Raw genomic sequence first — 56,554 nt, forward strand, 5'->3', positions numbered from 1 at the left:
AGGCCGGCCCCTTTCCAAGACAAGGAAACCGGCCTCGGGCCGTTACGGCTCAAACCTGAGGAACCCTCAAACAATTACCGACCCACGCACCTAGCTGAAGAGAGCGCTCTTGGGCTCGTTGTGCTTGACCTTCTGCCAGCCCAGCCACAGCACCAGCGCGAAGAACGGAATGGTGGCAAGCGTCCAAAGGCCCAGCATGAACACTTCGCCGGTTTCACTGGTCATGGTGTCGAAACCGATCAGCACGGTGATGGCCAGCAGCGCCACCAGTCCGGCCCAGCTGGTCCACGGCGCGCCGGGCATGGGCAGCGGCGAGACCTTGCCCTTCTTCTTCCGCAGCGCAATCTGGCTCGCAAAGATGGAACCCCACGTGAAGATCACGCCGATCGAGGCCGAGTTCAGGGCGAGGTCGAACGCGTGCGAGCCGCCCAGCCAGATGTTCAGCAGGATGCCCACCAGGTACACGGCGGCGATCGCCAGGATGGCGGCGTACGGAATGTGGCGGCTGGACATTTTGGTCAGCCACTGCGGGGCGTGGCCGTTGTTGGCCATGGTGCGGAAGATGCGGCCGATGGAATACAGGCCGGTGTTGCAGGAGGACAGGGCAGCGGTGATGACGATCATGTTCATCACGTCGCCCATCCAGCCTAGGCCCATCTGGCCGAAGACGGTGACGAACGGCGAGGTGCCGGCATGGTACTGGTCCGAGGGCAGCAGCATGGCCAGCAGCGTCACGGAGCCTACGTAGAACACCACGATGCGGAAGACCACGGCGCGGATTGCCTTGGGGACTTCGCGCTCCGGGTTCTCCATTTCGCCGGCGGTGATGCCCACCAGTTCGATCGCGTTGTAGGCGAAGATGACGGCGTTGAGCACCAGGATCATCACCAGGGCGCCCTTGGGGAACATGCCGCCGTCGTCGTGGAAGAGGTTGTTGACGGACGCGTGTCCGTCGCCCACCTTGGCGTTGGTGACCACCATGAAGGTGCCCACGGCCAGGAAGATGAGGATGGCGGCCACCTTGAGGCAGGAGGCCCAGAATTCGAATTCGCCGAATGCCTTGACGCTGAGCAGGTTCACGGCCACCAGCAGCACCAGCGCGGCGATGGCGGACAGCTCAACGGGGACGTTGGGGAAGAAGAACTGGAAGTACAGGCCGATGGCGATCAGCTCGGCGATGCCCGTCATGGCCCAGTTGATGAAGTACATCCAGCCGGACAGGTAAGCGCCCTTTTTGCCGAACATTTCACCGGCGTAGCTGACGAACGAACCGGACGTCTGGCGGTACATGATCAGCTCGCCGAGTGCCCGCATCAGCAGGTAGGCGATGACGCCGGCGATGGCGTAGGAGAAGACCAGGGCGGGTCCGGTGGAGGCCAGGCGTCCGCCGGCTCCCATAAAGAGCCCGACGCCGATCGCGCCGCCCATCGCGATCATGGTCACGTGGCGGCGGCTCAGGGTCTTTTTGTAGCCCTCAGCGCTGAGGGAAGAGTCGACGGCGGCGGATGGGGCCGTCTGGCTCTGAAGTTCTGTGGGGGTACTTTGAGGCACAACAGTTCCTTGTGGGTTGGGGATGTGCCGGCACCGGACGCCGGGAGTTTTTGTCCAGATAATTCGGCTTTTAGAGCCGTTCAGGGGAATTATCTGGACAAAAACTCTCAGGACGTCGAAGTTCGCGCGGCTCACCCATTCTACAAGGCGAGGGGGAGTGTTCGTGACGCGGGCTACATTCAGCGGCAGTTAAGCTGAATAATTGACAAGCTATTGGCTGCTTCGCAGAACAATGTTCCGCTCGGCGTCCATCCGCACCTCTTAAGTGATTAATGGTTCGGCGCCGGTGGTTGAGCACCCCGTTTCCAGCTGGAACGCGTGCTGGTGGAGCGGACACATCACCACCTTCCGGGTCGACGGTGCCGTCCGCGATGGGGCCGCCTTTGTGCGGACAGACAGCGGACAGTGCGCGCAGGGTGCCGTCCCCGAGCCGGAAGACAGCCACCTGCTCCCCGCCCACGCCAAAGACCCTGCCCTCGCCCAAGGGGATTTGATCCACGGGACCCAGAAGATGCTGAGCGTTCAAAGTCCGTCCATCGGCGGCATGTGGGAGCGGCTGCCGGCGGCGATGATGAGCGTGTCGTACGGCGTCACCCTGCCGTCGCTGAAGAACACGTGTTGGGTGGTGATCATGGACAGATCCTGTCGGCCGGCGGAAAGACTGGCATGAGCCCATCATCCGCCGCCGATGTTTCCGCCCGCCGGTCGGTCCGTAAATTTTCCTTTACGCAAAACTCACCGGCGAAAAGTGACGCCTTGCGGTGCGGGGCGCTGGATCAGAGCCGCGCCAGAACACCCTTGTCCATGGAGTACCGGATCCAGCGTCCGGCCTCGTCGGTCCGCGATTGTTCGCTTTTCTTCGCGCACCGGGCAAACCAGCCCCGGAGGGCCCTGTCATGGCTCACCATCACGAGAGTCCCGGCGAAATCCGCGAGCGCCTCCTCGAGCTGCTCCACGAGAACGGGCGCCAGGTGGTTGGTTGGTTCATCCACGATGAGGGTGCCGTAGCCGCCCAGCAGGAGACGGGCCAAGGCGAGCCTGCGCTGCTGGCCTGCGGAGAGGCTGCCCACAGGGACGTGGAACTCGCTGGTGCGGAACAGGCCCAGGCGCAGGAGTGCTTCGGCGTGTTCATCGATGTTGCCGCCCAGGCCGGCCACAAAGGCGGGCAGCAGGCGGAGGGAGGGACGTTGCGGCAGTTCGAGCTCCTGCTGGAGGTAGCCGATCCGAGCCGGCCGCTTCACTCTCCCCCCGGCCGGCTCCAAAGTGCCCGCGAGCACGGAGAGCAACGTGGACTTGCCGGCGCCGTTGGGACCAGTGATGAGGATCTTCTCGCCGGCGCCCGCTTCGAAATCAGTGGGTGCGAGGCGGCCGGGAACCTGCACGCCTCGGGCTGCCAGGACTGCTGACGGCCCACCCAGCGCGGCCGACGGCGGCCCGACCCCGGCGTCGACGGCCAGCTCCGCATTGAGCCGCAACGGCACCGGCGGGCGGTCCACCGGGCTGGCTTCAAGCCGGCGCAGGCGTTCCTGGGCATTGCGGACCTTGCTGCTCGCCGCTTTCTGCCAGGTGCCGGCCTTGAAATCGAAGCCCATTTTGTCGCCGTCGCGCTTGCGTGCGTAGCCCATCTTCCCGGTCACGGTATCTGCCTGACGCTGTTCGGCCTCCATCGCGTCAATCCAGGTATGGTACTGCTGGACCCAGCGCTGGCGTTCGGCGGCCTTCTCGCGGAGATACCCGTCATAGCCGTTGCCGTAACGGGTCACAGCGCAGCGCTCGGCATCCACCTCGATGACCGTGGTGGCTACCTTGCGGAGCAGCACACGGTCGTGGGACACCACCACCACAGTGCCGCGATGCGCCGCCAGCCGGTCCTCCAGCCAGGCCGTACCCCGCGCATCCAGGTGGTTGGTGGGTTCGTCCAGGAGCAGGATATCCGCAGGATCGGCCAGGACACAGGCCAGCGCCACGCGTTCCTGTTCGCCGCCGGAGAGCGAGCCCAGGATCCGGTTCCGGTCCAGGCCGCCGAGGCCCAGCCGGTCCAGCGCGGCCTCCACCCGGGATTCCGCGGCATAGCCTTCGCGCAGCTGATACTCGGTCTGCAGCCGGCCATACGTTTCCAGTGCGTCGTCCCCGGCCTCGGACAGGCCCGCCTCCAGCCGGTCCAGCTCGGCCTCCAGCGCCCGCAGCGACGCGAGGGATGTGTCGATGGAAGCACCCACGGTGAAGGATCCGGGCAGTCCGTGGGTCTGGGCGAGGTAGCCCACGCGGCCTTGGCTGGCTACGGTGCCTTCGTTGGGAGCTTCCAGGCCGGCCATGATCCGGAGCAGCGTGGATTTCCCGGCGCCATTTTCCCCCACGATCGCCACATGCTCACCGGCGGTGATCACCAGGGTGATGGCGTCCAGCAACTGGCGGTCGCCATAGCTGTGGGAGACGCCTGAAAGGTTTAGGTGTTCGGTCACGAGAAGTCCTTGTAATTTTCCGCAGTGTGGCCAGGGCTGTACCGAAAGTGATCAGGTAATGCTCGACGACGGCACTGGATTCGGGGGAACAGTCCGGGCGTGGCCGGGCTGCGGCTTAGGACTTCATCGGTCCAGCCGCACGCGCGCAGCCGCGTCCGTCAATAACAGCGGCAGCCGCGCACCTAAAGCGTACCGCCCGAGCGTACACCCGCCGTCGGAGGTTCTCCGCAGCCGCCCCTGCAGCCCGGGGGTGCAGCGGATTCTGGCGAGTTAGGCTGAACCTATGGCAACCATCCACCGGCGACCACCCGCTCCGCAGCCGGAGCTGTACCGGTTTTCCACCCTCGACTTCACCACCGTCGGCCTGTACGTGGCCGCTGCCGGACTCTTCGCCGTCGCCGGGGAACTGCTCGCCCCGTTCCTGCGCCAACTGGCACCCAGCCCCGCCGCGGCGTCGTACGGAGTGAACCTCCTCTTCTATGGGTCTATCGGCATCCTCGCTGTGATCGCCGCCCGGCGCGTGATGGCCCGGGACCTGCAGGTGCTGGCCACCCGCCCCTGGTTCACGCTCATGATGGTGCCCCTGGCAGTGATAGCCATGATGATCCTCACCGCGGTGGTGGTGTCGGCCGCCGGCGGGGTTCAGATGTCCGCGAACCAAGCTGGGCTGCAGGAACTCATGCAGCAGGTCCCCGCGTGGCTGATGGTGCCCGTGGTGGTGATTGTGGGCCCGTTTGTGGAGGAGTACATCTTCCGGCACCTGCTAATCGGCAAGCTCAGCCGCCGGCTCAACATCTGGCTGTGCTGTGCCTTGTCCGTAGTGCTGTTCGCCGCCCTCCACATCGTGGGCCAGGAAGCCATCACACTTCCGGCCCTGCTGCCGTACCTGGCCATGGGCGCCACCTTGGTGTTTGTGTATGTGTGGACCGGGAAGAACGTGATGTTCTCCTACTTTGTGCACGCGGCGAAGAACCTCCTGGCCGTGGTGTTTATCTACGCCATCCCGCCCGAGCTCTTCGAACAGCTCCAGCAGGCCCAGCCCTAAAGCAACGACTTCTGCATCAGCTGAGCCGATTACTAGACTTGTCCGGTGAGCAACCAAATTCCCGCCAAGGTGTCCGACGTCTTTGACCCCACCCGCTGGCGCACCGTGTCCGGCTTCGACGATTTTCAGGACATGACCTACCACCGGCAGGTGGAGCGCTCCGGCACCGTTACCAGGGACCTGCCCACCGTCCGGATCGCGTTCAACCGCCCGGAGGTCCGGAACGCGTTCCGCCCCGGCACCGTGGACGAGCTTTACCGCGCAATGGACCACGCCCGGATGACGCCGGATGTCGCCACCGTGCTGCTCACCGGCAACGGCCCCTCCCCGAAAGACGGCGGCCACTCATTCTGCTCCGGCGGGGACCAGCGGATCCGTGGACGTGACGGCTACCGCTATGCCGACGGCGAGACCCAGGAAACCATCGACCCCGCACGTGCCGGCCGCCTCCACATTCTGGAGGTCCAGCGGCTCATGCGCACCATGCCCAAGGTGGTCATCGCCGTCGTGAACGGCTGGGCCGCCGGTGGCGGGCACTCCCTGCACGTGGTCTCCGACCTCACCATCGCCTCCCGCCAGCACGGCAAGTTCAAGCAGACGGACGCCACGGTGGGAAGCTTCGACGCCGGTTACGGCTCGGCTCTGCTGGCCCGCCAGATCGGCCAAAAGTCCGCCCGGGAAATCTTCTTCCTGGCCCGCGAGTACTCCGCGGAGGACATGGTCCGGATGGGCGCCGTGAACGAGGCCGTGGACCACGAACGCCTCGAGGAAGTGGCCCTGGAATACGCCGCGGACATCGCCCGCCAGTCACCCCAGGCCATCCGCATGCTCAAATTCGCCTTCAACCTCGCCGACGACGGCCTGGCCGGCCAGCAGGTCTTCGCCGGCGAAGCCACCCGCCTGGCCTACATGACGGATGAGGCGGTGGAAGGAAAGGAAGCTTTCCTGGAAAAACGCGACCCGGACTGGTCCCGCTTCCCGCACTACTTCTAAGGCAGGAAGGCACATGAACATCGGACACCAGCACATCGGGCCTCTGGACATCGAACCTGCACTCACTGCCCTAACCGCTGCCCTCCGCGGCGAGGGGCCCGCCGTCGAACTTTCCGTGAGCCCCGACGGCGAGCTGGTGGTGGGTCACACGGAGACACCCGGCTGCGATGACGCCGTGGCGGTGGTCCGTACGTCCGGCTCGACCGGCGCGCCGAAGGCCACAGTCCTGACTGTCGAGGCGCTGGCGGCCTCTTCCATGGCCACCGCGCTGGCACTCCAGGGCGAAGGCCAGTGGCTGCTGGCGCTGCCGGTGCAGTTCGTGGCTGGCGTCCAGGTCCTGGTGCGGTCCCTGTTCGCCGGGACGCGGCCGTGGGTCATGGACATGTCCGGCGGCTTCACGCCCGCGGCGTTCACGGCCGGCGCCCTGGAGCTGACCGATAAGGTCCGCTTCACCTCGCTGGTGCCCACCCAGCTTCAGCGCCTCCTCGACTCGCCGTCCGCGGAAACGTTGGCCGTGCTCCGCCGCTTCGACGGCATCCTGCTGGGCGGCGCGCCGGCGTCGGCCGGGCTGTTGGCGGCCGCCCGCGAGGCCGGCCTGAAGGTCATCACCACCTACGGCTCCGCTGAAACGTGCGGCGGCTGCGTGTACGACGGCGTGCCGCTGACGGGCGTGGAAGTCCGGATAACGGAGCACGGCCGGATCCTGCTGGGCGGCGACACCGTGGCCGCCGGCTACCTCGACGCGCCCGAAAGCACGGACACGTTTTATGAGGAAGACGGCGTCCGCTGGTACCGCACAAATGATCTGGGCACGCTGGACGCGGACGGCCGGCTCACCGTGCTGGGCCGCGCCGACGACGTCATCATCACCGGCGGCGTCAAGGTCTCCGCGGCGCATGTGCAGGAAGAGCTGGTAAAGTCCGACGGCGTCGCAGCGGCTTTTGTAGCAGGCGTTCCGTCCGCTGAATGGGGCCAGGCCGTGGCCGCCTACGTTGCGCTGGCAGGCGCCGACGGCGCCTCCCCCACCGGGGATCACGCCGTCGTACTTGAACAGGACTGGCACCGGCGGCTGGGCCTGCTGGCGCCGAAAACGGTGCTGGCAGCCACCGAGTTGCTCATGCTTCCCAACGGCAAGCCGGACCGCCTGGCCATGATCGAGCGGCTCAACTCCCTGCACGAGGGAAAGTAGAGTAGAGCTGCACCGGCGGCGCGACTGCGGCCGGTGCGCAACCGTTTCACCGTTCTCCCAACCCAACACGAGGTACACACCGTGGCCACAGCCGCACAATGGATCCAAGGCGCCCGCCTCCGCACGTTACCGGCCGCCATCGCCCCGGTGCTGATCGGCACCGCAGCGGCCTACGAGCTGAATTCATTCCGCCCCGTCAACGCCGTCCTGGCTGCCTTGGTGGCGCTGCTTCTGCAGCTGGGGGTGAACTATGCCAACGACTATTCCGACGGCGTCCGCGGCACCGACGAGGATCGGGTGGGCCCGCTGCGGCTGGTGGGCTCGGGCGCGGCCAAACCCGAGCATGTGAAATATGCCGCATTCGGAATGTTTGCCCTAGCCATGCTGTTCGGCCTGGCGCTGGTGATCATCACCCAGAGCTGGTGGCTGATCCTCGTGGGAATTGGCTGCGTGGTGGCGGCCTGGGGTTACACCGGTGGCAAGAACCCCTACGGCTACATGGGCCTGGGCGACGTATTTGTGTTTGTCTTCTTTGGCCTGGTGGCAACCCTCGGAACCACCTACACCCAGGCCGGGCAGGTGAGCCTGCCAGCGGTCATCGGCGCGATTGGTACCGGCCTGATTGCGTGCGCCCTGCTGATGGCCAACAACGTCCGCGATATCCCCACGGACCTCCAGGCCGGGAAGAAGACCCTGGCCGTGCGCCTGGGTGACAAGCATGCCCGCGAAAGCTACGTGCTGATGCTCGCAGTGGCCATCCTGCTGGTGGTGATCCTCGCGCCGGGGCGGCCGTGGATACTGATCGTGCTGCTCCTCATCCCGGCCTGCCTGATGCCAGCCTGGCTGATGATCAACGGCCGCAAACGCAAGAGCCTGATCCCCGTGCTCAAACAGACCGGCCTGATCAACCTCGGCTACAGCCTGCTGTTCTCACTGGGGCTGGTGCTCAGCCACGGATTCTAGGCGTCGGGGGTCTTGGGGGTGCTGCTGCGGATGGTGACGTCCGGGTTGGCTGCCGTGAGCCTGTCCTCGGCGTCCGCGTCAGCGGCCTCACCGGCGCTACGCGCCGGTTTGGTCTTTCCGGTGAACCGGTCATGGAGGGCGGCGGCCGCGTCGTCGCGCTGCTTCTGGAAGAACAGGTAGCTGACCGCGAAAGCGATCAGCCCCGCGCAGATGACGGACAGCACCGCCCCCAGCTGCAGGAACATAAACAACGCAAAGAGCGGCGCAAACAGCGCCAGCCGGATCAGGGAGTATTTCAGGAAGGCCACTATCCAAGTTTAGCCGCCCTGCCTGAACGCCAGCCGCCTGCGGACGATAGACTTAATGGCATGCTCTTCCGTGTGGGTTTGGCCGTGGCAGTTCTCGTCATCTTTGTGTATGGCCTCGTGGACGTGATCCGCACTGACGCACGCCTGACCCGGGGCATTTCCAAACCGGCCTGGATCATTGTGATGATTGTCCTGCCGGTGATCGGCGCCATCCTGTGGCTCCTGATCGGCCGTCCCCGGGACTCCGCTCCGGGCCGCCGGAGCTACGGCGGGCCCACGGCTCCGGATGATGATCCCGATTTCCTCCGGAACCTGGAAATGCGCCGCCGGAACCAGGCCGAAGCCGCCCGCCTCAAGAAGCTTAATGATGAACTCGACGCCAAGGCGAAGGCCGACGACGATCCTGCGGGTGCCGGACCGGACAGCACAGGAGACGCAGACTCCCATGACACCGGCGACATGAAGTAGGACCTATGCCACAGCACCCCGACGGAAAAAACCAACTGCCAGTTGCACCCGACGGGGCCGCTTCGCCCCCGCCGCGGCCCGGCCTGTCCTACTGGGCCCCAGCGCCTATCGAGGTCATCCCGCCCACGCCCCGCGGCGTCAGCCTGGCGCGGGTACTTTGGCTGCTCAGCTTCGTCGCTGGTGTGGCCGTCATCGTAGGCTCTTTCCTCGCCCGGACCTCCCACTTGGAGCGGCTCCGCGCCGTGGTGGACAAGATGGCCCCGGGCGGAGATGCCAACGCCATCAGCACGTCCACTGCCATCGTTTTCTGGAGCAGCCTCAGCGTCCTGCTTCTGCTGATTGTGCTTCAGGTGGTGCTGCTCGCTGTTATCTTTGCCCGCCGCGGCTGGGCCCGCTGGCTGTTGTTCCTGCTGCTGACGTGCCAGATCCCGGCGATGGCGGTGGCCGCTGCGTTCCTGGTTCCCGAGGGCGACGCCGGCAGTACCGTTCTCCTCCTGTGGGCCGCCCAGTTGGTGCTCGCGTTCGTTGGTCTGCTGGTCCTGTTCCTGCCAGCCGCCGGGAGGTGGTTCCGGTCGCGGCTTCCCCGGCCTTAGCGGTCCCTATATCTCGCGGCGCTGCTGCGGCGGCGCGTCCTCAGGCGGGCTGCCGGTGCAACTGCAGCCCTGCGGACTCCGCCAGGATGCCCTCGCAGCTGCGCATCACTACACGGCACGCCTCCACCGCGGACCGGTCCGTCAATGGATTCTCGGACACGACCCGCCACCGGTGGAGGATCTGATGTGCTGTGGTGCTGATGTCCTCCGGCGACGCCTCCGGAGCGAGACCCAGCCGGACGTGCGCTGCCACACCGTCTCCACCTATGACCCGCTCCGCTTCGGTGGCCAGTTCGTGCCTTAGGGTAACTCCGGTGGTGCGCAACGTGGCCAGGAGGCGCAGCTCCCGGAACTCGTGTGCGTTGATCTGAAGGCGTTCCAGCGCTGCTATCAGGTGCGGTGTGCCGCTCCGCGGTGAGTTGCGCAGCAGTGCTTCCACGCCCACCAGGGCGGTGCGGGCCTTCAGCGCGTCGGCACGGGCGTGGAACTGCCCCGCCAGCATGGCCAGCAGCGGGTCCAGCCCGCTGCGCCGGGCCAGCTCATGCGCCAGCGGCGTGGGGTCGGTGAAGCCCGCGCGGATCAGGACAACGCCCAGCCGGATCCCGAACAGCCCAAACCGCGCAAGCAGTTGCGCCCTCGCATCCGCCGTGAGGCCTTCCGGAACGTCCGAGCGCAGGAACCTGTCTGCGGAAAGCAGCAACCGTTCCCGTTCCCCCCGGCCCATGGCGGCCAGGAGCGCCAGCGACTCGTAGTCGGACTGGCGCATGCTCCGGGCGCTCTGGGCCAGGAGACCTGCCACCGGGACCACCCCCAATGCCAGCTTGCGCAGGCTGGGGTCCCGGCGGTACCGCTCGGCGATGTCCCCCGCGGAAAGCAGGGAATCAATCCTGCCCGCGCCGATTTCATCGGCCCGGGACAGGACAGCCAAAGCATTGACTGTGCCGGAGCGTCCCGCTTCTGTGTCCTTGAAGGACTCCAGAAACCGGAGATCGGCTGCGTGCATGTGCCGCATCAGGTAGACCACGGCGTCGGCCTGGGAGGGCGAATCTTCAGGTGTGAGGAAACCGACGGACCGCGCAGACACGTCCTCGGACAGTGAGGCGATGCCCGGGGTGTCGATAAGGGTAACGTTCCGCAGGCTCTCCGACGGCCACTCCACTACCAGGCGTTCCACGTCCTGGGATCGTTCCTTACCCAGGTCGAACACGAGCCGCCCGTTGGTCCGCTTCAGGGGCAGGAGGCGCGGTTCGCCTGCCACGGGGTGGAGCGTGATGCGGGGCGAATGGGCAAACCTGTACCACGTGACGACGCGGGTGCATTCTCCGGTGTCGGTAGGGGCAATTTCTTCCCCGATGATTGCGTTAAGCAGAGTTGACTTTCCGGCTTTGACCATCCCTGCAACGGCAATCCGCAAGGGTTCGGCCAGCCTGTCGGCGTACCCGTCCAGCGCTGCCACCGCTGCCGGGTCATCACGGTAGACGGCTTGGGCTGCCTGGATCAGGTCTGCCACGCCGGCGAGGGTCGACGTCCTCATCGGGCAGCCACCACCACGGGTGCCCCCTCTGGTGTGGATGCTGGACCGGTTACTGGCTTGGCCGGTGACGGCTCCTTGTCCACCAGCCCCTGGGCAGCCTGGTTCAGGGCGTCCACCCGCTTGAGTTCGGCCTTGATCTCCCGGACTCGCATTTCCTTTTCCAGCGTATAAGTGGTTGCTGCCTTTTGCGCGGCCGCCACGGAATCCGACAATGAACGGTGGTGTTCCTCGGCAATTTCGGTGAAGTGGTCCCGGGTGGACCGCTGGACCAGCCGGAGCCTGTCCTTCAGCTGCTTTCCCACCTGGAACGTCACGTCGTCCAGCTGGCGGCGGACCAGTACCTTGGCTTCAGCCTGCCGGCGTTTAAGTCTGTTCTCCTTGTCCTCCCGGTACGCCTTGCGCCCCAGCAGCAGGCCGGCGCCAACGGAGAGCGGATTGATCAGGGCCATGCCGAAGATGCCCGTCAGCAGCCCGAACATGAGAACGCCGCCGTAGGAACCCCGCATGCCGATCAGGACTTTTTGCATTGGATTGACGCGCCCGTCATCCAAGGTGGGCATGTCATCCACTGGATCCAGCGCGTCCCCCGTGTCGGAAACGCGGAGCAAAGGGAGCGAGACTTCATCCTCAGAGAAGTGCTCGGCAACCTGCGTGGCCAGCCACTGTGTCCGCTCACTCGTCCAGACGAAGGTGTCCGAGATTGCGGAGGCTGCACACTCCTCGAGCCAATTGGTGAACGCCACCCAACTGGGTCCCGGATCGCCAAGGTCAATGGCGGTCTCGGCCTCGCGCTGGATCCGCCGCAACCGGTCCCGCAGGTCGTACTCCATGTCGGCGATCAGGTCACCGATGCCGTCGTTGAGTGTGATCTGCCAGCGGGCGGAGCGTTTGCGGAGGTCGTCGGCCTCGAGTTTGGCCGCTTCAAGGCCAGCGATCATGGCAGGGGTGGCTTCAGGATCCTCCAACGCGGTCAGCTCGGACTGCAAGGAAAGCCGCAGGTTGTCCGTGACGGAGAGCAGGTCCTGGCTCACCGAGCGTCGCTGGATCCGCTCAGCATTTCCCACAATCTCATTCCGCAGATGGCCGATTAGGGCGGGGAAGCCGGATTCGTTGTTCAGTTCCCCGTCCTGCTGCTGCGCCGCTTCAAGCCGGAGATCCGAGGACACCGGAAACAGCGGAATCTCAGGTGAGACGTCGGCGAGGTGTCCGCGGTCCAGCTCAGCCACCCGGCGCCATTCCGGGTACAGGTCGGTTTTGGACAGCACCCCCACCACGCTGGGCGTGATGCGCATGGCCTGCCGCAGGAACCGCACTTCCGGTTCGGTGTATTCCTGCGAGGCATCCGAGACGAGCAGCATGGCGTCCGCGGTCGGAAGGGCGGTGAGCGTGGTCAGCGTGTGGGTTGAGCCCAAACCGCCGACGCCGGGCGAGTCAACCACCGTCAGGCCGCCGGCAAGCAGTTTACGCGGCAGGAACACCTCGGCGGCCACCAGTTTCTTGGCGTTACCGGGATTCCCGCGCTCGGAGACATAGGCGGCCAGGTCACCGATGTTAATGGGCACGCGTTCGACTGCTTGGTCGTCGAGGAGCTCAGCGTCAGCCCGGGGAAGGAGGACAAATGCGGACGCCGGATCACCGTGCCGGACGACGGTTGGCACGGAGGTGGCGATGTCGTCGTCGACGGGGCACACCGGCGCGTTGACCATGGCGTTAATGAGCTTGCTTTTGCCCTGCTTGAATTCGCCGACAACGATCACGCGGATGCTGGGGTCCGCCAACCGACCCAGCGTCTGCTCTAGGCGTTTCCGAAGGTCAGCCCGCTCTCCCTCGCTGACGAGGTCAATGCCCTGCTGCACCAGCCCGGACAGCTGTGCCGCCGTCAAAGGGTTCGAGGACCTGGCTGGTCCTTGGGGGCCCGGCGTCGTTGCCGGATCCGCGGGTCGCTGCTCTTCAACCATTACCAGTCCTTTGGTCGAGTTCAGAAGTGGAAATCAGGTAGCCCGGGAGGAGCCCGGCAGGAGGTTGGACTCCTGCCGGGCGCCGCCTGGATGCTACTGGGGGTCGCTACTACAGATTGACATCGTCAACTGCAACCTCGTTGAACGACTCGGCGATGTCGACCTGGGCATTCAGTTCAGTGTTGATCGAGTTGTCCTCGGTGAAGTCGAGGGTGTTATCAGCCACAACGGTGTTGCCCGCAATGACCGCCGAGTTGTCTTGGAAGGAATCCGCGATATCCACCGCCAGGTTGGTGTTCGTGGAGTTGTCGGAGTTATCCGTGGCCGTAAGGGAGCGGTCGGAGTTATCCGTTGCCGTAAAGGAGCGGTCGGAGTTATCCGTTGCCGTAAAGGAGCGGTCGGAGTTATCCGAGCGGTCCGAGTTGTCCGACCGGTCGGAGTTATCCGTGACCGTAACGGAGCGGTCGGAGTTGTCCGAGTTGTCGGAGTTGTCCGAGTTGTCGTTGTACGAATCGGAAACGTCGAGGTCGATGTCTGTGTTGTAGGAATCGGAAATGTCCGTACGTGTGTTGCCGACGCTGGCGTCACGGCCGGCGTTGACGGAGTTGTCCGTGGAGCTGTCATTCGAGTTGTCAGCATTGTACGAGTCACTGACATTGTTGGAGTTCCGCATGTCAACGTCATCGCCGGCAGCCACTGCACGGTCACCTGAGGCAGTGACGGAGCTGTTCTCGAACCACTGGCTGACGTCGCCGTTGGCCCAGATGTTCTGGTTGACGGACTGATCGGTGATGGTGTCGCGGTCGTCCACCGTTGAAGTCCAGGAGTAGTTGTTGACCACGTTGTGCAGCTGCTGGACAGCGTGGTCGTGGTCGCTGTGACCACCCGTGCCACCGTGGCCACCGTCGCCACCGTGGCCACCGTCGCCACCCTGGCCACCGTGGCCACCGTGGCCACCGCCGGCCGGCGGGGGGGTTGCGGCGACGCCGCCACCGCCGGTTGCTGCGCCGTTGCCGCCGGTGTTGTACGAGCGGTCGAAGGAAGACGCGTTGAGGGTGATCGGTGCGAAGTCCAGGACGACGGGCATTGCCGCGTCGACATCAGAAGAGCAGACGTCGCCCAGACCGGCGTGTTGCAGTGACCGCTCCGGACTGTTTAAAAATTCCTGCGCTGCCTGCTGGTTTCCGAAAAGGTGCATCAGAAATTGGACGAGGTCGTTGGCGAGTGTGGTCATTTGGTGGTCCTCAAATCTTCTCTGAGTTGTAGTTGGCCCTGCTTCGTTGCCGGGCTTGAATCAAACGTATGGTCCCGCAGGTGGACGGGGCATCGGGCTCGTTCCCCCTCTCGAACGGACCCCCTCCCGGGACCCGGAGACCGAGCCTTTAGGGGCATTAGGTGATCAGTCGGGTGGGGGATTCTCGATTCCCAAGGCGAGCCTGAGCCTGACCAGCAGGTCTGAGCGGTTTTCAGCGCCCAACCGGCGGCGCATCCGGGCAATATGGTGCTCCGCGGTGCGCGGGGAGATATAGATCTCTTCCCCGATTTCCCGGTAGGTTTTTCCCTCCAGCACCAACCTTGCCACTTCTTTTTCGCGTTCGCTCAGCACCGAGGCATCCGATTGGCGGGCTCCATTGCCCTGGTCCACGGCAGGAGCGTTGTGAACCGCGGATTGCCCGGCAGGGTTCGCCCCGGCAGAGTACGCCTGCGGGTGGAGGTCCCGGGCACAGGACAACAGGCGCAGCATGTCCCTGCGCTCACTTGCCCGCGCAGCGGCGTGGCCTGCCAGCCGCGCTCCTTCCCAGGGCATCCCGACGGCGTTCAGCCCCCGGGCCGCTGCCTCTACGTCCGCTGTCTGGAACCTACTGGCCAGGACCGACACCCAGGCTTTGCCCGCAACAGCCAGCCGCGACGCAAGGTGGCTGTGGTCTGCGGCGCGGGCAAGCGCTGCCGCATGGGGTGCCAAAGCAGCGGGGCTTTCATTCAAGAGTGCTGCTTGGACGGCAGCCCAGTGCAGGGGGACAGCCCACAGTGGCGGCTCGCCGAGATCCCGCAAGAGCTTCCACGCCTCATCGAGGTAATGCGAGACCCGCCTTGTCTCCCTTAACCGGGCGGCGGTAATCATCAGTTCCCCCCACGGCAGCAGGCTGTACAGGTCCACCGCCGTATGCAGCATGGCTTCGCGGGCCCGTTCCCAGGCCAGGACCAGGTCGCGGACCTCCCCGCTCCGGCGCGCCAGGCCAACTTCCAGGGCCGCGCAGAGGAACTCATCCCGCGGCACCAGTGGCCAGTGGTTGGCTTTGGAGGCCTCGTTGATGGCCAGCCTCGCTTCACCCGGGTTGTCCTGCTGCATGGCCGACCAGGCCTTGAGGAGGAACAGCCGGGGCTTGACCGCGTCGCCGCCCTGGCTGGCAGCGGCCGCGGCGCGCACGATGGTTTCCGCGAGGTGAGGTTCGCCGGTGTGCAGGGCCATGAGCGCGGCCAACGCACCAGGCGTATCCGGAACCGGCAGGACGGCTCCCGATGCGTTCAGCATGTCTGACGCATGGATCAGAAGTGGAAGTCCCTGGTGCGGGTCCCCGGACAACGATTCCAGGATTCCAGCGGCAGTCTGCGCCTGTGACACGGCCAATGAAGTGGGCGACGCCGGTGCCGAGCCTTTCGGGAACATTGCCTCGGCACCTGCACGGTTGCCGCAGCCGATCAGGGCAACGGCAGCCGCGGGGCCGGAGGGACCCGCCCGTTCCGGTCCCAACCAGGTGTACACGTCTGCGCCGCGGGCCAGCATACCCCGCTGCGCCCAGACTGCGGCAGAGACGTCCACCCCCAGTCGAAGGTCCGGCGGATCAGGGCACATCAAAAGCCAGTCGATGATCCGTCCGGCGGCATCCAGGTCCCCGGTGGCCGAAGCGGCCTGGGCGCGGCGGGCCGCGGTGGCCAGCTCATCCGCGCCGGCCACGAGGGCCTCGTCGTAGAGTTGGACAGCCAGGCCCGGATCGTGCTCGAGTGCCCGGTCACCGGCTTTTTCGAGTTCGGCGGCAACGCGGCGGTCAGCGAGCCCGCTGCGTGCCAGTTCACGGGCGAGTTCGCCCAGGGGACGGCCTTCCGAAGCAAAGGAGCCCACGAGTTCGCGCTGCAGCGCATGGAGCCGCGGGGTGGGTGTGGATGTCAAGAGGGCATGTTGGACGGTTCCCACCACCGTGCCGTCGGGATGGAGAAGCCCGGACGATTCCGCCCGGGCCACCAACAATTCAAGGCTCTCCACGTCGCCGTCGGCCACCTTGCGGGCCAGTTCCTGCGGCAACGGTCCGGGGAGGGTGAAACCGACAGACAGTGCCAGCAGTAGCTCCCGGACGGCGGCGGTCTCACCGCTAAGCTGCTCGGCCAGGTGCTGAGGGTTGGCGGTCGCCGTGGATTCCAGTGCAGGCGGGACCTCATGCGGCATCATGCGTCACGCTGCCGGCAAGCTGGTCGGAGCCGGCGTCGGCGGCTCTGAGGTCGGGTCCGCAGACGTCGCCGGCGGCACCGGGGTGGTGGGGGCAGGCTCGAGGCTCGGTTGAGGCGTCGTCACAGGCGGCGCCGTGGTAGTCGGCGGTGTAGTCGCCGTCGGCCCGGTCGTAACCGGCGGCGTTGTTACAGGCGGCTGCGAGGAGGGTGGCGTCGTCGCGGGCGGCTCAGTTGCCCGAGCAGGAGTGGTGGTCGGTGAGGTTGTTGCAAGCGGCCCTGACGTGGTGGACGGAGGTGCCGCCGGATCCATTGTTGGTGTACCCGCCGGCGTTCCCTGGGCAGCTGCCTGAGTGGGAACACTCGTTGCCCTCGGCCCACCCGGCGTGGACCCAGCGTCCGCATTCCCTGGCGTCGAACCGGTTGAGGGAGGTGCCGAGGCGGACGGCCTGCTGGTTGGCGAGGCCGCCGCATCAATTCCTGCAGAGTCGGCAGGTGCCTCCGGATCCTTTGCGCTGGCCTCGATGCCAATCACGGGGTCCTGCGCTCCTCCTGCGGAGCCGGCGGCAGCACCGCTGCCTGCCGGAGCTCCGCTGCCACCTGGCTCGCCGGCTGCCGCCGGGGCTTCCGGAGCAAACATCGCGCTGAGGCTACCCAGCCCGTCGGGGCTCCCGGCTGCGGTGGCAGTCAGGATGGTGAAGAGCGCCGCCCCCGCAGCCACCGCAGTCAAGCGAATGACAGGACGCCGGGCGTGGGTACCACCTTTCGCCACGTGTGCGTGGTGGGCGTCCCCTAAGGGAGCACCCCTGGCACCGTCGCCGGTGGCGGCGGTGCCAGCCAACGAGCCGAAAGCAGCCCCGGATTTCCGGGACCAGCTGGCACGGCGGTCGGCGCCGTGTGGCTCAACAACTACATCTGCTGGCGCAGGAATTTCCGGGATCGCATCAGCGGCCCCAGCAGGCCCCGCCGCCACGGCCGGAGAGGCCTGAAGCGCTGCGACGGCTGCACCGAGGCATATGGAGGACTTGGGGTCCGCATCCACGGCGATGGGCCGGTCCAACTGTTCCGAAATCAGCTGCGCCACCAAGGGAATCCGTGAAGATCCGCCGATCAGGAGCACCGCGGACAGGTCTGCCGGCTCCAGTCCAAGTTGTTCCAAGGAACGTTCCAGGGCCTCCACTGTTTCGCGGAGGGGCTCCTCAACCATGTCCTCGAACTCCGAGCGGACCAGGCGCACTTGCTGCTGAACGCCAGGCAGGAACACCGAAATGCTCGCCTCGCTGTCGGCCGAGAGCGCTTCCTTGGCCTCCACGCACTCACGCTTAAGCCGCGCCAGCGCCGCCAGGGCAGCGGGATCTTCCGGGTCAAGGGCTGCCAAAGCTTCGCCCGTGTGCGCTGCCACATAGCGAAGGACGGCGGCATCGAAGTCAGCTCCACCGAGTCCTTCGATGCCTTCCGGGGTGCCCAGGAATTCGAATCGGCCGTTGCCGTCCTTCCTCAGGATCGCAGTGTCGAAGGTCCCGCCGCCCAGGTCGTAGACGGCGATGGTGCTGCCGTCCTCCACGCGCACCTGGGAAGCGTAATGCAGTGCGGCCGCTTCCGGTTCGCTAATGAGCGTGACGCTGGGCATTCCTTTTGCGGCGAGGGCTGCCAGGACCGCGGTGGTCCGGTGTCCGCCCCAGGCCGCGGGGTGCGAGATGATAATTTCCGACGGCGGGGCGCCCTCGCGTTCTTCGGCCCGGTCCGCAACCCAGCGGGCCATCGTGGCAAAAATTTCTTCAGCGGGCAGGGCTAACGTGCCTACTGCGATGGGGACGCTGTCTCCGATCCGACGTTTGAACTCGCGCACCACCCGGGCGGGAACATCCAAACCGCGGCGTTCGGCTGCCTCGCCAACCAGGATGGGGCCCTCTTCGGGGTAGTACACCACAGACGGCACCGCCGTTCCGCGGAGCCCCAGGGGCAGGCTCTCGGGAACTGGCTGATCATCCCTGGCAATCGCGGCGGCGGTAAAACTGGTCCCGACATCAACGGCGAGAACGTAGCTCATAGGTACCTCGGCAAAGCGCAGCTGGCCGTCCGCAAGCTTCATCACAGACTGGCTTCCCCCAACGTAGCACCACCGTCTGCCGGGCAACACCTTTATTCATACATCGATTAGCGTATTATCCGGCCATTGTGGAAAAAATCCAGAGAAACCCCTGCTCAGAGGCCTGAATAGGAATGCAGGCCGTTAAAGAACTGGTTCACGATGGTGAAGTTGAAGACAACGCAGAGGTACCCAACGATCGAGAGCCAGGCAGCGCGGGTTCCGGTCCAGCCGCGGGTGGCGCGGGCGTGGAGGTAGCCGGCGTAGACCACCCAGATCACAAACGTCCACACTTCCTTGGTGTCCCAGCCCCAGAACCGGCCCCAGGCCTTTTCGGCCCAGATGGCCCCGAACATCAGCGTGAAGGTCCAGCCGATGAAGGCGATGGCGTTGATCCGGTAGGACAGGTTTTCCAGGCTCAGGGCCGAGGGTACCAACCGCATGAAGCCGAGTTTGTCCGCACCGCCGGCAGCGATCGTCTTTTGCCGGTGGGACTGGACCAGCTGCAGGGCGGACATGGCGAAGGTGAGTGTGAACAGGGCCGAGGAGAGCACCGCGATGGAGACGTGGATAATCAGCCAGTAGCTCTGCAGCGCGGGGACCAGGTGACCCACTGGCGTCCAGAAGGCTACCGACGCGGCCACCAGCATGATGATCGCCAGGCCCACTACGAAGGTGCCCAGGAACCGCAGGTCGCGGCGGATGAGCACCAGGAGGAAGACGGCCACCGCAACGAAGGCACCGGTGGTGAGGAACTCGTACATGTTGCCCCACGGCACCCGGCCAGCACCCAGTGCGCGGGTGATCACGCCCGCGGCGTGGATCAGCACACCGAGGATGGTGAGGGCGACGGCCACGCGTGCGGGAACGCGGCGTTCGGCCGCATAGCGCATGTCGGCGTCGGCCGTCTGCCCTGAAGCGGAGGCTGCGGCGGAGTTTTTGCCAGCGGACGACGACGGGCGCTCGGCCCGTCCGGCAGGTCCGGCCAGGAGCGAATCCACGCGGTTCGCTACTGCGACCGCATCAACGGCAGTCGCCGCAGCGGCGCCTACTCCGGCCGCCACCGGAACCCTGGCCTCCCCTGCCGCCTCAGCAGCCTTCAGATCAATGGCGCGCAACGCCTTGCTGCTCTTCGCCAGGTCCCAGGCAAAGGCGATGAAGGCCACGGTGTAGGTGCCTGCGGCGAGCAGCATCAGCAGCTCGCTGTACGCGCCCATGGTTTCGTTGATGACAAAAGGCATTACTGGTCCTTTGTGGGTCCGGCGGAACCGGTGGGGGTGGTGACAGAGTCTGCGCCATTATCGCCCTGGCTGCTGGGAGTTTGCTGGGTAGAGTCGTCAGAGGGTAGATGCCACTCGTCGGCGAGGAGCTGCCGGATGGACTGCGCTTCGCCAGCCAGGCGGTGGTCCTCACCGCGGGCCAGGAGGCCGTATTCCACCATGGTCCGGCCATCGTCGTGGGTTCCGGTCCGGACCCAGACGCGGCGGCGGTTGACGTAGAGCGAAACGATGAGTCCGGCCACGGCCAGCAGGGCGAAGATGAGGGCGGAGACCTGGCCGGGGTTGTGGTGGATGTCCACACCGACGTACCGCTTCACGCCGTCGAAGCTAATGCTGCCCTTGCCGTCCGGCAGGGTGTAGGTGCTGCCGGGGGCCAGGGTGATGCCACCGGCGGCGAGGGTGCGGTTGTTCAGGGGCGTGAGGTGCTTGACGTCCAGTTCGAAGACGTTCTGCGGGGCGCCGTTGTTGAGGCCGAGGTCGCCGAAGTAGGAGTTCAGGGTCAGCTGCGGGTTGAACAGGTCCGGATCGCCGCTGAAGGAAATGCCCTTGTCGGTGACAAACGCGGTGGGCAGGAAGAACCCCACGAAGCCCAGCTGGTCAGGCTGGGCATCGGGGACCTTGATCACGACCGAGGAGTAGTAGTTGTCGCCTTGGAGCTTGGCCACTACGGGACCCTGCATGGCCACGTTGCCGGCGCCGTCGCGGATGGTCACCACAGGGGCGTAACCGTTGCCGGTGAGGTAGATGCTGGTGCCGCCCAGGGTGACGGGGTCGTTGACCTTCAGGACTTCCTGTTTGGCGGGCGCGTCCGGGGTTTCCCGGGTGGTGACTTCGGCGTTGAACCCGATGGGCTGGCCGAACTTGCCCGGCGATTCGCGGTCGAAAGTGACGTCGAATTTGTCCAGCTGGATGGAGTATGGCTGCAGCTGGCTGGACTGGAAGTTGGTGCCGGGCGTGAATTGGTCGTAGCCCACCAGCGTGTTCACGAAGGTGTCGCCCTCAACCAGGATGCGCTGGCCGCTGTAGCCGAACAGGCCACCGATGGCCACGGACACCAGCACGCCGATCAGCGACGTGTGGAACACCAGGTTCCCTACCTCCTTGGCGAAGCCGCGCTCGGCGCCCAAAGATGGCCGCGCGCCGTCGTCGTCCCTCACCTCAACGCGGTAACCGCGCTTCCGGAGCAGCCCCGCGGCACTGTTGATGGCGCCCGACGCCGTGAGGCCGGCGTCGGCGGGGACCACCAGTGTGCCGTATTCGGGCAGGCGGGAGAGCCTTTGAGGGGTCCGCGGCGGCTGGGAGCGCACGGCTTTGTAATGCGCGATAGCACGCGGGATTACACACCCGATCAGGGAGATGAAGAGCAGGATGTAAATGGCCGAGAACCAGGCCGAGGAGTAGACGTCGTAGAGCTGCAGGGTGTCCAGCAGCTTCCCGTACTCCGGGTTGTTCTGGATGTACTGCGTGACCACGAACGGGTTGGCCGGGCGCTGTGGGAACAGCGAACCGGGCACTGCGGCGACAGCCAACAGCAGCAGGAGGAACAGCGCCGTGCGCATGCTGGTCAGCTGGGTCCACGCCCAACGGAGCATCCCTACCGGCCCCAGGACGGGCAGGGCAGCTTCCGCTTTGGCGGCCTCGGCTGCCGTGGCTGCGGCAACGGGGGCCGCGGACTTCTTGTTTGCTTTCACGCGCTCGCTCATCAGATCGGCAACTTCACATCAGTTTGGAACCAGTACTGCAGTTCGGTAACCCAGGCACCCCAGACGCCGCTGGCCATCAGCAGGCCCAGCACCACCAGGATGCCGCCGCCCATCCGCTGGATGGCCAGGCGGTGCTGGCGGAAAAAGGTCATGACGCCCATGCCGCGGCGGACGGCCAGGGCAATGAGCATGAACGGGATTCCCAGGCCCAGGCTGTAGACGAACGCCAGGAAGGCGCCCTTTGCGGCCGACGACCCGCCGGACAAGCTCAGGAGCTGGACGGCGGAGTAGGTGGGCCCAATACAGGGCGCCCAGCCGAGGCCAAACGTCAGGCCCAGCAGGGGCGCTCCCCACAGGCCCGCCGGCGGCTTGGCATGGATTTTGGCGTCGCGCTGCAGCCAGCCGAAACCGCCCATGAACACCACGCCCATGATGATCACCAGGACCCCCAGGAGCTGGGTGATCCAGGCATTCTGCGAGCCTGTGATCATGGTTCCTAGCTGACCGAACGCACCGCCAAGCAGCACAAAGATGATGGAGAAACCCAGCACAAACAGCCCGATGCCCGCGAACATCCGGCCACGCTTCTGCTTCTGCAGGTCCACCCCGCTCAGGCCCGTGACGTACCCCAGGTATCCGGGCACCAGGGGCAGCACGCACGGGGACAGGAAGGACACCAGGCCGGCGAGCAGCGCCACCGGGATGGCGAGCACGAGCGAGCCGTTCAGGATGGTTTCGGCGAAGGGGCTGTTCATGGTCCGGGGCCGCCGCTACTCGGCCACTGCGGCGGCTATGAGGGCTTTGAGGGTGCCCTTCTGAATCTCGCCCAGCACGCGCGAAGCCACCCGGCCCTGCTTGTCCAGGACCAGCGTGGTGGGAACAGCCCCCGGCGGGACCAGCCCGGAGAGGGCAAGGAGCACGCCGCCGTTCTTGTCATCGAAGCTCGGGTAGGTCAGGTTAAAGGTCTTGTCGAAGGCCTCGGCGGTGGCCTTTTCGTCGCGGAGGTTGACACCGTAGAACTGCACACCTTGAGCCTTGAACTCCTGGTGCAGCTCTTCCAGGAGGGGCGCTTCCACCCGGCACGGGGCACAGGCGGCAAACCAGAAGTTCAGGACGGTCACCGTACCCTGGAAGTCGTCCGGGGTCACCGTGGTGCCGTTGAACAGGGTCCCGTTGACAGCGACGGCGGACTTTCGGTCGACTGCCGTGAATTCCGTCACGGAGCCGTCCCCGGCGATGTAATTCTTGTTGTCTCCGGCTTTGGCCTGCTTCGCAAGGGCGTCCTCCTGGGCGCAGCCGGAGAGCCCCAGGGTGAGGGCAGCCAGGGCGGCGCCGCCGGCGGCGAGAACGGCGCGGCGGGACGTGGTGCGGGCGGTGTTTGTCATGTCAGGCTCCCGGCGTGGTGGCGGCACCGGGAAGAAGGGCGGCAGCGGGCTCACTGTACTCAACGCGCAGGAGGGAGCCGTCGTCGTCGAACACCAGGGAGGTGATGGACGTCAGCGTGCATTCACGTTTGCGCGGGTCATGCCAGAGCGGGCGGCCCTCCGCACTCAGGCGGGTGGCCCAGATGGGGAGCTGGTGGCTGACCATGATGGCCTCGGGACCGTTCGCTCCATGGTCCCCGCCTGCCAGTTCGATGGCCCGGAGCCGGGCGTCCTCGACGGCGGCCCGGACGCGCGCGGCCTGCGCCTTGTAGGGCTCGCCCCAGGACGGCCTGAGCGGGTTGACCAGGTGCGGCCAGTGCTTGGGCTTGCGGAGCTCGGCCTTGGTGACCTTGATGCCCTGGAAGTAGTTCCGCGCCTCGATGATGCGCTCATCAGTGTGGAGCTCAAGCTGCAGCGCTTCCGCGGTGGGGGCAGCGGTCTCCTGGGCCCTGACCAGCGGCGACGCGGTCAGATAGACGATCCTGGCACCCTGGGCCGCGCGCTCACTGAAGTACAGGGCGAGGGTCTGTGCCATTTCCCTGCCCAGCTCGGAGAGATGGAATTCGGGCAGCCTGCCGTACAGAACGCCGTCGGGATTATGGACCTCGCCGTGGCGGAGCAGATGGACAGTGGCTTGGGGCATGTGTACCAGTTTCTCAAAGATGGCGTTCGATCCGAAATCTTCTACATCGAGTAGAACTGAAAGTTTTGGCAAATTGTTCCGGAACGGGGAATAAAACATGCAAATGCAAGTTTATATTGAGGACAACGGATGGTTGTGATTTCAACTGATGAAGTATCAAGCTATCCGGGAGTACCACCCGACAAACCAAGGAGAAACACCATGGCTCTTCCCGCAGACATCACCACCGGCACCTGGACCCTCGACAACTCGCACAGCGAAATCGGCTTCACCGTGCGCCACGCCGGCATCAGCAAGGTCCGCGGCCAGTTCAAGGATGCAGCGGCAACCCTGCACCTCGCCGAAGACGTGGCCGCTTCCAAGATCAGCGCCACCATCCAGACCGCCAGCTTCGACTCCGGCGACGCCAACCGCGACGGCCACGTCCGCGGCGAGGATTTCTTCGACGTCGAGAAGTTCCCGGAAATCTCCTTCGTCTCCAACGGCCTCGTGGCCAAGGGCAACAGCTACGAGCTGACTGGTGACCTCACCATCAAGGGCATCACCCGTCCGGTTTCCCTGGAGACCGACTTCAACGGCGTGGCCGTCGACCCGTTCGGCATGACCCGCGCCGGCGTTTCCGCTGAAACCACCATCAGCCGCAAGGACTTCGGGCTGACCTGGAACGCCGTCCTCGACGCCGGTGGCGTGCTGGTCAGCGACAAGGTTGCCATCAACCTCGAACTGGCGTTCATCGCCCCCGCAGCTTAACTCTTCAGTACTGAACGCGCCGCGTACGCAGCCGCGCCACGCGCCCGGCCGCCAGAATCCCCAGCGATTCCGTCGGCCGGGCGCGCGGTGTTTAATTCCTAGATCCAGTGGGACACGCGGTCTACAGTGAAGCCATGAGCACCCCCAGTGACGTCCCGCAGCCCCAGCAGCCCGGTTCCCAACCGCCGGCCGGCAACGTTCCACCCGCCGGCTACGAGCCGCCGCAGGGTTACCCAGCGCAGCCGGAGTACCAGCAGCCGCGCGGGGCTCATGGCAAGCCGGGCGGGTTCCTGTTCCAGACGCCTGCCGACGGTCCCCACAACTTCAACGATGTCATGCCCAGGGGAGGCTTGCCGGGAATGTTCAGCGTGACGGGGCTGCCTACCAAACTCAAGGTCTCCTACTGGATATGGATCATCGGCGGCATTCTCGGCGTTCTCGGCAGCTTCTTCGGCCTGCTGGCCACTCTGGCACTCTTCACTGTGGCACCGGCGCTGGCCACCGTCGTCCTCCTCCTCGTCCTGGTGGCGCTCGGCCTGGCGGCGGCCCAGATTGTCCTGGCCGTGAAGATGAAGGAAGGCAAGGAATGGGCGCGCCTTGCACTCACCATGGTTGCTGGCGTCTCGCTGGTCTTGGCGTTCCTGGGCGGCAGCATGGGTGAGGGAATCGGCAACAACTGGCTTGGTTTCCTCATCAGCGCCGCAGCAACGGTCCTGATGTGGCTCCCCAACTCGCAGGCCTGGTTTACCGCCGTCAAGGGCCGCGCCTGAGGGGCCTGTTCCCAACTGTTCCTGCTGGCCGGAATACCTCTCTGGAATGACCCGCCCTGGCACAGGCAAGGGTACGGTGGGAGTAAGCCGTACTGGGGGCAGGCCAGTGGACTGCACCCAGCAGCCGAACTGACCTCCGACCTGCAAAGGACCGCTCATGAGCACGCCCGTCCCGCCTCCCGTCCCGAACGAGCCCGTCAACCAGCCCCCGGCACCCCGTTATGGCGAGAACAGCCCGCAGTCCGGACAGCCCACTCCCCCCGCGAACTCCCCGCAGGCACCGCAGTACGGGCAGAACGCCCCGCAGGCACCGCAGTACGGCCAGAACTCCCCGCAGGCACCGCAGTACGGCCAGAACGCCCCACAGGCACCGCAGTACGGCCAGAACTCCCCGCAGGCACCGCAGTACGGGCAGAACGCCCCGCAGTTTGGCCAGCCCACTCCGCCGGCCCATGGCCAGCAGCCGTACGGGCAGTCCCCGTACGCCCACTATCCCTCGGGGCAGCCGCAGGCAGCGGGGACAAAAGGCATTCCCCGGCTGGTCAACATTTCCTTCTGGCTGCTGATCGGCGCCGCGGCGCTGTTTGCCAGCACCCTTCTATTGGGCATCAGCATGCTCGATGACCCGATCATGCGGAACGCCTTCGAGGATGCCATGCGCAGCAGCGGCGCCACACGCACCGAGTTCAACTTCGAGGACTTCCGGAGCGTCCTCGCCGGAACGTTGGTGGTCCTGGCCATCCTCGGTGCGGGCATGTACTTACTGGTGGCATTCTTCATCCGCAAGGGTAAGAACTGGGCCCGGATCCTGGGCACCGTGTTCGCGGCGCTGTCCGTTACCAGCCTCTTCCAGGTGCCGAACATCGGGACCCTGGGCAGTTTGGCAGGCATCGCGGCCATCGTTCTGCTGTACCTGCCGTCCGCGGCTCCGTACTTCCGGAAACAACTGCCGTTCGCCAACCCCTACGGCACCCCGGGCCCAACGCCGGGCAACCCATACGGCCAGTAGGTTCCCACCCCGTAATCCGCCCAAGGAGCGTGGACCCCGCCGGCGGCCAGCCGGGAATCTCAGGCGGTATGGTCCGGAGTCTGCGCCCGTTGTGCGTGGTACGCGAGGATCTGCAGTTCGGTGGCCATATCTACCTTGCGCAGGTTGAAGCCCGCAGGGACTTGCAGCATGACCGGAGCAAAGCTCAGGATGCTGTGCACACCGGCCGCCACTACGCGGTCGCAGACCGCCTGCGCCACGGCGGCCGGCAGCGCCAGGACCACCATGTTGGCGCCGGTCCGCTCGAGCACTGACTCCAGGTCAGCCACATCACTGACACGCAGCCAGCCCACCTCGTTGCCCACCACCATCTGGTCGGCGTCGAAGATGGCCACCACGTCAAAACCACGGGACTCAAACCCTCCGTAGCGGGCCAGGGCCTTGCCCAGGTTACCGGCGCCCACAATGGCAACTTTCCAGTCATGGGTCAGGCCGAGGGCTGCGGAGATGTGGCGGCTGAGATACTGCACCTCATAGCCAACGCCGCGTGTGCCATAGGAACCCACATAGGACAGGTCCTTGCGAAGTGTTGAGGAACTGACGCCCGAGGCTTCCGCCAGGGATTCCGAGGACACCCGCTCCACACCTTCAGCGAGCAGCGCGTTCAGGGCGCGCAGATAGATGGTCAGCCGTGCCACTGCCGCCGGCGGTACCTGCTTGGCGATCTCGCCGCCCGGGGCCGTCCCTTTACCTTCTACAGCCTGGGGAGATGAATCCAGCGAACTCACTATCCCCTCCATTGCCTCGCGTTGTGAATCCACTCTAGGGCCCTGCCAGTGCTGTCCACAAAGCCGGCGACATCTTTGGCAATCGGTTGCCTCTCAGGCCAGGGCACGCTGAAGGACGCGCGTGAGCCTGGCTTCATCGATTTTCCAGAAGTCGCGCTGGACGCCGTCGACAAGCACCACCGGGACTTCCTCCGCGTACCGCTCCCGCAGTTCCGGCAGTCCATCCACCTGCTGTTCCGTCCACCCAAGCCCCAACTTGGCAGTAACGCGTTCGACGGCGTCGCGCGCCGCTGCGCACAGGTGACAGTCTGCCTTGGTGATGAGGACTACCTCCGGTTTTGCCATGCTTTAACCGTATCGCCCTTTGGGTGCGGACAGCGCGCGGACGCCGGCGCGGGCGCCGCGCTGAAATCTTCGCCACCGAGTATTGACTAGACTCGGGGACATGCCCGAGGAGAAGTACGTCGCTGTAGTCACCCAGCCGGATGCGGTGATGCAGACCGGCGAAGCGGCCTTCTTCGACGTTGACAACACACTCATGAAGGGCGCCAGCCTCTTCCACGTGGCCCGCAAGATGCATCAGCGCGGCGCCTTCACTCTGACCCAGGCGGTCGGCTTCGCCTGGAAGCAGCTCAAGTTTGTGACGCGGGGCGAGAACCTGGACGATGTCCATGCTGTCCGCGACTCGGCCCTCACCCTCGCGGCAGGCATCACTGTGGATGACATCAAGGCACTGGGCGAAGAAGTCTACGACGAGATGATCGCCTCCAGGATCTGGCCCGGGGCCAAGGCGCTGGCGCAACAGCACCTGCGCGTGGGCCGGCGGGTCTGGCTGGTCACGGCCACCCCCATTGAAGTTGCCTCAGTCATCTCCACCCGGCTGGGCCTCACCGGCTCCCTGGGCACTGTTGGCGAGATTGCCGACGGCATGTACACCGGCCGGCTGGTGGGTGACATCCTGCACGGCTCCGCCAAGGCAGTGGCCGTCCAGGAACTGGCCGACGCCGAGGGGCTGGACCTGAAGCGCTGCTGGGCCTACAGCGATTCCTACAACGACATCCCGCTGCTGACCCTGGTGGGGCACCCCGTGGCCATCAATCCCGATTCCAGGCTCCGCAGCCATGCGCGCGACCGCAACTGGCCGGTCTACGATTTCCGCTCGGGCCGCCGCGCTGCCACACTCGGCCTGAAGGCAGCCACTGCCGGCGGCGTGGTCTACGGCCTCTGGCGGGGCTTCGCCCGCTTCCGCGGCCCCCGGGTCTAGTACCGGGCTCTGCCCCGGACACGCTTTCGGGCCGAGGACGCGCCCTCGGGCTGAGGACACCCGGCTCCGCGTGTCCTTGACCCGATTCCGTGTCCTTGAGCCGAAACAGTGTCCTGAACCCGATAACAAAAATGCCCGCTGCCGGAGAGGCAACGGGCATTTCGCGCTGTACGAAGTATCTCTACTTCTTATTGCGGCGCTGGTGGCGGGTCTTACGAAGCAACTTGCGGTGCTTCTTCTTGGCCATACGCTTGCGACGCTTCTTAATAACTGAACCCACGAAAGTTCCTCACAAACTAGATGCAGTACCTGTCTGATGGAAAAGGTCCGTGGACAGAGCTACAGACTGAAACAACTGACAGATTCTTACAATGACGTAAAACAATCCTTAACAGGGTACCGCTTTCTGGCGGCGACCACCGACCGCAGCCCATTTCTGGGCTGAAACAGCGACTGGACGCGGGGCCTTCAGGCGGTTTCGGTGTGACCGTCCACCACAGCACCCTTGAGATACTGTTCGACGGCGCTCTCCGGCACCCGGTACGACCGGCCGAAACGCACCGCAGGCATTTCGCCGGAATGGACCAGGCGGTAGACGGTCATTTTGGAGACGCGCATGACCTCGGCCACTTCGGCCACGGTCAGGAACTTCGCGTTCGAGAAGTTCTGTTCTGCGGACATTTCCCTATTCCTTTGCTGACGGATGACGGCTAACCCCAGCTGTGTTCCATTGCGGTGTGCCGATGCTGAGCCATCCACCAACCATGTGATAGATACTCTAGAGGTTCATGGTGCTGTAGTGAAAGTCATCCGGCACAATCATTGTGCAATGCGGCGTTTCCGCGCGGACGCTGCAAGATGGTTGAGCACCGAAACGGACACCTCCCACTCCATGCACGTGTCCGTAACGCTCTGGCCGTACACCAGTTCGGACTCACCGGCCGCATGCTCGGCGACGTCCAGGTTCTGGGCGCCGCCAACCAGGAAACTTTCCAGCATGACCCCGGCGACGGCCTGTGCGGCCCGGCCTCCATCCTCGAGCTGGGCACCGATTTCCAGTGCCACTTCTGCTTGCCGGTGGTGGCTCTTGCCGCTGTTGGCGTGGCTGGCGTCCACGATCAGCCGGGGGTTCAGTCCCTTGCCCGCGAGATTCACGGAGGCGCTTTCGACGTCGGCAGCCGAGTAGTTCGGTCCCTCGCGTCCGCCGCGGAGGATGACGTGGGTGTCCGGATTGCCGGCGGTGGCCACAAGCGCAGCCCGGCCGTCGCCGTCAATGCCGAGGAATGCCTGCGCGGCCGCGGCGGCGCCGCACGCGTCGACCGCAACCTGCAGGTCGCCGTCGGTCCCGTTCTTGAAGCCGATGGGCATGGACAGGCCGGACGCGAGCTGGCGGTGGATCTGGCTTTCCGTGGTGCGGGCTCCGATGGCCCCCCAGGAGATCAGGTCAGCCATGTACTGCGGACTGATGGGTTCCAGGAACTCGGTGGCGGTGGGCAGCCCCAGCGCCGTGACCTGCTGCAGGAACTGCCGGGCAGCGCGGAGGCCGGTGGCCATGTCGTGGCTGCCGTCCAGGCGCGGATCATTGATGAGGCCCTTCCAGCCTAAGGTGGTGCGGGGCTTTTCGAAGTAAGTCCGCATGACGATCAGCAGGTCTTCCTTATGCGTCGCGGCCTGGCTGACCAACCGGCGTGCGTATTCCATGCCGGCACTGGGATCGTGGATCGAGCACGGGCCCACGATGACCAGCAGGCGGTCGTCCACGCCGTCCATGATGGCCCGGACCTCGTCGCGGCCGCGTTCGACGACGTCGGCCACCCGGGCATCCAGCGGCAACTCGGCGATGAGCTCCGCAGGCGTGGGCAACGGCGTGAATTCGCTGACCCGAAGGTTCGACGTGGATTTAGCGGAAGTGGCTGTTGCGGTGCTCATGTTCAGGTCCTGTTCCGGATAGGAAGCGGGCCCAGATCAGAACCCGCCGGAGAATGGCGAAGGGCAGAGAATGATCTCTGCCCTGTTGGCTCTGAAGGAAGTTGGATGCGTGTCAGTTAGACGCGGGCTCCTCCAGAGCCAACGAAAAATACGCATACCAACGGTTAGTCATGGGCACATGGTAACGACACCGCGCCGCCGCGGCAAAATCCTTTCCGTCACACACTGCAATCCGGGAATACTCAGCCCATGAGCTCGCGAAGGTATTGCAACTGCCTGATCCAGTGATGCTCCTGGCCGCCCTCGTGGTTGTTGAACCGGTAGACCTCGATCGCCTTGTCCGGCCCGGTTCCGGAAGCCTTGCCGGCCTCCGTGCCGTAGGCGTTGAAGCTTGCGAAAACGGTGGACGGCGGGCAGACATCGTCCATCAGTGCCACGGAATACAGCGCCGGAGCAGTGGCCGTCCGGGCGAGGTTGACGCCATCGAAATAGTTCAGCACCGCCAGCATCGGCTCGTACCGGTCGCGGTGCCGGCCCAGGAAGGCCGCGATTTCCGGATAAGGCCCGCGGGGCGCAATGTCGATGGCGCGTGGAAAGTCCTGGAGGAACGGGACGTCGGGCAGCGCGGCGATGACGCCGTCGAGCCTTCCGGCAGCCAGCCCGGCAACCGCCACCACAATGCCGCCGCCCTGGCTGATTCCGGCCAGGACCACACGCGAGGCATCCACGTCCGGGTGGGATTGGGCAGCCTGCACCGCACGGAAGGCGTCAACGTACACGCGCCTGTAGTAGTAGTCCTCCCTGCTCCCGGCGCCCCGGGTCATGAGCCCGGCGTAGGCCACCTCACCGGCAGAGGGGTGGGGGTCCTGAGTCTCGCCCACGATCCCGCCGAAGCCCTGGCCGCGGGTGTCCATGGTGAACTGCGCGTAGCCGGCCTGCGCCCACGCGGTGTCCTGGTTGACCAGGCCGCGCCCGCCCGAGTAACCGATGTACTGCACGACGACGGGCAGCCGGGTCCCAGCCTCGCGGTTCGCCGGCAGGTGCAGCCAGCCTTTGATCGGCGCGCCGCCGTAGCCGGCGAACGTGACATCGAACGTGTCGATGACCGTCAGGTAGTTTTCCACCGGCTCGAACGTTGCTCCGAGCGGGAACGTCCGGGCTTCCTCGATGGTGCGATCCCAGAAGTCCTTCAGATCATCAGGGGGCGTGACCGGGGACGTGTAGCCGTGGAGCTGCTCAAGGGGGAGGTCGAAGAGGGGCATGATGCGGTCCGGTCCTGTCTCATCTGGATTTCTTCGGAGATCCTATGGCATACAACTCGTCGGCGGCACCCGCTCTGACTCACAACCGTGAGAGCTGCTAGGGTGCAAAGGTCTGCAGGCCGTGCGATGCTGCCACCAGCTGGCGCAGTTCCCTGAAGCCGCCGGTGACGTGAGCGGCGGCGCGGGCCTGGACCAGGACGTTGCCGAGAGCTGTGGCCTCTCGTCTTCCAGAGCCTCGGATAACATGCCCTCACGGCCATCGAGGAACTCGTGGCCGGCAGAACCCCGGCACCCTCGAGGGCATCTCGGCTATTGGCCGCTGGGTACGTCCCCGCGCTTACGACAAGCGCTCCCGGTGGGCCGGAAAACGAAGCTTGGACGGCATCGATGTGGTGGACGGCGTGGCCACCAAACCGCTGGCCCACGCCGCGGCAACCGCCCTGCGCATCGCAGGGGCCCGCACCACGGCAGATATCGCTTCCGTGGAAACCGACCTCTACCGCGCCAACGAGATCGAATCAGACGACACGTCCGTTCTCCGGATCCGCACCACAGCCGGAGCCGAGCGCCGCCGTCGGGTCCGAAATCACCACGCACCCATCCCGTTCCCCCTGCTGCCGGAGGTTTCGGCGGTCCTGAAGGCGGACAACTCCGACGCCGCCATCATCCTGGACACGGGCATCATGAGCGGCGCGGACATCGTGGCTGCCCTGGCCCTCGGCGCCGACTTCACGCTGATTGGCCGCGCTTACCTCTACGGCCTGATGGCCGGCGGCCGGGCCGGGGTGGACCGAGCCATCCAGATTCTCGAGAAGGACATGGCCCGCACCATGGCACCGCTCGGCGTCAGCAAAGTCTCGGAGCTGACCCCGGACCACGTGCGCCTGCTGAGGAAGTAACGCCACCCGCCCCACCCGCGAGTTTTTGTCCAGATAATGGCGCCAAACGCGTATATTCCAGCCATTATCTGGACAAAAACTCGCGGAAGGAGAGTGCGATGGACTGGCAGGCTGCCGGGGGCTACTTCTTGCGCCCGAACTTTGGCAGGTTGGCCAGCAGGTCCGCGGCCTTGGTCGCTGCCCGGCCCACGGTCCGGCCGATCTGCTGCGGCATGGTGTCATCGCTGAGCGGGGTTGCGGTACCGCCGGCAATAACGACGGCGGGGCTCAGCTCCGCATCCTCGCGTGCCAGTACGGCGGCCACGGCTGCGTCACTGGGCACGAAGGTTGCCGCGCCGCTTTCGCTGCCAGCTTCCGCAGCGGGAGCCTCAGGTGACTTTGCGACGGCGGCCGCCCGGCCGACGTCGAACGTTTCCAGCCAGCTGATAACGCCTTCCAGCGGCTTGGGGTTCAGCGCGTAGTAGCGCTTCTGGCCCTGCGCCCGCATACTGACCAGCTGCGCCTCGCGAAGGACTTTCAGGTGCTTGGAAATGGTGGGCTGGCTGGCGGAGAGTTCCTCCACCAGCTCCCCCACTGCTTTGTCCCCCGCGCGAAGGGATACCAGGATGTCGCGCCGGGTTGCTTCCGCAATGACGGCAAATACGTCGTCTGTCACCATGCCTCCCACCCTAGCGACATATACGCCGGAGGGCATCCACTATTTCGTACTGCACCGGGGTACGACTGCCCTGACCTAGTCGAACCAGGGATCCAGGCCGTGGAACGGGAAAACGGCTTTGCGCGTGGCCATGACCGACCGGTCCACGGCGTCGTTTGGGTCGAACCCCACTTCCCAGGATCGCCACCAAAGCTCCACGTCATCGCCCATCATGGCCGGGGCATCCCTCCCGAACTTCGCCAACACGTAGGCGCGCCAATCCTCGGGCACGGGCGTGCGCAGCGGGACGGGGCGCCCTGCGGCGATGGCGATCAGGTGGCTCCAGGAGCGCGGAACAACGTCCGTGACGCTGTACCCGCCACCGCCGGTGGCAATCCAGCGGCCCCCGCAGTGCCGGGTTGCAAGGTTCCCGACGGCGGTGGCTGCCTCACGCTGGCCGTCCACGCTGATTTTCAGGTGGGCAAGCGGGTCGTGGCGGTGCGAATCGCAGCCGTGCTGGCTGACGATGACTTCAGGCTGGAACGCCCCCATGAGCTGAGGCACCACGGCGTGGAAGGCGCGAAGCCACCCGGCGTCCCCCGTTCCGGAGGGCAGGGCCACGTTCACGGCGCTGCCTTCGGCCTGCGGACCGCCGGTATCGTTGGCGAAGCCGGTCCCCGGGAACAGCGTGAGTCCACTTTCGTGCAGCGAGATGGTGAGCACTCGGGGGTCATCCCAGAAGATGCTCTCCGTTCCGTCCCCGTGGTGTGCGTCGACGTCGACATACACCACGCGGCGGATGCCGCCGTCGAGCAGTCGTTGGATGGCCAGCGCGGAGTCGTTGTAGATGCAAAAGCCGCTGGCCCGGTCCCGGGCGGCGTGGTGCAGGCCGCCACCGAAGTTCACAGCGTGCAGCGCCGACCCGTCGAGGATGTCGGACGCGGCCATCAGCGACCCGCCGGCCAACCTCGCGGCCGCCTCGTGCATACCTGCGAAGGCGGGATCATCGTCAGTGCCCAGGCCGCGGGCTTCGTTCGGCGACGTCGGGTCCTCGCTCACTCGGCGGACCGCCGCCACAAATTCGGGCGAGTGCACGGTCTCCAGTTCGGCGTCGGAGGCCACCTCAGGGGCGGCAACGGCAACGTGCCCAAGGTCGAACAGTCCCAGGCTTTGGGCGAGGCGCGCCGTCAGGTCCAGGCGTGCCGGGGCCATTGGGTGTCCCGGACCGAAGTTGTAAGCGGTCATGGCGGAATTCCACACCACCATCGTTGGTGGCGCGGGCTGGCTGAGGCCCGGCAGGTATGTCATCAATCACAGGCTACCGGAGGTCGCCACCACGCTGGCCCGGCCATTGCGCGCGCATTAGTGGTTTACTACTGAAGGAAACAGTTTCTACCGAGGAAAAGCCACCCATGACGGAACGCCAGTCGAGGCCCCAAAACCCGGCCGCTTGGCATCCTGCCGCACCGGAGGGTGGAGGCCTCTGGATTTTCACCCGGGTGCGCGACTTCATTGACGACATCGCCAACACCTCGCCGGCCCGGCTTGCGTTGAGCGCGTTCGGGATTGTCATCCTGATCTTCACGTTCCTCCTGTCCTTGCCCGTCTCAACCGCCACCGGCGCTGCCACCCCGTTGCACCAGGCATTGTTCACCGCAGTGTCAGCCGTCTGCGTCACCGGCCTGACGGTGGTTTCGACGGCGGTGCACTGGTCTTTCTTCGGCCAACTCGTCATCCTGGTGGGCATCTTTGTGGGCGGCTTGGGCACGCTGACGCTGGCCTCCCTGCTGGCACTGATGGTCAGCAAGAAACTCGGCGTGCGCGGCAAGCTGATCGCCCAGGAGGCCATGAACAACGCGGGGCGCCTGGGCGAGGTGGGTACGCTGCTGCGGATCGTCATTACCACCTCCGTGGTGATCGAAGCCGCTCTGGCCCTCGCCCTGGTACCCCGGTTCCTCACGCTCGGCGAACCGTTCTGGCAGTCGGTGTGGCACGGAGTCTTCTACGCCATCTCGTCATTCAACAACGCCGGCTTCACCCCACACTCGGACGGCATTGTTCCCTACGAGACGGACCTGTGGATCCTGATACCGCTGATGCTTGGCGTTCTCCTGGGCAGCCTCGGTTTTCCGGTGGTTATGGTCCTGCAGCAGAACGGGCTCAACTGGAAGAAGTGGAACCTCCACACCAAGCTGACCATTCAGGTGTCTTTCATCCTGCTGGCCGCCGGCACGGTGCTGTGGGGGCTGATGGAGTGGGACAACGCCCGGACCATCGGGGCGATGGACTTTGGGGACAAGATCACGCATTCACTGTTCGCGTCCGTCATGACCAGGTCCGGCGGGTTCAACCTGGTGGAGCAGAACCACATGGAGTCCACCACCATGCTGCTCACGGATGCGCTGATGTTCGCCGGCGGCGGCTCGGCGTCCACCGCAGGAGGCATCAAGGTCACCACGATAGCCGTGATGTTCCTCGCCATTGTGGCGGAAGCCCGGGGCGACTCCGACGTCAAAGTCTACGGCCGGACCATCCCGGAGGGCACCATGCGGGTGGCCATCTCCGTGATTGTGGCCGGCGCCACCCTGGTGTCCCTCTCCGCGTTCCTGCTCCTGCAGATCAGCGGGGCGTCCCTGGACCGGGTGCTGTTCGAAACCATCTCAGCGTTCGCCACCGTGGGACTGAGCACAAACCTCAGTGCCGAGCTGCCGCCGGCGGGCGTTTACGTCCTGGCCGGCCTTATGTTCGCGGGCCGCGTCGGCACCGTCACCCTTGCTGCTGCACTGGCCCTGCGCCAACGCAGCCAGCTGTTCCACTACCCGGAAGAGAGGCCCATCATTGGCTAATTCCTCAGGCGCCCCCAACCGCCCCGCCCACAACGCGCCTGTGCTGGTCATCGGGCTGGGGCGCTTCGGCGCGTCCACGGCCGAGCAACTGGTGAAACAGGGCCGCGAGGTGCTCGCGATCGAACGCGACCGTACCCTGGTTCAGAAGTGGGCGCCGCTCCTGACCCATGTGGTGGAGGCGGACGCCACGAACATCGATGCGCTCCGCCAGCTCGGCGCGCCGGAGTTCAGCTCGGCCGTAGTGGGAGTGGGCACGTCCATCGAGTCATCCGTGCTGATCACCGTGAACCTGGTGGACCTGGGCATCGAGCATCTCTGGGTCAAGGCCATCACGCCCTCGCACGGCAAGATTCTCACCCGGATCGGCGCCAACCATGTGATCTATCCCGAGGCCGACGCCGGCGTCCGGGCCGCGCACCTCGTCTCCGGCCGGATGCTTGACTTCATCGAGTTCGACGACGACTTCGCCATCGTGAAGATGTACCCGCCGCGCGAGACGGTGGGCTTCACCCTCGACGAGTCCAAGGTGCGCTCCAAGTATGGCGTGACGATTGTTGGCGTGAAGTCCCCCGGCGAGGACTTCACGTACGCGCGCCCCGAAACCAAGGTGTCGGCCCGCGACATGCTGATCGTGTCCGGGCATGTGGACCTGCTGGAACGGTTCGCCGCCCGTCCGTAGCCACCCGCACTCCGCGGCCTCCGAGTTTTTGTCCAGTTGTTGGCCCGAAAACCGGCATTTTGGTTCATTATCTGGACAAAAACTCCGGGGTCAGCCCAGCTGCCGGGTGATCTCCGCGGCACGGTCTGCGGCGGCGCGGGCGCCGGCGGCGATGATGGCCGGCAGGTCGCGGTCGTCGAAAGTGGCGATGGCCCGCTCCGTGGTGCCGTTGGGGCTCGTGACACCCTTGCGGAGCGCGGAGGGGTCGGCGCCCGGCTCGGCGAGCATGAAGCCGCCTCCAGCTACAGTCTCCCTGGCCAGAAGCTGCGCCAGCTCAGGAGCCAGGCCCAGCTCGACGCCCGCCGCGGCCATGGCCTCTGCGAGGTAGAACACGTAGGCCGGCCCCGAGCCGCTGATGGCGGACAACGCATCGACTTGCTCTTCAGGCACCTCCACCACCGTGCCCGCACCACGGAAGATGTCCTTTGCCAGCTGGAGCTGTTCCGGAGTGCAGTTGGTACCTGGAGAGACGGACACGACGCCGCGGCCCAGCTTGGCAGGGGTGTTCGGCATCGTCCGGATGACGGGCTGCCCGGCCGGCAACGCAGCTTCCAGTTGCGCCAGCGAAACACCCACTGCCACGCTGACAACGATGGTCCTGGGCGACAGGGAACCGCTGATCTCGTGCGCCAAATCTGCGATGCCCACCGGCTTGACGCCGAGAATAACCACACCGGAGCCCTTGGCCGCCTGCTTGTTGTTGTCCGGTTCCTCTTCACCGGCGATGGCCGTAATGCCGGGGTGGCGTTCTGCCAGCTCCGCAGCGCGTTCGGCGCGCCTGACTGTGGCCACGACGTCGGCGGGGTCGGTTCCAGCCTCAAGGAGGCCGGAAAGGATGGCTTCGTTCATGGATCCACAGCCAAGGAAGGCGATTCGGTTGCTCATGGACCCATCATTGCAGTTAGGTCCAACGGCTGCCGATTTCTTACACGCACGCGGGGTCAGATCCGGCCCGGTGCGCCGCGGCTATTGGGCCGGGAGTGACCCCGCGTTCCCTGGAAAAGCGATTCACAGGCTACTCCCATGTTGGCTGCAGCTTGCGCACAAGTTACCGGCCTAACGTTGTTATTACCTCATTGAGGGTGCGAGTGATGCGGCAAGCATGGGAATGTTTGCCCGTGGCGCCGGCGTTTGCAGCAGGTTTTCCCCCATTTTCCTGCTGTGGATGCCGGCGCTTTCGCGTTAACCGCGGTTAGCCCGCGGAGGCGACGGCGAAAAGGCCCGCGACGCCGAGCAGGTACAGGATCAGGACCACCAGGGAGTCGACCCCCATGCCCAGCACTTTGCGCCGGGGCCGGAAGATCAGCCCCAGCATGTACACCAGCGTCAGCAGGATGGCCAGTGCTGTGAGATAGATGTCCGTTGACTGGGCCTGCGGAAGAACCGGTTTTCCGGAGATTAGTACGGCAACCAGGAAGAGTACGGGCAGAAACGCATTGCCGCCGAAAATATCGCTGAACGCCAGCTTGTAATCCCCCTGCTTGACCGAGGCCAGCCCGGTGGAGATCTCCGGCAAAGACGTTGCCAGCGCCAGGAAGGTGGCGCCAAAAAGGACCCCCGAGAGACCCATATGGCCCGCGATCGCTTCGCCGCTGCGTTCCAGCGCCACGCCGGAAGCGAGGGTGACGGCGGCGGCAATAGTAAAGATTGTGACCGAGCGCGCGGTGCTCTGGGCCTTTGCGTTCTTCGCGGACGTCGCCTTGCTGTGTCCGCGGGGCTTCGCCTGGCTATCTGGAGCATGTCCCTGCTCATGCCACGGCAGGGATTTCTGGGAGCGTTGGACCAGGAACAAGCCCAACAGCCAGATCAGGACGATCAGCACTGCTGCTGGCGTGAGCCGGAATGCCACCAGCGACACCGGCATTTGGCTGCCCGCGATCACGACACCGAGTACCCCGATGACCGTAACCGCCTCGATGACCAGCGACAAGGACGCCGCCCGGTAGCTCAACGCTTCGGGGCCCTTGGTACCGAAAAGGTCCAGGACAACAAGCACCACCGTCTGGATCGCAATGCCGCCCAGGATGTTACCCACCGCAACGCCGATATTTCCGGTGGCGGCCGCACTCACCGTAATGGCAATCTCCGGCAGGTTTGTGGCCACCGCCAGGAGGATCAGGCCACCGAGTGCCGATCCGAGGTGGAGCCTGTCATCAAGGACGTCGGTCTGCCGGGACAGCTGAACTCCGGCCAGCCAGATAGCGGCCGCGGCAGCAGCAAAAATGAGGACCAACATCGGCAGCGGCATCGACTCCACTTTGGCTCCTTGTCATGCAACCTTAGGCGGGTGTTACCTCGATGGTATTCCGGGCTGGGTCGAGGTTAGCGATGTGGGGTGCCGGATCCAGCGGACCCGCAAAAACCAACTGGTCCAGGCGGCGGAGGATAAGGCCCTCGCGCAGCGCCCAAGGGCAGATCCGCATTTTCTTGAACTTGAACATCTCCAGCGCGGCTTCAGCCACCAGCGCCCCTGCGAGCAGTTGATGCGCCCGGGCATCGGACACCCCGGGAAGGAAAAGCCGGTCCTCGACCTTCATGGCCGAAATCCGTTGCGCCCAGACCCCCAGATCGGTGGCGTTCAACTCGCGCTTCACATAAGGACCGGCGGCGCTCGGGGCCGCCCCGGCGATCCGCGCGAGCGACCGGAAGGTTTTGGAGGTTCCCGCTACCAGGTTGGCCCGGCCCAGGCCTTCGAACTTGCTCACGGCCGGGGCGAGCGTACTCCGGATGTAACGTCTGAGCTCCTTGACGCTTTTGGCCGACGGCGGATCCTCCGACAGCCAGTCCCTGGTCAGGCGGCTGGCACCGAGCGGCACGGACGTGGCGACCTCAGGCAGTTCGTCCTGGCCGAACGCCATTTCGAAGGAACCGCCACCGATGTCCAGGTTGAGGACAGGGCCGGCTCCCCAGCCGTACCAGCGGCGGACCGCGAAGAAGGTCATGGAAGCTTCTTCGCTGCCTGTCAGCTCCTGCAGCGTCACCGTGGTCTCGTACTTGACGCGAGCCATCACGGCAGGGCCGTTGGTGGCTTCACGGATAGCGGAGGTACAGAAAGCCAGCAGGTCATCGGCCTTGTGCCGGGCAGCGAACTCCCAGGCTTCCAGGACGAATTCGATCAGCTCGTGCTGCCCGGCATCGGTGATGTTGCCGTCGCCGTCCAGGTACTGCACCAGGGACAGCGGCCGCTTATGCGAGGCGAAAGGGACCGGGCGCGCGCCAGGGTGGGCATCCACCAGGAGAAGGTGGACAGTATTGGACCCGATATCGAGGACGCCTAGCCGCATCCTGCCATTATTCCCCCGCCCGGGCCATCACCCACAACCGGTCCAAAAGCGTCAGTTGGCGGAAGGGTCCTCGGGTGAGCCGTCGGGCAGCTCATCAGCGCGTTTGAAATCGCGTTTGATGTTGGCGACGCCCTCGGGGTTGATCTCGAAACCATACGCGGCTCCGGGGTTGATCACCATGCCCATGTCCTCGCCGATATTGGCGATGATGGCTGCGCCCTGCGTCCCCAGGACAATCGGGGCCGCCTCCAGGTACTGCTCGTCAACGCGGGTGGGGTGCGAGAATACGGCCAGGACCGGTTCGCCCTCAGCGTTCGCCAGGACCAGCGGCTCCACCTGGGAATCTTCGCCTTCGATGCCGTCGGTACTGATGACGTAGACCTCGCTGTTGAGGAACGACAGGATGACGTCCACCGGGCTGCCCTCAGGCTGACCGCCCAAAGCGAGCTTCTCTTCGAGGTCGTTCTGCGGCTTGGGGTCGGCTGTGCCGGGCTGTTCAGTCATGTATCTACATGACCACGTTGGGCACGACTGCGCAATTCCGGTAATCCGGACATGCGCAATTCTCGGCGCGCCCGCTCAATCCTCACGTACACGCACGCTGCAGGATTACTTCCATCCAGGTTTCGACAGGCTCAACCACCGGGACTTACTTCTTGGCTGCCGCCTTCTTCTTGGCCGGGGCCTTGCGGGCGGTGGTGGTGCGCTTGACCGGCCCCTTGGCCCGCTTCTCGGCGAGGAGTTCCACGGCCTGTTGCCGGGTGAGTTCCTCCAGGGAGGTGGAGCGCGGCACGGTGATGTTGGTGATGCCGTCGGTGATGTAAGGGCCGAAGCGGCCTTCCTTCACCACAATATTCTTCTCCGAAACAGGGTCCGGACCGAACTCTGCCAAGGGCGGCACCGCGGCACGTGCGCCGCGTTGCTTCGGCTGGGAGTAGATCTCCAGCGCCTGCTCCAGCGTGATGGTGAAGATTTCCTCTTCGGTGCCGATGGAGCGGGAGTCCGTGCCCTTCTTCAGGTACGGGCCAAAGCGGCCGTTCTGCACGGTGATGAGATTGCCTTCGGCGTCCTCACCGAGCGCGCGGGGCAGGCTCATCAGCTGGAGTGCTTCGTCCAAGCTGACGGAGTCGACGGTCATCGATGCAAACAGTGACCCGGTGCGCGGCTTGGCCTTGACCGGCTTCTTCGGCGGTTTGGGCTTGCCGTTCTTGTAGTACTCGACCGGCTGGTTGGCGATCTGTTCCTCGGTCATCTCGGGGATGACTTCGGTGACGTAGGCGCCGTAGCGGCCGTTCTTGGCAACCACCGTGTGGCCGGTGTGCGGGTCTGCGCCCAGCACCCGTTCCTCCGGGGCGGCGGTCTCCATCAGTTCGATGGCCTTGGCAGCCGTCAGCTCGTCCGGCGCCAGATCCTCGGGGACGTTGGCACGGGAGTTCTCCACGATTTCGCCGGTCTTCGGATCAACCGTGGCAGCAGAGCTTTCCAGGTACGGGCCGAACTTTCCCACCCGCAGCGTGATCTCGTCCGTAATGGGAATGGAGTTGATTTCCCGGGCATCGATCTCACCGAGGTTGTTCACGATGCTCAGCAGGCCCGGATCGGAGTCCTCGCCGAAGTAGAAATGGCGCAGCCAGGCGGCACCCACGGCCTGGCCATTGGCGATCTTGTCCAGGTCGCCTTCCATGTCTGCCGTGAACTCGTAGTCCACGTAGTCCGTGAAGTGCTGCTCGAGCAGGCGGATCACTGAGAACGCGATCCAGCTGGGCACCAGCGCGGAACCCTGTTTCCGGACGTAGCCGCGGTCCTGGATGGTGGAGATGGTGGACGCGTAGGTTGACGGACGGCCGATGCCCTTCTTCTCCAACTCGGCGGTCAGGGACGCTTCCGTGAAGCGCGGCGGCGGCGAGGTCTCGTGGCCCACAGCAACAATGTCCGACGACGTCAGGGCATCATCCTTTGCGACGTTCGGGAGCCTGCGGGCCTCCTCGGAGTCGTCGTCGCCGCGGCTCTCGTCCTTGCCTTCTTCATAGGCGGCCAGGAAGCCGGGGAAGGTGATGACAGTGCCGGAAGCCGAGAATTCAGCGTCCCGGCCGTCGGTAGCAACGGCGCCGAGCCGGATGGTGGCCGTGGAGCCCTTGGCGTCGCCCATCTGGGATGCGACGGTGCGCTTCCAGATCAGCTCGTACAGGCGGAACTCGTCGCCGGAGAGGAGCTTGGCCACCTGTGCCGGGGTGCGGAAGGAGTCACCGGCGGGGCGGATGGCCTCGTGGGCTTCCTGCGCGTTTGCCGCCTTGCTGGTGTAGACCCGGGGCGACGCGGGGATATACTCCGGGCCGTACAGCTCGGAAGCCTGGCGGCGGGCAGCGGTGACGGCTTCGTCGCTCAGCGCGGAGGAGTCGGTACGCATATAAGTGATGTAGCCGTTTTCATACAGGCGCTGGGCGACTTGCATGGTGCTCTTTGACGTAAACCGCAGCTTGCGGCCGGCTTCCTGCTGCAGCGTGGACGTGGTGAACGGCGCGGCCGGGCGGCGGGTATACGGCTTGGTATCCACGGATCGGACGCGGAAGTCCGCATCCTGGAGGCCCGCGGCCAGGGACGTGGCGAGTTCCTCGCTGAGGTGGGCGGCGTTGCGGGCGGTGAGTTCGCCGTCGTCGTTAAAGTCGCGGCCGCTGGCCACCTTGGCGCCGTCAACGGCAGCCAGTTTCGCCTTGAAGGAGGCGGTGCCGGCGCCGAACTGGCCGGTCAGGTCCCAGTAGGACGCGGCCTTGAACGCCATGCGTTCGCGTTCGCGGTCCACCACCATGCGGGTGACCACTGACTGGACGCGCCCGGCGGACAGGCCGCGGGCCACCTTGCGCCAGAGTACCGGCGAGATTTCGTAGCCGTAGAGGCGGTCCAGGACGCGGCGGGTTTCCTGCGCGTCCACCAGGGCCGTATCAACATCGCGCAGGTTGTCCATGGCGCGGTGGATGGCTTCCTTGGTGATTTCGCCGAACGTCATCCGGTATACCGGGACCTTGGGCTTCAGGACCTCCAGCAGGTGCCACGCGATGGCCTCGCCCTCGCGGTCCCCATCGGTTGCGAGGTAGAGGGCGTCGGCATCCTTGAGCGCCGCCTTCAGCTCGGTGACCTTCTTCCGCTTGTCCGCAGACACCACGTAATAGGGCTTGAAGTCGTTTTCGATGTCGACGGCGAACTTGCCCACCGAGGTCTTCTTCAGTTCCGCGGGAAGCTCGGATGGCTGCGGCAGGTCGCGGATGTGACCGATGGAGGCCTCTACGATGAAGCCTTCGCCGAGGTATTTGGCGATGGTCTTGCTCTTGGCCGGAGACTCCACAATCACGAGTTTTTTGCCGGTTTTGGCCTTGCTTGGCACGGTGCTCCTACAGAAAAAGGTTGCTCGGGCAGATGAGCCCATACTCGCCTAGTTCACCATATTTTGGCCGAGGATGCGCATTCATGTGGAAAACGTCCGGGTCCGCAGGGCGGTTTCCGGCCCCGGTTTCAACGTTATCCACAGCCTCCGGAATCCCGCTTATTCGGCCGGCAGCAGGAATCCGTCGCGGACCAGATTGCCTGCCTCGGTGAGCAGCCCGGCCCGGAAGGCGTCGCCGTCGAACCCGTCCTCCCCGGCCAGGCTCCCACCCAGCAGTGCGGCCAGGGCGCCGATGATCTGCGCGACGGAGAGGTCGCCGTCGCACGCGGAGACGAACCCGGCCAGTTCCGTGCTGAGTAGGTTGGTCCGACGCAGCCCGGCACCCTGGCGGAGCAGGATCACGCCCGGATGCTCCGCGCCGGGGCGCTGGTGGCGTTCCTCCGTGACGTCGTCCGCCACGATCAGGTGCGCGTCCGCCAGGTCGTTCAGGGCAAGCCAGTCGGAACGCTCGACGGCGGCCCCCAGGTGCGGTCCCACCGGCTGTTCGATGGGGTACGTGATTTCCTCGAAGCGGCTGATGGCGCCGGCGGACCCGGCGGCAGGCCGCCGGAGCCAGATCATCCCGAAGCCGATCCCCTCCACGTCCCGGGCGGCGAAGTCCGCGAGGTACGCCGCGTACGCGTCCCGGTAGTGCTGCCGGTCGCGGGATTCGGAGGCGTCCTGCAGCCACGTTTCGGCGTACTGTTCGGGGCCCACCTGCTCGCGCTGGATGAACCAGGCATCCGTGCCCGGGCTGATCCAGCTTTGCGGCCGCTGGTGCCACGCTGTTCCCGCCGGGATTTCCCAGTTGCCGAGCAGCTGGGCGGTGCCGCCAGGGGCCAGGACGCCGGGCAGGGCGGCTATGAGGGAGGACACAATCTCGTCCCCGGGCAGGCCGCCGTCGCGGTAGGTGAACTGCCCGGACGCCGCTTCACCGGATGTCCGCGGCGTGATCACAAACGGCGGGTTGGACACCACCAGCTCGAACTCCTCCCCGGCCACGGGATCCAGCAGCGACCCCAGCCGCAGGGTCACCCGGTTTTCCAGGCGAGCGGGATCCAGCAGCAGCGCTTCGGCATTCAGGAGCAGGTTGAACCGGGTGAACGCGAGGGCACGTTCGGAGATGTCCGTGGCCGTGACATGCTCGGCATGGTGCAGCAGGTGGAAGGACTGGATTCCGCAGCCCGTCCCCAAGTCCAGCGCCTTGGCTACGTGCCGGCGGACGGTGGTCTGCACCAGCGTGGTGGACGCCTGCCCGATCCCCAGCACATGGTCGTGCCGCAGGACCCCGGCCTGCTGGTGCGCGGCGAGGTCGCTGGCTACCCAGAGTTCGGCGCCGCCACTGCCGTCTTCGTTAGCATCCCAGCCGTACGGACGCAGGTCCGCCTTGGCCTGCAGCAGTTGGGTGCCGGACAGATCGGTGCCGGGCTGCTCAAAGCCGGGCACGGGCTCCAGCAACCCCAGCTCCACCAAGCCGTCGGCCCGGATCCCCGACAGGGCGGCGTCGAGCGTTGCCCGCGCCTGCGGTTCCGCCAGGAGCCAGAGGCGAACGACGGCGGCGAGCGCCGCCGTTGCTGATCCGCCGCCGGCGGGCGAACCATGGGCGGCACTTTCGGTGGCCAGCAGGGCCGGGATGATCTGGTCGCGGTTGAGCGCGTTGTAGGCTGACTCACCCAGCAGCCCGGCCACGCCGTCGAGCGTGTAGTCCACCGCGCGCAAGTCGGCGGCGAGCGCCCTCAGCAGCCCGGAGCGGTCGCTGCGCGGCGCGTCGGGGGTGTTGCCGGCAAGGAAGAGCGTGGAATCAGTCACCGCCCAAGTCTATTGGCGGGCGGCGCTTCCCCCGGCGGCTACAGGTTCGCTTCCGCGTAGATCCTCAGGGCATCCCGGACGAAGCCTGAGCCATCAGTGCCGCCGTAGTTCTTGGCGAACCGCGGGTCCGCGACGTACATCTCGCCGAGGCCCATGACGTACTCCTTAACATCGCCCCTGCCGCCCACACCTGCGCCACCCCCGCGGGCATCCGACGCTGGAGTGCCGGGGATGCCGGTCAGCCATGCGACGTGCCGTTGTGCAAGGGCCTGGGCTTCCGCGCTATCCGGCGCGATGCCGGCCGTGGCCGCGGCGGTCCAGTCCTCGCCCAACTGCTGTGATCGCTGCTTCCAGGCGGACTTCTGATCGGCGCCCATGCTGCGCCACCACGAATCCCCCTTCGCATACGAGTCCTTGCCCCACCGCTCTTCGACCTCGTCCTTGTACTGCGTGTGGTCGAAACCGTTGAACATGTCTTCCGCCAGGATTTCGCCGCCTCCTTTCACTGCGTTGATGGTTTGGGTGACTGACGCGATCTGCCGCGCCAGCCTGTCCTGTTCCTGCCTCAGCCATTCGAGATGGCCGGTGAGCGCCTTCGCGGCGTCCGTTTCGGCGTCGAGCACCTGGCTGATCACCGGCAGCCCGAGCCCCAGTCCACGCAGGAGCAGGATGCGCTGAAGCTGCACCAGGGCCGCCTGGTTGTAGTAGCGGTAGCCGTTGGTGCCGGTGCGGCTCGGTTTGAGCAGGCCGATGTCGTCGTAATACCGCAGCGTCCTGCTGGTGGTGCCGGCGATCCGGGCAATGTCCTGGATGGACCAGTCCATCTGCTCCTCCTTGCGCTGTTTGTTCTGGAGCCTGACTGTGGGTCCCGGCTGACATTTCCACGATAGATGTTGACGTAGCGTCAAGCTCAAGGGCCTCGGATCACCGAACATCAGGGCCTCCGGGTAAGTTTGAAGCATGGCTCTCTTTCCCACCTCCATGCCGCGCGCCCTGACCGCAGTGGCCGCCGCCGCCGTCGTTCTGGCCGTTTCCGGCTGTGCACAGCAGCTTTCGGTGGAGAACGCCGATGTACCCGCGTGGAAGGCCACGGCGATGCCCTCGGCCACCGGCATCGTGACCGAAGACGCGGGCAAGATCCTCAACGCCCGGCCCGTGGACCACACCCAGAATGTACCGGCAGGGAAGTACACGCTGACGCTGGTCTGTGAAGGCGGCGGTAAAGCTTTCCTCGCCGTGCGGTCCGGCGGCAAACAACTATTGGACCTCGGAGCGGCCTGCTACGGAACGCCCGAGACGACGAAAATCAGCCTCACGGAAACCGGGCCGCTGGAGCTCAGCGCCTCCAGCCTGGACGCACCGCTAATCTACGCGTACCAAGTGGTGGCCGGATAGTTCCCGACAACCTTCCCTACTTTAAGTAGGGGACGCTTCCCCGGTCCGGCTGGTGCTCCCGGCGTTACAGTCGGCCTATGCCCGCACTAAAGGGAGCGGCTCCGCGTCGTCTTTCTGCTTTTCTTCCGGGCCATCGCCTGTCCGGGAAGGGTTCCCTGCGTACCCGGCCGGTCATCGCCGTCGTGCTTTCGGCGGCGGCCGCCCTGCTGGCCGGCGCTGCACTGGCGGGGTGCGAATACAGCTACGACGACGGCTGGCAGCCTGCGCTCAACGACACCCTGGCCGCGCCCGCCGTCACCGACCCGGCTTTTGCCACCGATCCGTGGCAGAACGATCCCGTCGACGAGGCTGGCCTTGAAGCCTGGCTGGAGTCGGTCCAGCTCGGAACCGGGCTGCAGGTCGCGCACCGGGGCTACGGCCTGCTGCGCGCGGAGGAAATCCGGACCGAGATCGTGCCCAGCCTGTCGCCCGGAACGTACGTCTTAACGCTGGCATGCCGCAGCCAGCGGCCGGTCACCTTTACTGTCAGCAACGGCGAGTACACCATGCTGCACCTCAGCCTGCGTTGCGGCTCGACGCGGCAAAACGTGATTTACATGTCGGAGGAAACGGTGCTGACGTTCCGGGTGGAAGCTGGGTCAGAGGCTAATTACGCATACCGGCTGATCTGGCTTTGAGCCTCTGCCGCCGCAGGCCTGGCGCTACAGGATCCCGTGAACGCTTCGCTCAGGCAGCGCAGCCTTCAGGGCAGCGCAGCGTCTCCGGGCTGGCCGCGCACTCGGCGCAGTTCAACGTGAGGGTGCGGCAGCTGAGGTTGGAGCAATTCTCGAACTTGCTGGTGGGTGCGGCGCAGCGGACACATTCGCCGATGGTTTTTGCGTCCTCGCTGAACTCCAGGTGCATTCGCTTGTCGAAAACGTAGAGCGAGCCTTCCCACAGGCCCTGGTCCTTGAACCTTTCGCCGTAACGGACAATGCCGCCGTCGAGCTGGTAGACGTGCTTGAAGCCGCGGTTCACCATCAGGCTGGAGAGCACTTCGCAGCGGATCCCGCCCGTGCAGTACGTGACCACAGGTTTGTCCTTGAGGGCGTCGTACTTGCCGGAATCGAGTTCCTTGATGAAATCGTGCGTGGTGGCCACATCGGGAACGATCGCGTCCTTGAACTTACCGATCTGGGCCTCGAAGGCGTTGCGGCCGTCAAAGAACACCACATCCTCCCCGGCCTGCTTCCTGGCTTCCACCAGTTCGTGCAGCGCTTCGGGTTGGAGGTGCGTGCCGCCGCCCACCACGCCGTCCGCATCGACCTTGAGTTCGCCGGGGGCGCCGAAGGAGACAATCTCGTCCCGCACCTTGACGCTCAGCCGCGGGAAATCGTCGGCGCCCCCGTCGGACCATTTCACGTCGATGCCGTGGAAGCCCTTGTACTCGCGCGTGGTCTTCACATACTGCTTGACGGCGCCGATCTCGCCGCCCACCGTGGCGTTGATGCCGTCCTTGGAAATCAGGATGCGTCCTGTCAGCCCAAGTTTCTCGCAGAGGGCGCGTTGCCAGAGCCGCACCGCGTCCGGATCAGTGATGGGGGTAAAGCCGTAAAAGAGCACAATTCGGTTCAAAGCCACGTATTTAAGGGTACTGGGTTTGCCAGGCACTGGCCTGCCTGTCCGCTACGGGTGGCCTGGCCCCGCTGCGGCGGCGGCGTCGCATCTGTTCAGGGCGGTTTCGGCCGCCCGGTGGCCGACGACGGCGACGGCGACGGCGAACGACGAACGGCACCGCGGCGGCCGTGACGGCGGCCCCGCACGCACCGGCGCCACACTTAACCGCCCCGCGCTGCCGCGCCGTCACCCACCAGCCGTGACACTCGGGGTGGCGCTGGCCAGGAGGAACTGAACGCGGACGGAACGTTCATGGCTTCGGGGGATTCCGCCCGTCTGGTCTGGTCACGATTGCATAAGCAAGCACGGTCCCGGCAGCGAACCCCTGTTGCTTGTGACGGGGCTGGAATACCCTCATCACATGAGTCCGGACGCCATGGTTGAAGACATCACACACCTTCTTGCGGTCTGGGTAACTGGTTGGGCCGGTTGCCGCGGGTACCAAACATCAACTGAAGGCCGATTCCCCGCTGCACTGCGGGCCGACACCACCGGAGAATGGGAGTACTTCTCCCACGACCCTTCCGAGGACGAGTTCGCGGCCTTGGCAGCAAAGACCGCGGATGCCCCTACCCGGATACTGACCATCCTGACCAACGACGTCCTCCGGTATACCCAGCTGGCCGGGAAGCACGGGCTCAACATCACGTCCGCGTCGCAGGCCATGATGATCGTGGACATGGAAACCCAGGACACCGAGGATCCCTGGCTATCGGATGACGACCTGAACCTGGTCACCTCCGAACTGGACGGCGTCCACCATGCCGTAGTCCGCTCCGGCGACTCCGTGGCGGCCAGTGGCCGGGTACGTGTGGTGGGTGCGACCGCGGTTTTCGACAAGATTGTGGTCCAGCCCGCGTTCCAGCGCCGTGGCCTGGGCAGCTTCATCATGAAGGCCCTCGCGGCGCAGGCCATTGGCCCGGATGTGGAGAACGGCCTGCTGCTGGCTTCACTGGACGGCCAAAAACTGTATTCCCACCTGGGTTGGGCCACAGTCTGCCGTGTCCTGATGCTGTCCACCTCCGATGAGGGTGCGGACCTTTCCGTGGGCTGATTTTTCCGCGGATGAAAGAATGTTGGGGTGAACCCCCATGACTCGCTGATCCCGTTGCTGGGCCGCGGTTCGGACCCGGAGCAGCTCCGTCATGTCCGCACCATCCCCGCGCGCCAGGCGGTCCACGAACCGTGGCCGGGCTGGGCCCACCCCGATCTCGTGGCCGCCTATGGTTCTCTGGGCATCCACGAGCCCTACCGGCACCAGATCCAGGCCGCCGATCTTGCCCACGGGGGCGAGCACGTGGTGATTGCCACCGGTACCGCCTCCGGAAAATCCCTTGCCTACCAGCTGCCGGCTCTGGACGCCATCCACCGTTCCGAACTGCGGGTGCTGTCCGAGCCCGGAAAAATCCACGACGACGGCGCCGTGACGCTTTATCTCTCCCCCACCAAGGCGCTCGCCGCCGACCAGCTCGCCGCCATCCGTTCCTTGAATCTGTCCACTGTGCGCGCGGAGACATACGACGGCGACACCGACCCAGCGTCCCGGCGGTGGATCAGGGACCACGCCAACTTCATTCTGGCGAATCCGGACATGCTGCACTTCGGCATCCTGCCCAACCATGCGTGGTGGGCCAGCTTCTTCCGACGGCTGCGGTACGTGATTGTGGATGAAGCGCACAGCTACCGGGGCGTGTTCGGCTCGCACGTGGCCAACCTGATGCGCCGGCTGCGCCGCATCTGTGCGTACTACGGCGCCGGGACCTCCCACCCTGGCCCGGTGTTCATTGCGGCCTCTGCCACGGCCTCGGAGCCGGGGACGTCCTTCGGGCGCCTGATCGGCGCGCCGGTCCGGACCGTTGCCGAGGACAGCTCGCCGCATGGTTCCACCACGGTTGCGTTCTGGGAACCCGCTTTGACGGACCTCAAGGGCGAGAACGGGGCCAGGGAGCGGCGGACTGCCGTTGCTGAAACGGCCGATCTGTTGGCGAACCTGGTCTCGTCCAGGATCCGGACCATCGCCTTTATCAAGTCCCGGCGCGGCGCGGAGACCATAGCGTCCATCACCAAGCGCCTCCTGGAGGAGGTGGACCCCAGCCTTCCGCAACGTGTGGCCGCCTACCGGTCCGGCTACCTGCCGGAGGAGCGGCGCGCCCTCGAAAAGGCCCTCCGCTCCGGCGAGCTCCTGGGCGTCTCCAGTACGTCCGCACTGGAACTTGGGATCGACATCTCCGGACTGGACGCGGTGCTGGTGGCCGGCTGGCCAGGAACGCGCGCCTCGCTGTTCCAGCAGATCGGCCGCGCCGGACGCGCCGGCCAGGACGCCATCGCCGCCTTCGTAGCCAGCGATGATCCGCTGGACACCTACCTGGTGAACCATCCGGAGGCGATCTTCGACGTCTCCGTCGAGGCCACGGTGTTTGATCCCTCCAATCCGTATGTGCTGGGGCCGCACCTTTGTGCTGCCGCCGCGGAGCTCCCCCTCGGGGTGGCCGAGCTCGGCCTCTTCGGCGGCACCACCGAAAAGCTGCTGGGCCAGCTGGTGGCCCAGGGCTACCTGCGCCGCCGGCCGGCCGGCTGGTTCTGGACCCACTCCCAGAGCGCTGCCGCGATGGTGAACCTCCGGGCCGACGGCGGCGGACCAGTGAGCATCGTGGACGCGGACACCGGCTCCCTGCTGGGGACCATGGACTCGCCACAGACGCATTACCAGGCCCACACCGGGGCCGTTTACGTCCACCAGGGCGACAGCTACGTGGTGGAGGACCTGAACGAGGACGACCACTGCGTGGTGGTCCGCCGTGCCAACCCCGATTACTACACCACCGCCCGGGACGTCACCCAGATCGAGGTGCTCGAAACCCAGCGGACCGCCCAGTGGGGCGGCGTCGCTGTGCACTTCGGTGACGTCAAAGTGACAACCCAAGTGGTCTCCTTCCAGCGCAAGGCCCTGATATCCAACGAAATCCTGGGCGAGGAGCCCTTGGAGCTGGGAGCCCGGGACCTCTTCACCAAGGCTGTCTGGTTCGTGGTGGACAACCGTTCGCTGACCGGTGCCGGGCTGGACGAGGCACAGTTCCCGGGAGCCCTTCATGCCGCGGAACACGCAGCGATCGGGCTGCTGCCGCTTGTGGCTTCCAGTGACCGCTGGGATATCGGCGGTGTGTCCACGGCCATCCACGCTGACACCGGACTGCCCACCATCTTTGTGTACGACGGGCACCCCGGCGGCGCGGGCTTCGCCGAGCGCGGTTTCGACAAGGCGAAAGTCTGGCTCTCGGCGACGCGGGACGCCATCAACGCTTGTGAGTGTGAGTCAGGCTGCCCGTCCTGCGTCCAGTCCCCCAAATGCGGGAACAAGAACAATCCCCTGGACAAGGCTGCGGCCATCACGCTCATCAACGTCCTGCTCAAAGATGCGAGCGAGGCACCTTCCCGGAATGTGGAACTTCTGCCCCCGGCGGAACGCGCCCTCAATCCGGCGGCGGCTCACGGCGGCGGTCCGGCCCGCGCATGACCGCTGGCGGCACCGAGCATAGTCCGCGCAGTGAGCTGGGTCCGGACCTCGACGGTCTGCCCTGCCCCTTCCGTGCAGGTGACGAGGACGGCGTCATGCCGCGCTGCCACGTCGGCGGCCACGGTGCAGGGATCCCCCGGGGTCAGCCCGCGCAGGGCATCTGCCCCGGCGAGCGCAGCAAGGTCCGCCGCTGCAGCCGCACGGCTGGCCATCACCGCCGACTGGGCCAGGAGGAGCAAGAGGGCCATAGCCATGATGACCACCAGTGCGAGCCCAGCCGCCAGGACCGTTCCCGAGCCACGCTCCGGGTGGTCCCGGCACTGGCCGCTCATGCAGCACCGCTGGTCAGTTGCGTTAACCGCTCTGATGGCACGCCTTGGTGCGGCACGTGGCGGCCGGCCACCAGGAGCCGGGGTGGCGCCGCCAGTGACGGTGGCACCGCCAACGGCGGTGGCGCAGCCAGTGGCGGTGACGTGCGTGCGGCCGCAACCTGATCCAACGGGCGGGGCGGAACACCGGATGACATCGGCGTTTCGCTCCGGGCCGCGGCCTTCGCCGTCAGCGTCCAGGGCACCGTAACTCCCAGTGGGCCGCCGACCCTGTCCGCCACCGTGACGCTCAGCCACTCGCCGTCGGCCGCCACCGACGCAGTGGCCGATTTTCCCGCCAACGTCCTGACAATTCCCTCCACTGCGGCTAGGTCGTCACCGCGGGCCAATGCTCTGGCGCCGGCGTGGGCTGCCTCTTCGAGCCTGAGCTGGGTGACGCCGGCGGCGGCCCCGGACAGGCACAAAGCGAGCAACAGCAGGACAGCCGGCAGCACCACGGCGAACTCAGCCGTCACTGCGCCGTGGGCGTTCCCCGGCCCACGGCTGCCGCGACGGAGTGAAGCAACCTTCCGCATCCCCTCACCCTCCCGCCCGGTGTCCGGGTGCAGGGCCGCCGGCGTCAGGATCACGGCAAGGCCAGCGCCGTGCGGATGAGGTTCAAAAGGAACCCTCGTACTTCGTCGCTGCGCAGAATGAAGACGAGGAGTCCGGCGAACCCCACCGCGGCCAAGGTGGCGATCGCGTATTCGGCCGTGGCCATCCCGGCTTCCGAAGCGGAGGGGCGGCGCCTGCGGTTCTTCCGTCCGGTGGCACCCGGGTAAAGCTCCACCACGTTGCCGTTATGTTCGGCTGGCGCTTTCAGGTGCGGCCCATCCCCGGTGCCCGACGGTCCAGTGGTAGCCTCCGGTACAGCGGCGGCAAGAGCGTTTTGGCTGGTCATGATCATGGTTCCCTTCTGCAGTCCGGCCGAGTTGCCGGTTGCTTCGACTCTTCCCGGGTTCGATCGGGGCCGTAAGGGCGAACCTGCCCCAAGTGGAAAACCCCGCCTTTCAGCGGCCTGTGGAGGAAAGGACCGGAAAAGAGCCGGCATTGGCGACGGGCCGATGCCGGGCCTCGCACATCGTCGGCTTCACGCCGGACTCAGGTTCCGGCGGGCACCAGGGCGAGAAGAACCGGGACCACACCGAGGCAGATGAAGGCCGGCAGCGAACACAGGCCCAGCGGGATGACCAGCTTTACGCCCAGGGACGCTGCGCGCTTCTCTGCGGCCCGGAACCTCTCCCGGCGCAGCCTGGCGGCCTGGGCATACAGGATGGCCGACGACGGCGCGCCGGTCAGCGCAGCAAACCCGAGTGCATCGCGCAACTCCAGGATCTCCGGAAGCCGGACTTCGGAGCTGCGCCAGGCTGTCTCCCAGTCGGCTCCGATGGCGAGCGCTGAAACCACCGGGCGCAACGCCTTACTGTAGTCCTGGGACGAAGAAGCCGCGACAAGTTCCAGGGATCGTCCAATCCCTGATCCTGCATCCAGCATCGCGGCCACGAGGTCCAGCATCATGGCGGTGTCGCGCAATCCGGCTACACCCTCAGCGCCGCTCGCCCCTCCAGGGGCGGCCCGCGGACTCGGGATACCTGGCTGGTTGCCCGGTCCCCCGCTCACCCTCAGCAACCGGTGCCGTACCCGGCCTGACTGTGAAAAGGCCAGGCACGAAACGGCGATCAGCACAACGACGAGTGCCACTCCGGGCACCAGTGCATCCGTCACGGCGCGGCCCCAGCGGCGGCGTGGACCAGGCGGGCCGACCAGATTCGCCCGGCGACTGTCAGGGCCACCCCTGCCGCGAGCACCGCCATACCCAGCGGCGTCCCGAACAGTATCGCCAGCGGATCAACACCCAGCGCCATGCCCAGCCCCAACCCCAGTACTGGAAGCCAGGTCAGGAGACTCACAGTCGCCTTTGGGCCGGCCAAGGCCGTCTGTCTTGCCGCCTCAGCGTCATCTTCCACCTCCAACTGGGCTGCAAACCGCGCCAGGACATCAGCCAACGGACAGCCGCTGGCTTCGGCGATGTCAAAGCACGCGGCCAGCTCCAGCCAGGTCTGCTGCTCCCTGCCGGCAGTGCGCAAAAATGCTGCCGGGGCGGATTTCCTGATCGCCTCAGACACCGGCAGGCCCCTGAATGCGGCGGCCCGGACGGCGCCAAGCATCAGCAGGGAACCCGGGCTTAGGCTCGGGCCGTTCCGCCCGGGCTTTGACGCCTTTGATGGATCCGCCGGTCCGGCACTTTCCTCCGGCTGGCGTGAACCTGCTTCCGACCGGCCCTGGTGGACCAGCCACAATTCGTCCCACAGCCACGCTGGCGTGCGCCCACCCTTCAGCAACGCCGCCAGCTGCTGGACCACCAAGGTCAGGGAAAGCTGGCCCCCCTGCTGTCCGGCACGACGCACCTTCCGCCACGGAGCGCCGAGGGTGAAGCGCGGCCCGGAGCGGCCCGGTCCGGCGTCACCGTGCAGTGCACTGGGCCCACCGGAGCGGCCCGGTCCGGTGCTCCCCACGGCCCGCCGAAAACGGCCCGCGGCGCCACCGGGTGGCCTGAGCAGCAGGAGCACGACCGCGGCGAGAATCCCGGCCAGCATCCCCGTCATGCCGCTGCACCCAGTTCAGCAGACAGCCCCAGCCGCTCACTCAGCGATTCCCAGGCGGGACCCGCGGACGGCCGGCCACGCCGGGTCAGGAGCGCCGGAACCACAACGAGTCCGGCAGGCCCGTCCTGCACCACACCCACACAGGCCACATAACGCCCTTGGCGGGACCGCTCCACGTGGACCACCACGTCCAGCGCACTGGCTGCCTGAAGCCGGACAGCGTCCTGGCCAAGGCCTGCGAGAGCGCCCAGAGCTGTCAACCGCGCGGGGACGGCAGTGGCAGCATTCGCGTGGATGGTTCCGCCGCCGCCCGTATGACCGGTATTCATGGCAGTGAGGAGTTCCCGGACCTCGGCGCCGCGGCATTCCCCCACCACCAGCCGGTCCGGGCGCATCCGGAGTGCCTGCCGAACGAGATCGCCCAGATCCACTTCACCGCCGCCCTCCAGGTTTCCGTGCCGGGACTCCAGCGAAACAATGTGCGGATGGACGGGGTTCAGTTCGGAGGCGTCCTCAATCAGGACCAGCCGTTCGGCCGGTGAGCACAGCCCCAGCAGGGTGGAGAGCAGCGTGGTCTTTCCCGAACCCGTGGCTCCGCTGATGAGGAAGCTCAGGCGGTGCTGGACAATGCGTTCCAGAACTTCGTGCACCACGCCGCCGAACATGCCGCCGGACCGGAGTTCGTCCATGCTGAAGACCTGCTCGCGCCGTATCCTCACACTCAGCAGGGTGCCTGCTGTGGAAATCGGGGGCAGGACGGCATGCACGCGGTAACCGCCGTCGAGCCTGACATCAACGCACGGGGACCCGTCATCGAGCCGCCGGCCGCCGGCCGCCACGAGCCGTGAGGCAAGGGCCCTCACCTGGGCCTCGTTGGCGAAGGACACGCCGGCCGGTTCGATGCCCCTTCCCCGGTCGATCCACACCGAGTCCGGGGCATTCACAAAGATGTCGGTGACTTGGATATCGCGGGTCAGTTCCTGGAGGGGGCCGAGCCCGTTCAATTCGGCGCTGATCCGCTCGACGGCGGCGAGGGAGCCTGCAGTCCCAAGCAGCCGCCCGGTGGCCTGGACCGCTGCGGCAACACGGGACGCCGTGACCGGCCCGGCATCGGCCATGACTGATTCGCGGACCGTTTCCAGCAGTGCCGAATCAACACCGCGCGGATCCAGGACCCGGACCTGCCGGCGGCGTGGTCCGGTCAGCTGGCCCGAAGGAACCGGCACCGCCGGGGTCGGCGGCGGGTCAGGCCGCCTCGCACTCACGGCAGGTCTCCGGCAAGGATGTCGCCATCCAACAGATCGAGCACCGACGCGGCGAAGTGCCTGACGCTGCGCCGCTTGCCCAGATCGAGCAGCCGTCCGTTCTCCCCGGCCGCAGTGACGCCGCGCAGCTCAGGAACCCAGCCCTGGACCGGCAGCCCGACCGCGTCAGCTATCAGTCCCGCGTCCAGCGCGGCACCGGACTTGCCCCGGACCAGCAGCGCCGCCTCAACCGGCGGAAGTTCATGGAGCAGCCGGGCCGTAGCCACCGCAGCCTTCAACTGTGCCGGGACAACCACCAGAATGCGGTCACAGTCCCAGGCAAACTTGTGTAGTGGTTCTGCACCGCGGCCGATGTCCACCACCACCAGTTCATAGCCGCGCCGGGCAGCGTCCAGCACGCCACCCGTGGCAGTGGCGTCCACAGGAGCCTGACGATCGCGGCTGCCGGGCCAGGACAGGAACGAAAATCCGCCGGCGACCGGCAGGGAATCGGCGAGCTGCTCAGGATCGATGCTGCCGCTCGCGTCGGACAGGTCAGGCCACCGCAACCCCGGCACCTCTTCGGCGGCCAGCGCCAGTTCCAGCCCACCACCCCAGGGGTCCCCATCAACGAGCAATACGCGGACGCCCAGCCCGGCTGCGGCCTGGGCGATCCAGATGGCGGAGGTGGTGGAACCGGCCCCGCCGCAGCCGCCTGTCACGCCGAGGACGAGGCCGCCGGCTTCGGGCGAACGCGACCTGCTC

At 65.9% G+C, this 56,554-nt stretch carries 53 protein-coding genes and 1 pseudogene (1 of these 54 cut by a window edge); 17 read left to right on the top strand and 37 right to left on the bottom strand.

Annotated features, from left to right (window positions below):
* Positions 1-90: 90 nt before the first annotated feature.
* From ABIB45_RS19455 to ABIB45_RS19465, 3 genes and pseudogenes are all read right to left on the bottom strand, one after another.
* Positions 91-1,551: an amino acid permease gene (locus tag ABIB45_RS19455; protein WP_354217489.1), complete on the bottom strand. Its 1,461-nt coding sequence runs from the start codon at positions 1,549-1,551 to the stop codon at positions 91-93.
* Positions 1,552-1,812: 261 nt separating this feature from the next.
* Positions 1,813-2,077: pseudogene (locus ABIB45_RS19460) on the bottom strand (Rieske (2Fe-2S) protein).
* A gap of 250 nt (positions 2,078-2,327) precedes the next feature.
* Complete coding sequence (locus ABIB45_RS19465) at positions 2,328-4,013, bottom strand: ABC-F family ATP-binding cassette domain-containing protein (RefSeq protein WP_354217490.1); 1,686 nt, start codon at positions 4,011-4,013, stop codon at positions 2,328-2,330.
* 283 nt (positions 4,014-4,296) lie between these two features.
* Between ABIB45_RS19465 and ABIB45_RS19470 the strand changes: the two genes are divergently transcribed.
* The 4 genes from ABIB45_RS19470 (at position 4,297) to ABIB45_RS19485 (ending at position 8,203) form a co-directional block, all read left to right on the top strand.
* Positions 4,297-5,058 (top strand): CPBP family intramembrane glutamic endopeptidase, encoded by a 762-nt coding sequence (locus ABIB45_RS19470; RefSeq protein ID WP_354217491.1) that lies wholly within the window; start codon positions 4,297-4,299, stop codon positions 5,056-5,058.
* A gap of 45 nt (positions 5,059-5,103) precedes the next feature.
* Positions 5,104-6,051: a 1,4-dihydroxy-2-naphthoyl-CoA synthase gene (locus ABIB45_RS19475; RefSeq protein WP_354217492.1), complete on the top strand. Its 948-nt coding sequence runs from the start codon at positions 5,104-5,106 to the stop codon at positions 6,049-6,051.
* Positions 6,052-6,064: 13 nt separating this feature from the next.
* Positions 6,065-7,240 (top strand): AMP-binding protein, encoded by a 1,176-nt coding sequence (locus tag ABIB45_RS19480; protein ID WP_354217493.1) that lies wholly within the window; start codon positions 6,065-6,067, stop codon positions 7,238-7,240.
* 81 nt (positions 7,241-7,321) lie between these two features.
* Positions 7,322-8,203, top strand: a complete 882-nt coding sequence (locus tag ABIB45_RS19485; RefSeq protein ID WP_354217494.1) for a 1,4-dihydroxy-2-naphthoate polyprenyltransferase — start codon at positions 7,322-7,324, stop codon at positions 8,201-8,203.
* Here ABIB45_RS19485 and ABIB45_RS19490 read toward each other — a convergent pair.
* On the bottom strand, positions 8,200-8,511 hold the full coding sequence (locus ABIB45_RS19490) for a DUF4229 domain-containing protein (protein ID WP_354217495.1): 312 nt from the start codon (positions 8,509-8,511) through the stop codon (positions 8,200-8,202). The two genes, ABIB45_RS19485 and ABIB45_RS19490, sit on opposite strands and share 4 nt — an antisense overlap.
* Before the next feature lie 60 nt (positions 8,512-8,571).
* On the opposite strand from ABIB45_RS19490, the gene ABIB45_RS19495 reads away from it, so the two are divergent.
* Positions 8,572-8,979, top strand: coding sequence for a PLD nuclease N-terminal domain-containing protein (locus ABIB45_RS19495; RefSeq protein ID WP_354217496.1), 408 nt, complete (start codon positions 8,572-8,574; stop codon positions 8,977-8,979).
* Positions 8,980-8,984: 5 nt separating this feature from the next.
* A complete protein-coding gene (locus ABIB45_RS19500) occupies positions 8,985-9,572 on the top strand; it encodes a hypothetical protein (protein WP_354217497.1) in 588 nt (195 codons plus the stop codon).
* A gap of 40 nt (positions 9,573-9,612) precedes the next feature.
* Here ABIB45_RS19500 and ABIB45_RS19505 read toward each other — a convergent pair whose 3' ends face one another.
* The 10 genes from ABIB45_RS19505 to ABIB45_RS19550 form a co-directional block, all read right to left on the bottom strand.
* Complete coding sequence (locus ABIB45_RS19505; RefSeq protein WP_354217498.1) at positions 9,613-11,106, bottom strand: dynamin family protein; 1,494 nt, start codon at positions 11,104-11,106, stop codon at positions 9,613-9,615.
* Positions 11,103-13,064, bottom strand: a complete 1,962-nt coding sequence (locus ABIB45_RS19510; protein ID WP_354217499.1) for a dynamin family protein — start codon at positions 13,062-13,064, stop codon at positions 11,103-11,105. Before ABIB45_RS19510 ends, ABIB45_RS19505 begins: the two co-directional genes overlap by 4 nt.
* Positions 13,065-13,173: 109 nt before the next feature.
* Positions 13,174-14,298 (bottom strand): IniB N-terminal domain-containing protein, encoded by a 1,125-nt coding sequence (locus tag ABIB45_RS19515; protein WP_354217500.1) that lies wholly within the window; start codon positions 14,296-14,298, stop codon positions 13,174-13,176.
* Positions 14,299-14,463: 165 nt separating this feature from the next.
* Positions 14,464-16,506: a LuxR C-terminal-related transcriptional regulator gene (locus tag ABIB45_RS19520; protein ID WP_502909208.1), complete on the bottom strand. Its 2,043-nt coding sequence runs from the start codon at positions 16,504-16,506 to the stop codon at positions 14,464-14,466.
* Between the two features lie 6 nt (positions 16,507-16,512).
* On the bottom strand, positions 16,513-18,555 hold the full coding sequence (locus ABIB45_RS19525; protein WP_502909207.1) for an Hsp70 family protein: 2,043 nt from the start codon (positions 18,553-18,555) through the stop codon (positions 16,513-16,515).
* Between the two features lie 155 nt (positions 18,556-18,710).
* Positions 18,711-19,835: a c-type cytochrome biogenesis protein CcsB gene (ccsB, locus tag ABIB45_RS19530; RefSeq protein WP_354217504.1), complete on the bottom strand. Its 1,125-nt coding sequence runs from the start codon at positions 19,833-19,835 to the stop codon at positions 18,711-18,713.
* Positions 19,835-21,577: a cytochrome c biogenesis protein ResB gene (gene resB / locus ABIB45_RS19535; protein ID WP_354217505.1), complete on the bottom strand. Its 1,743-nt coding sequence runs from the start codon at positions 21,575-21,577 to the stop codon at positions 19,835-19,837. Before resB ends, ccsB begins: the two co-directional genes overlap by 1 nt.
* On the bottom strand, positions 21,577-22,332 hold the full coding sequence (locus tag ABIB45_RS19540) for a cytochrome c biogenesis CcdA family protein (RefSeq protein ID WP_354217506.1): 756 nt from the start codon (positions 22,330-22,332) through the stop codon (positions 21,577-21,579). The genes resB and ABIB45_RS19540 overlap by 1 nt, the downstream gene beginning before the upstream one ends.
* Positions 22,333-22,347: 15 nt before the next feature.
* Entirely contained in the window at positions 22,348-22,962 is a 615-nt protein-coding gene (locus ABIB45_RS19545; RefSeq protein ID WP_354217507.1) for a TlpA family protein disulfide reductase, read from the bottom strand.
* A 1-nt stretch (position 22,963) separates the two neighbouring features.
* On the bottom strand, positions 22,964-23,644 hold the full coding sequence (locus tag ABIB45_RS19550) for a histidine phosphatase family protein (RefSeq protein WP_354217508.1): 681 nt from the start codon (positions 23,642-23,644) through the stop codon (positions 22,964-22,966).
* Positions 23,645-23,845: 201 nt separating this feature from the next.
* Here ABIB45_RS19550 and ABIB45_RS19555 point away from each other — a divergent pair, with 201 nt between their 5' ends.
* The 3 genes from ABIB45_RS19555 (at position 23,846) to ABIB45_RS19565 (ending at position 26,173) form a co-directional block, all read left to right on the top strand.
* Entirely contained in the window at positions 23,846-24,394 is a 549-nt protein-coding gene (locus ABIB45_RS19555) for a YceI family protein (protein ID WP_354217509.1), read from the top strand.
* Between the two features lie 134 nt (positions 24,395-24,528).
* Positions 24,529-25,164 carry a hypothetical protein gene (locus ABIB45_RS19560; RefSeq protein ID WP_354217510.1) on the top strand — a complete coding sequence of 212 codons (636 nt, stop codon included), beginning with the start codon at positions 24,529-24,531 and terminating at the stop codon, positions 25,162-25,164.
* A 157-nt stretch (positions 25,165-25,321) separates the two neighbouring features.
* Positions 25,322-26,173: a Yip1 family protein gene (locus ABIB45_RS19565; protein WP_354217511.1), complete on the top strand. Its 852-nt coding sequence runs from the start codon at positions 25,322-25,324 to the stop codon at positions 26,171-26,173.
* Positions 26,174-26,232: 59 nt separating this feature from the next.
* Here ABIB45_RS19565 and ABIB45_RS19570 read toward each other — a convergent pair whose 3' ends face one another.
* Complete coding sequence (locus ABIB45_RS19570; protein WP_354217512.1) at positions 26,233-26,940, bottom strand: redox-sensing transcriptional repressor Rex; 708 nt, start codon at positions 26,938-26,940, stop codon at positions 26,233-26,235.
* A 93-nt stretch (positions 26,941-27,033) separates the two neighbouring features.
* Complete coding sequence (locus tag ABIB45_RS19575; protein ID WP_354217513.1) at positions 27,034-27,285, bottom strand: glutaredoxin family protein; 252 nt, start codon at positions 27,283-27,285, stop codon at positions 27,034-27,036.
* 100 nt (positions 27,286-27,385) lie between these two features.
* Here ABIB45_RS19575 and ABIB45_RS19580 point away from each other — a divergent pair, with 100 nt between their 5' ends.
* Positions 27,386-28,204 carry an HAD family hydrolase gene (locus tag ABIB45_RS19580; RefSeq protein WP_354217514.1) on the top strand — a complete coding sequence of 273 codons (819 nt, stop codon included), beginning with the start codon at positions 27,386-27,388 and terminating at the stop codon, positions 28,202-28,204.
* Positions 28,205-28,385: 181 nt separating this feature from the next.
* Here the strand turns inward: ABIB45_RS19580 and ABIB45_RS19585 are convergent, their stop codons facing one another.
* From ABIB45_RS19585 to ABIB45_RS19600, 4 genes are all read right to left on the bottom strand, one after another.
* The gene (locus ABIB45_RS19585; protein ID WP_003792170.1) at positions 28,386-28,484 is read right to left on the bottom strand and encodes a 30S ribosomal protein bS22; all 99 of its coding nucleotides are present in this window, start codon (positions 28,482-28,484) and stop codon (positions 28,386-28,388) included.
* Between the two features lie 188 nt (positions 28,485-28,672).
* Positions 28,673-28,885 carry a helix-turn-helix domain-containing protein gene (locus tag ABIB45_RS19590; RefSeq protein WP_190987656.1) on the bottom strand — a complete coding sequence of 71 codons (213 nt, stop codon included), beginning with the start codon at positions 28,883-28,885 and terminating at the stop codon, positions 28,673-28,675.
* Positions 28,886-29,023: 138 nt separating this feature from the next.
* Positions 29,024-30,133 carry a 3-deoxy-7-phosphoheptulonate synthase gene (locus tag ABIB45_RS19595; RefSeq protein WP_354217515.1) on the bottom strand — a complete coding sequence of 370 codons (1,110 nt, stop codon included), beginning with the start codon at positions 30,131-30,133 and terminating at the stop codon, positions 29,024-29,026.
* 242 nt (positions 30,134-30,375) lie between these two features.
* Positions 30,376-31,395, bottom strand: coding sequence for an acetylxylan esterase (locus ABIB45_RS19600; RefSeq protein WP_354217516.1), 1,020 nt, complete (start codon positions 31,393-31,395; stop codon positions 30,376-30,378).
* 482 nt (positions 31,396-31,877) lie between these two features.
* Between ABIB45_RS19600 and ABIB45_RS19605 the strand changes: the two genes are divergently transcribed.
* Positions 31,878-32,294 carry an alpha-hydroxy-acid oxidizing protein gene (locus ABIB45_RS19605; RefSeq protein WP_502914552.1) on the top strand — a complete coding sequence of 139 codons (417 nt, stop codon included), beginning with the start codon at positions 31,878-31,880 and terminating at the stop codon, positions 32,292-32,294.
* A 121-nt stretch (positions 32,295-32,415) separates the two neighbouring features.
* Here the strand turns inward: ABIB45_RS19605 and ABIB45_RS19610 are convergent, their stop codons facing one another.
* Together ABIB45_RS19610 and ABIB45_RS19615 are read right to left on the bottom strand one after the other, a co-directional pair.
* On the bottom strand, positions 32,416-32,952 hold the full coding sequence (locus ABIB45_RS19610) for an ArsR/SmtB family transcription factor (protein WP_354217517.1): 537 nt from the start codon (positions 32,950-32,952) through the stop codon (positions 32,416-32,418).
* 75 nt (positions 32,953-33,027) lie between these two features.
* On the bottom strand, positions 33,028-34,239 hold the full coding sequence (locus ABIB45_RS19615; protein ID WP_354217518.1) for an acetoin utilization protein AcuC: 1,212 nt from the start codon (positions 34,237-34,239) through the stop codon (positions 33,028-33,030).
* Between the two features lie 104 nt (positions 34,240-34,343).
* Here ABIB45_RS19615 and ABIB45_RS19620 point away from each other — a divergent pair, with 104 nt between their 5' ends.
* Positions 34,344-35,777, top strand: coding sequence for a TrkH family potassium uptake protein (locus ABIB45_RS19620; protein WP_354217519.1), 1,434 nt, complete (start codon positions 34,344-34,346; stop codon positions 35,775-35,777).
* 40 nt (positions 35,778-35,817) lie between these two features.
* The gene (locus ABIB45_RS19625) at positions 35,818-36,456 is read left to right on the top strand and encodes a potassium channel family protein (protein ID WP_502909206.1); all 639 of its coding nucleotides are present in this window, start codon (positions 35,818-35,820) and stop codon (positions 36,454-36,456) included.
* 90 nt (positions 36,457-36,546) lie between these two features.
* Here ABIB45_RS19625 and proC read toward each other — a convergent pair whose 3' ends face one another.
* From proC to ABIB45_RS19660, 7 genes are all read right to left on the bottom strand, one after another.
* Positions 36,547-37,380 carry a pyrroline-5-carboxylate reductase gene (gene proC / locus ABIB45_RS19630; RefSeq protein ID WP_354217521.1) on the bottom strand — a complete coding sequence of 278 codons (834 nt, stop codon included), beginning with the start codon at positions 37,378-37,380 and terminating at the stop codon, positions 36,547-36,549.
* 307 nt (positions 37,381-37,687) lie between these two features.
* Positions 37,688-38,743 carry a sodium:calcium antiporter gene (locus ABIB45_RS19635; RefSeq protein WP_354217552.1) on the bottom strand — a complete coding sequence of 352 codons (1,056 nt, stop codon included), beginning with the start codon at positions 38,741-38,743 and terminating at the stop codon, positions 37,688-37,690.
* A gap of 31 nt (positions 38,744-38,774) precedes the next feature.
* Positions 38,775-39,779, bottom strand: coding sequence for a Ppx/GppA phosphatase family protein (locus ABIB45_RS19640; RefSeq protein WP_354217522.1), 1,005 nt, complete (start codon positions 39,777-39,779; stop codon positions 38,775-38,777).
* 51 nt (positions 39,780-39,830) lie between these two features.
* On the bottom strand, positions 39,831-40,283 hold the full coding sequence (locus ABIB45_RS19645; protein ID WP_354217523.1) for an SseB family protein: 453 nt from the start codon (positions 40,281-40,283) through the stop codon (positions 39,831-39,833).
* A 145-nt stretch (positions 40,284-40,428) separates the two neighbouring features.
* Complete coding sequence (gene topA / locus ABIB45_RS19650; RefSeq protein ID WP_354217524.1) at positions 40,429-43,158, bottom strand: type I DNA topoisomerase; 2,730 nt, start codon at positions 43,156-43,158, stop codon at positions 40,429-40,431.
* Between the two features lie 159 nt (positions 43,159-43,317).
* Positions 43,318-45,006, bottom strand: a complete 1,689-nt coding sequence (locus ABIB45_RS19655) for a DUF7059 domain-containing protein (protein ID WP_354217525.1) — start codon at positions 45,004-45,006, stop codon at positions 43,318-43,320.
* Positions 45,007-45,044: 38 nt separating this feature from the next.
* On the bottom strand, positions 45,045-45,830 hold the full coding sequence (locus tag ABIB45_RS19660) for a MerR family transcriptional regulator (RefSeq protein WP_354217526.1): 786 nt from the start codon (positions 45,828-45,830) through the stop codon (positions 45,045-45,047).
* 136 nt (positions 45,831-45,966) lie between these two features.
* Here ABIB45_RS19660 and ABIB45_RS19665 point away from each other — a divergent pair, with 136 nt between their 5' ends.
* Complete coding sequence (locus tag ABIB45_RS19665; RefSeq protein WP_354217527.1) at positions 45,967-46,401, top strand: DUF6023 family protein; 435 nt, start codon at positions 45,967-45,969, stop codon at positions 46,399-46,401.
* Positions 46,402-46,478: 77 nt separating this feature from the next.
* Positions 46,479-47,078, top strand: a complete 600-nt coding sequence (locus ABIB45_RS19670; protein ID WP_354217528.1) for a hypothetical protein — start codon at positions 46,479-46,481, stop codon at positions 47,076-47,078.
* 49 nt (positions 47,079-47,127) lie between these two features.
* Here the strand turns inward: ABIB45_RS19670 and trhO are convergent, their stop codons facing one another.
* Positions 47,128-48,021, bottom strand: a complete 894-nt coding sequence (gene trhO, locus ABIB45_RS19675) for an oxygen-dependent tRNA uridine(34) hydroxylase TrhO (protein WP_354217553.1) — start codon at positions 48,019-48,021, stop codon at positions 47,128-47,130.
* A 397-nt stretch (positions 48,022-48,418) separates the two neighbouring features.
* Between trhO and ABIB45_RS19680 the strand changes: the two genes are divergently transcribed.
* Positions 48,419-49,111, top strand: coding sequence for a GNAT family N-acetyltransferase (locus ABIB45_RS19680; RefSeq protein WP_354217529.1), 693 nt, complete (start codon positions 48,419-48,421; stop codon positions 49,109-49,111).
* Between the two features lie 27 nt (positions 49,112-49,138).
* On the top strand, positions 49,139-51,571 hold the full coding sequence (locus ABIB45_RS19685; RefSeq protein WP_354217530.1) for a DEAD/DEAH box helicase: 2,433 nt from the start codon (positions 49,139-49,141) through the stop codon (positions 51,569-51,571).
* On the opposite strand, the gene ABIB45_RS19690 is transcribed toward ABIB45_RS19685, so the two are convergent.
* The 7 genes from ABIB45_RS19690 to ssd all read right to left on the bottom strand — a co-directional run.
* On the bottom strand, positions 51,544-51,903 hold the full coding sequence (locus ABIB45_RS19690) for an Rv3654c family TadE-like protein (protein WP_354217531.1): 360 nt from the start codon (positions 51,901-51,903) through the stop codon (positions 51,544-51,546). The two genes, ABIB45_RS19685 and ABIB45_RS19690, sit on opposite strands and share 28 nt — an antisense overlap.
* Positions 51,900-52,529 (bottom strand): TadE family type IV pilus minor pilin, encoded by a 630-nt coding sequence (locus ABIB45_RS19695; protein ID WP_354217532.1) that lies wholly within the window; start codon positions 52,527-52,529, stop codon positions 51,900-51,902. Before ABIB45_RS19695 ends, ABIB45_RS19690 begins: the two co-directional genes overlap by 4 nt.
* Entirely contained in the window at positions 52,526-52,846 is a 321-nt protein-coding gene (locus ABIB45_RS19700) for a DUF4244 domain-containing protein (RefSeq protein WP_502909200.1), read from the bottom strand. The genes ABIB45_RS19695 and ABIB45_RS19700 overlap by 4 nt, the downstream gene beginning before the upstream one ends.
* Positions 52,847-53,040: 194 nt before the next feature.
* A complete protein-coding gene (locus tag ABIB45_RS19705) occupies positions 53,041-53,664 on the bottom strand; it encodes a type II secretion system F family protein (RefSeq protein WP_354217534.1) in 624 nt (207 codons plus the stop codon).
* Positions 53,661-54,545 (bottom strand): type II secretion system F family protein, encoded by an 885-nt coding sequence (locus ABIB45_RS19710; protein ID WP_354217535.1) that lies wholly within the window; start codon positions 54,543-54,545, stop codon positions 53,661-53,663. The genes ABIB45_RS19705 and ABIB45_RS19710 overlap by 4 nt, the downstream gene beginning before the upstream one ends.
* Positions 54,542-55,750 (bottom strand): TadA family conjugal transfer-associated ATPase, encoded by a 1,209-nt coding sequence (locus ABIB45_RS19715; RefSeq protein ID WP_354217554.1) that lies wholly within the window; start codon positions 55,748-55,750, stop codon positions 54,542-54,544. Before ABIB45_RS19715 ends, ABIB45_RS19710 begins: the two co-directional genes overlap by 4 nt.
* A gap of 56 nt (positions 55,751-55,806) precedes the next feature.
* A protein-coding gene (gene ssd, locus ABIB45_RS19720; protein ID WP_354217536.1) for a septum site-determining protein Ssd crosses the window boundary here: on the bottom strand, positions 55,807-56,554 show its 3' portion. 428 nt of this gene lie beyond the right edge of the window; 748 of the gene's 1,176 nt are visible here — the last part of the coding sequence; its start codon lies beyond the right edge, outside the window — the gene reads right to left on this strand; it ends in the stop codon at positions 55,807-55,809.

This window comes from Arthrobacter sp. UYCo732, assembly GCF_040547265.1.
In the GTDB taxonomy this organism is placed as follows: domain Bacteria; phylum Actinomycetota; class Actinomycetes; order Actinomycetales; family Micrococcaceae; genus Arthrobacter.

Coding starts and splice junctions, on each gene's coding strand:
- ABIB45_RS19645 (WP_354217523.1), bottom strand. CDS start 40,283: ATGACTGAACAGCCCGGCACAGCCGACCCCAAGCCGCAGAACGACCTC.
- ABIB45_RS19670 (WP_354217528.1), top strand. CDS start 46,479: ATGCCCGCACTAAAGGGAGCGGCTCCGCGTCGTCTTTCTGCTTTTCTT.
- ABIB45_RS19600 (WP_354217516.1), bottom strand. CDS start 31,395: ATGCCCCTCTTCGACCTCCCCCTTGAGCAGCTCCACGGCTACACGTCC.
- ABIB45_RS19470 (WP_354217491.1), top strand. CDS start 4,297: ATGGCAACCATCCACCGGCGACCACCCGCTCCGCAGCCGGAGCTGTAC.
- ABIB45_RS19595 (WP_354217515.1), bottom strand. CDS start 30,133: ATGAGCACCGCAACAGCCACTTCCGCTAAATCCACGTCGAACCTTCGG.
- ABIB45_RS19620 (WP_354217519.1), top strand. CDS start 34,344: ATGACGGAACGCCAGTCGAGGCCCCAAAACCCGGCCGCTTGGCATCCT.
- ABIB45_RS19540 (WP_354217506.1), bottom strand. CDS start 22,332: ATGAACAGCCCCTTCGCCGAAACCATCCTGAACGGCTCGCTCGTGCTC.
- ABIB45_RS19635 (WP_354217552.1), bottom strand. CDS start 38,743: ATGCCGCTGCCGATGTTGGTCCTCATTTTTGCTGCTGCCGCGGCCGCT.
- ABIB45_RS19590 (WP_190987656.1), bottom strand. CDS start 28,885: ATGTCCGCAGAACAGAACTTCTCGAACGCGAAGTTCCTGACCGTGGCC.
- ABIB45_RS19575 (WP_354217513.1), bottom strand. CDS start 27,285: ATGGCAAAACCGGAGGTAGTCCTCATCACCAAGGCAGACTGTCACCTG.
- ABIB45_RS19520 (WP_502909208.1), bottom strand. CDS start 16,506: ATGCCGCATGAGGTCCCGCCTGCACTGGAATCCACGGCGACCGCCAAC.
- ABIB45_RS19640 (WP_354217522.1), bottom strand. CDS start 39,779: ATGCGGCTAGGCGTCCTCGATATCGGGTCCAATACTGTCCACCTTCTC.
- ABIB45_RS19480 (WP_354217493.1), top strand. CDS start 6,065: ATGAACATCGGACACCAGCACATCGGGCCTCTGGACATCGAACCTGCA.
- ABIB45_RS19505 (WP_354217498.1), bottom strand. CDS start 11,106: ATGAGGACGTCGACCCTCGCCGGCGTGGCAGACCTGATCCAGGCAGCC.
- ABIB45_RS19515 (WP_354217500.1), bottom strand. CDS start 14,298: ATGACCACACTCGCCAACGACCTCGTCCAATTTCTGATGCACCTTTTC.
- ABIB45_RS19495 (WP_354217496.1), top strand. CDS start 8,572: ATGCTCTTCCGTGTGGGTTTGGCCGTGGCAGTTCTCGTCATCTTTGTG.
- ABIB45_RS19545 (WP_354217507.1), bottom strand. CDS start 22,962: ATGACAAACACCGCCCGCACCACGTCCCGCCGCGCCGTTCTCGCCGCC.
- ABIB45_RS19500 (WP_354217497.1), top strand. CDS start 8,985: ATGCCACAGCACCCCGACGGAAAAAACCAACTGCCAGTTGCACCCGAC.
- ABIB45_RS19525 (WP_502909207.1), bottom strand. CDS start 18,555: ATGAGCTACGTTCTCGCCGTTGATGTCGGGACCAGTTTTACCGCCGCC.
- ABIB45_RS19700 (WP_502909200.1), bottom strand. CDS start 52,846: ATGATCATGACCAGCCAAAACGCTCTTGCCGCCGCTGTACCGGAGGCT.
- ABIB45_RS19680 (WP_354217529.1), top strand. CDS start 48,419: ATGAGTCCGGACGCCATGGTTGAAGACATCACACACCTTCTTGCGGTC.
- proC (WP_354217521.1), bottom strand. CDS start 37,380: ATGAGCAACCGAATCGCCTTCCTTGGCTGTGGATCCATGAACGAAGCC.
- ccsB (WP_354217504.1), bottom strand. CDS start 19,835: ATGCCTTTTGTCATCAACGAAACCATGGGCGCGTACAGCGAGCTGCTG.
- ABIB45_RS19690 (WP_354217531.1), bottom strand. CDS start 51,903: ATGAGCGGCCAGTGCCGGGACCACCCGGAGCGTGGCTCGGGAACGGTC.
- ABIB45_RS19560 (WP_354217510.1), top strand. CDS start 24,529: ATGAGCACCCCCAGTGACGTCCCGCAGCCCCAGCAGCCCGGTTCCCAA.
- ABIB45_RS19660 (WP_354217526.1), bottom strand. CDS start 45,830: ATGGACTGGTCCATCCAGGACATTGCCCGGATCGCCGGCACCACCAGC.
- ABIB45_RS19665 (WP_354217527.1), top strand. CDS start 45,967: ATGGCTCTCTTTCCCACCTCCATGCCGCGCGCCCTGACCGCAGTGGCC.
- ABIB45_RS19580 (WP_354217514.1), top strand. CDS start 27,386: ATGCCCGAGGAGAAGTACGTCGCTGTAGTCACCCAGCCGGATGCGGTG.
- resB (WP_354217505.1), bottom strand. CDS start 21,577: ATGAGCGAGCGCGTGAAAGCAAACAAGAAGTCCGCGGCCCCCGTTGCC.
- ABIB45_RS19555 (WP_354217509.1), top strand. CDS start 23,846: ATGGCTCTTCCCGCAGACATCACCACCGGCACCTGGACCCTCGACAAC.
- ABIB45_RS19610 (WP_354217517.1), bottom strand. CDS start 32,952: ATGGTGACAGACGACGTATTTGCCGTCATTGCGGAAGCAACCCGGCGC.
- ABIB45_RS19615 (WP_354217518.1), bottom strand. CDS start 34,239: ATGACATACCTGCCGGGCCTCAGCCAGCCCGCGCCACCAACGATGGTG.
- ABIB45_RS19550 (WP_354217508.1), bottom strand. CDS start 23,644: ATGCCCCAAGCCACTGTCCATCTGCTCCGCCACGGCGAGGTCCATAAT.
- ABIB45_RS19510 (WP_354217499.1), bottom strand. CDS start 13,064: ATGGTTGAAGAGCAGCGACCCGCGGATCCGGCAACGACGCCGGGCCCC.
- ABIB45_RS19710 (WP_354217535.1), bottom strand. CDS start 54,545: ATGACGGGGATGCTGGCCGGGATTCTCGCCGCGGTCGTGCTCCTGCTG.
- ABIB45_RS19565 (WP_354217511.1), top strand. CDS start 25,322: ATGAGCACGCCCGTCCCGCCTCCCGTCCCGAACGAGCCCGTCAACCAG.